This is a genomic window from Neorhizobium alkalisoli (assembly GCF_007829835.1).
Taxonomy (GTDB): Bacteria; Pseudomonadota; Alphaproteobacteria; order Rhizobiales; family Rhizobiaceae; genus Neorhizobium.
Map to the genome: position 1 here is coordinate 1 of NZ_VIWP01000018.1, position 56,624 is coordinate 56,624.

Genomic DNA, 56,624 nt, shown 5'->3' on the forward strand with positions numbered 1-56,624 from the left:
GAAGCGTATCAAGATATCGTTGGGATCGCTCAGCCCGGTCGAGTATCGTCAGAGCCTCGGCCTGAACTTATAAAGCAGTCCAACTTTTTATCCGCCCCCCCCTGTGGCTCGCCCGAAAAGCACACGATGAACGGCCCTACCAGATGCGGATCAAGTGTTTCGAGGGAATTGATGCTGGCTGGATGCCATTCCAAGTGCCTCATGCCGCCCATCCGCTGGGCGATGATGTCATCGATTTTGAAGGCTCGCTCGGAAACGTCCGAGGGTAGTTTGGCCAGCACCGGGAATGCCCAGTGAAGGTGGGGCCAACTGCGAGAGAAACCTTGCAAGCCTGTGGTCTCAACAGGGTCATCGGTCTCGAGCACGACAAAATATATGATTTTCAGGGGATCGCAACGGTACATCTCAGGATTCGAACTGAACTTATGTCGGTAGCCAGCAAATCACCCCGGCTATGCTTTTCGTCGCCGAAATTGGCTGTGGGTGTGTTGGTCCCGGTTTTCAGGAAAAATACCTCGCGTCACCGCTATGTACAACGACGTTGGCAAGACTGAGGATTGTCGACCCTTCCTTATGGCGTCGAGCGCCCACCTCTCGTGTCGATACTCGGAACCACCGACATACCGGATCGCAGACGGCCGACATACTCCTTGCTATCGATGACGATTTTCACGGGGATTCGCTGGACGATTTTCGTGAAGTTGCCCGTGGCGTTGTCGGCGGGCAACAGCGAAAACTCGAGTCCGCTTCCCGGTGAAACGCTATCGACGTGCCCGTCAATGGTCGCATCCGGAAAACTGTCCACCTTGACCGCCACCCGCTGCCCCGGCACGACGTCGGTCAGCTGTGTCTCCTTGAAATTGCCCACGACGTAGACGGCGTTGAGAGGCACGACCGCCATGAGCTGTGTGCCGGCGCTTACGAGTTGCCCCAGACGTATGGTACGCGCGCCGACCGTTCCGTCGATCGCCGATACGATGTTGGTGTAGGACAGGTTGAGCTCGGCTTGATTTACTCCGGCCTTTGCGCGGTCCCTCTGGGCGATGGCCTGGTTGCGTTGGGTGTCAAGGAGGGGAAGCTTGTTTTCCGCTGCCACGACGGCCGCCTTGCTGTTGTCCACCGCCGCCCTGGCCTGATCGCTCACCGACTGTGTTTGCTCGGCTCGCGAGAGCGTCCCGGACCCGCTTGTGTAGAGATACTCGGACCTTTTGGCATCGGATGACGCAAAGGCGAGATTGGCTTCCGAAGAGGCAAGCCCCGCTTTCGCCTGATCGATCAGCGCATTCTGGAGCACGATCTGCGCATCGATGTTTGCGATGGCCGCCTCGGCGGCTGCGAGATCACCGCGAGCCTGCGACAGCGCGGACTGGAAGTCGCGATCGTCGATCCGCGCGACGACCTGCCCGGCCTTCACGTGTTCGTTGTCGGTCACGAGGACCTCGCTGATATATCCGGAGACCTTCGGCGCGACCGACGTGAAGTCTGCCTTGAGATACGCGTCGTCAGTCGTGATAATGAAACGGCCAAGGGTGTAGTACTGGAATCCCTGGTATGTGCCATAGGCTGCGGCAAGGAGGATCGACCCGCCGAGCATGAGGCGTCGCATCAATCCACGAGCACCTGAAGTGGGCTCTACAGGAAGGTTGCCCGTCTCCGATGCCGGAGAGGGCTTCGCTTCCCGATCCGGCTGTGGCAGCCTTATGACGTCGGGCGAAGCTATGACTGAAGACTCTGCCATCGAAATTCTCCTCATCGAAATGACGTTGATCACATTCTGGAGAAGTCGGCGTGGATCGACAGCTATACGTTTGGGTACCGGGGTCTCGGCACTAAACGGAAGCGCCGTGGATGATCAGCCCCGGGAAGCGTCGCTACCGATGGCGTCATGGATCAATTGGAGAAGCAGTGAAGTATCGATCGGCTTGGCTAGGAAGCCTGACGCGCCGTGTTTCAGGGCCATCGCCTGCATTTGATTGTCCGAGTAGGAAGTCATGATCAGGATCGGAGGGCAATCTTCCCGAGACTTCAGCAATCTGAGCATCTCGATGCCCGAAGTCCCCGGCATCCGTACGTCGGCGAGAACGCAGCGGAACGATCGGTAGCGGTCACTGTCCAGGAAGAAGTCCGCTGAGCCGAAAAGTTCGCTCGTGTATCCGGCGGTATCGAGAAAGTCCTTGATCGAATTCCGTAGGTGAACGTCGTCTTCGATGATCGCGATATGTGCGGTTTGCGAGCCAGCCATTTTTGAAACTTGTCACTTTCCGCAACGGGATTTCAGAAAAACGCGTCAAAAATCGGTTCTTGCAACGCGTGACGGCAAATCGGGACGTTTCGATCTGCACGAAAACGCGATGGTTGAGATCTAAAGCTCTCCGGTCGTCGCAATACCACGCATTGCAGGAGCGCCGTTATATATACCTCCGTTTGGTTTTCGGTAGGGATAGCCGCAAGTTTCAGATACCGCTTATCGCTCAGGCCGCAGCATACATCGAATTTCCTCGGATTCCGCCTCCTCGGGGGAATTGGCGGCTCGCCCGCCTGCGCGGAAGACATCCAGGGGAACGTCACACCTTCGCCCTAGTGACTGAAAGCGGCGACGCGACGCGCCGTTACAGTCCTCTGCTATCGTCGCTTTTCTTGGCCTGATCGCGATGCCACTTGATCGCGAAAAACATGCCGACGCCCAGCACGAGAACCTTTAGCGGGAAGAAGACGATCGGAAACCAGTCTACCCAATCGTTTGTCATTGACCAATTCTTTCTGGTTGTATGGACGCAAGGCACATACGACATTTTCGGCTTGCGAGAGACGTGCTTATTGTCGCAGCGATGAGAACACCCGCTCCCGCGAGGTCTTGGAGCAAACTACCAAGAGGGGAAGCACACGTAGAACCGCCGGCGAGCAAGGGTACCCTTTCGTACAACTGTAAACCGCCAGCGATCACCTTCATTTTCGCCCCGCAACAAGGGAAACGACTTCCCCTCACGGAGAATGAGATGATAAAGCTATCGTATTCGGCTGTACTCGCGCTCTCGGCGCTCCTCGCGGTTCCGGCCATGGCCATCGAACCCATTCCGGGTAGCATAACGTACGAGGGGCAGCCTGCCACACGCCTCAAGAAGGCCCCCGTCGGCAGCCAGTTCAATCATGACTTCTATTCTGATGGCACTCGCTATTCCGAAACATACGTCGTGCAGTCTGACCGTTCGCTCAAGCTGGTGGACCGTGTCCGGCAGTCAAGTCACTGAACTAGGTTGTGGGACCCGGCCGTCCAGCCGGATCCACCTAACGGCTATTGCAATTCGCCCCTATTCAAAGCTTCGATATCAACGACAGCGCTTCCTGCCGCGTCGATGCGCGCCCTTCCATTGGTCGGAAGCGTGAAAGTCACCAAGGCCCCACCCCTTCCACGGTTGCTTGCACTGAGCTGACCGCCATGGGCTTCAACGATAGATCGGCAGATGGCAAGACCGATCCCGAGCGCATCGCTTTTGGTCGTGTAGAAAGCTTCGAACACCTTTTCCGGGTCGGTCAGACCGGGGCCGTTGTCACCGACGGAGACTTCCACAACCTCACCGTTCACCTTCCTCGCACGTACCTCGATTGACCGACTGCGTGACCGGGTTCCATCGAAGGCCTCGACACTGTTCTTCAGTAGATTCAGAACCACCTGCTCGATTTGCACGCGGTCTGCCTGAGTGTCGGGCAGGTCACCGTCAAGATCGACGTGGACCTTGATTTTCCCCGCGATCAACTTGTCGGCCAGCGAACTCTTCACGTCCTCGATCACTGCTCTCAGCGAAACCGCCTCGCGCTTATGCTCTGTCTGCGAGAAAATGGTTCGGATACGGCTGACTACTTCTGCCGCCGCCTCCACGTCCCGCACGATCCACTCAGCGGTGCGTGTCGCCCGCTCAAGGTTTGGCGGCGTGGCCCCCAGCCAGTTCTTGAAGGCGGTTACGTTCGAGACGACGCCCTGCAGGGGCTGGTTCAGATCATGTGCGATCGAAATCGAAAGCTCCGATAGGCTCACGGTTCTCGCGGCTTTGGCCAAACGCTCGTCGGCGATCCGGAGGGCTTCCTGCGCTTTCACCTCGTCGTCGATGTCCAAGTTGACGCCGTACCATTGCAGGATTTTGCCACCGTCATCCCGGAAAGGCTCGCTTCTGTCCTCTATCCAGCGATAGACGCCGTCCGCTCTGCGTTGTCTGTAACGCATCGCGTAGGGCTTTCCCTTCCCGCGCGCCTGCGCCCAGCGGTTCTCGACTGTTTCTCTGTCGTCGGGATGGATGAGGTCTTCCACCGCCGGACTGATGTCGAGCCGAGAGCCTTCGCTTTCACGAGAGACGTTCAAGCCGTTGTTGTCGACCAGCCTTTTGTTGACGTAGACAGGCGTTCCGCTGTTGTCGGAAAGGACGATCCCCACGGGCACGGTATCGATCATGTGCTGAAGGTAACGTTCGCTTTCGCGCAAAGCGGCCTGCGCTCTGACCTCGTCCTCGATATCGATCGAAACACCGTACCACCGGATTATGTTGCCAGCTTCGTCCCGAAGCGGCTCGACGCGCGAGTCGAGCCAGCGGAACTGCCCGTCCTTCCTGAGCAATCGCCCTTTCGTATGCAGGGCGGTGCCAGTTTCGAACGCCTTCTTGAACTCCGCGGCAATACGCTCGCTGTCATGCGGGTGTATCAGCTCCGAATAGGTTGGTTGCGGTGCAGACGGATCGCTCGGGTTCTTCCCCGGCTCGATCCCGGTCCATTCGACCATTCGGTCATTGAAGTGGTAGACGAATCCTTCGGTGGACATGAGCCAGATCAACGACGGCACGGTATCCACTATGAGGCGAGTTTCCGTCTCGCTTCTGCGCAATGCGTTCAGAGCCTCGATTTCGTCGTTGATGTCGAGGAAAACGCCGTACCACTGGACGATCGAACCGTCGGTGTCGAGAAGAGGCTGAACGGTGGCATTCGTCCAACGGAAGAAGCCATCTGAACGCCTGTGGCGGTACTTGAGGGAGAATGACCTTCGCGTGGCGAAAAGCCGATTTACAGTCGCCCTCACGTCCTGCCGTTCCTCGGGATGAACCGCATCCATGAGCAGGCTCTCTAGCCCGTCGACATCCCTTTCCCCTGTCGATAGACCAAACCATTCGATCAACTGGTCATTGACGTAGGTCGTCTTTCCGTCCGGACCCGCGCGCCAGATGAGTGCGGGGACAGTGTTGATAAGCTCGCGAAGCTGCTGCTCGCTGGCTTTCAACGCCGCCTCGGCGTTCTTTTGGTCGGTGATGTCGACCGTGGAACCGTACCAGGCGGTGATGTCCCCTTTTTCGTCCCGAGAGGCGATGGCGGAATCCCGGAACCATCTGTAGGTCCCGTCGAAGCGGCGTACGCGTTGCTCGTCGATAAGGGGTTCACCCGTCGTAAGACTGTTGCGCCAGAGCGCCAAGCTTCTTTCCCGGTCATCGGGATGAATGAAGGGTGTCCACCAGGCGGTGTCGGTCCCTTCCATTCTCTCCTTCATTTCCTCCGGGGTGATCCCGACAAACTCCGTGGCGGCCGGATTCACGAACCTCATGCGGCCGTCGGGATAGGCCGACCATCCAAGTCCGGGGATATCCTCCAACGTCGGGCGGACCGCCTTATAGACCTGGTCGTAGAACGATATCGTCCGATAGGAGGTGATGACTGCCCAGATGCCGAATGCGCTTATCGCGTACGCGGACCAGCCCCTGATGCTCAAGCTGGCAAGATCGCCTTCCGCCCAGATAAGCGCGGCGGCTGCTGCGCTCATGACGATGGCCGTAGCGACACCCCACCTGCAGCCGAAGCATATCGTTGCGAAAGCGACGGCAATCAGGAGGCCGACAGGCTCGTTCAAGAGGACGGCAACTCCAGCGCCGATAGCACTCGCCGCGAAAGCAAACAAGCGGCGCTGCTGTGATGTCTGGAAATCCATCACGCCTTCCAAGGATGATGACAGGACGCGCCGGGCTACGGTAGCGGGTCGTTCATGACCGAGTTCAACCTATACCCATGGTTCGGTGGTCGAAACCTATCTCGTAGGACAGGTAAGAGGCACGGTCGACCCGGCTATTCGACGTTCTCTCGTATATGGGAAGGCAGCGCCTGCCAGGCGGTGAAGAGCTGGTTGAATGTCGTCACCTGCATCTTCTTCATCATGTTGCTGCGGTGCAGCTTCACCGTGACCTCCGAAATGCCCAGCTCGAAACCGATCTGCTTGTTCAGGCTCCCTTCGACGACGAAGCGTAACACCTGACGTTCGCGGGCGGTGAGGCCTTGATAGAGCGCGATATGCTTTTGAGAGTTCGTTTGAGCTTCGCGCCGTTCGAGATCGGCGCTGATGGCCCTCGAGACGGCATCCAGAAAAGTTTGATCCCGCACGGGCTTCGTAAGAAAGTCCTTAGCTCCGGCCTTCATGGCCTCGACGCTCATGGCGATGTCGCCGTGGGCCGTGAGAAATATGACCGGGGTGTGGTTGCCTTGTTTCAGGAGATGATCTTGTAGGTCCAGCCCGCTCAATCCCGGCATACGGACGTCCAGCACGAAGCATCCCGGCCGATCCGGCAAGGTGGCCTCGATCACCTCGCGTGCGGACGCAAAGGATACGGTGTCGATGCCGACTGAGCAGAGGAGATTCTCCATCGCCTCCCGCACGCGCGCATCGTCGTCGACCAGCGTCACGATCGGCAGCTCCGACGGCCGCGCTGCAGCCCCCTCCATGGTCATCCCCTCAAAAGCGGCGCGCGCCCACGCGATCCTATCGGATACGGATGTTAACAAGAGAAGCGTCGTTTTGGAACCCTGCCCCACCCGCCCGGATCCGAGGTCCGGATGGACCGACGAGCTCAACACTCGGCTGCCCGCGGAATCGGGCAATGACATCGGCTGCGTGCGACGTGATTTTTGGCGCGATTCGTACAAGCTCCCTTGGTTGTCGGAACTGGTTACGGCGCGATTCCGGATGCTAGGATTTCACTGTGCGGCTAGTCCGCCGGAGTCGGGTAGAGTTAATACCAGGATGCCAACATGTTGCCGGGCGGATTTGCCTTTGCTGTCAGTCGTACGATCGCGTGTGTTTTCGCGGCGGCCCTCATTGTGCAACCCGTGGCCGCGCAGGAGGTCCTCCGGGTTCCGCTTCTAACGGACATCGCCACGTTCGATCCGGACAACGGATTTGAAATCGGTGCCATGAGCGCGATCAACAACGTCTACGAGGGTCTGGTTCAATACGAGCCGGGCACCGTAAAGGTCGTCGGCCGACTGGCACATTCCTGGGAAGTCTCCGACGACGGTCGCGAATATGTTTTCAGGTTGGTTGACGGCGTAAAGTTCCACGACGGCACCGAGATGAGTGCGTCTGACGTCGTTGCTTCCTTCGACCGAAGGAAGGACGGCAAGCTGGCTCTGTCGTACTTCCTCTCCAACGTCGAAAAACTCGAACCAGTGGACAGACTGACCCTCAAGATCGTCCTCAGGCGCGCGCAACCGTCTTTCATCGACAGCCTCGCAAGCCCTTGGGGCCCAAAGGTGATCAGCCCGCGAGCGCTAGCCGAACACGATAAAGGAGACAGAGCCACCGGATGGCTCGGTGAGCACGCCGATGGAACAGGCCCTTATGCATTGGCGGAATTCAGTCGCGGCGACCGCTATGTTCTCAAGAGGAATGACGAGTACTGGGGACAGAAAGCGTTTTTCCCGGAAGTGCAGATTCCGGTCGTCCCGGACATTGGCCAGCAGATTTTGCAGTTGAGAGCTGGAGACATCGACGCCGTGCCGACGGGGTATCCTATCGCGCAGCTCGGCGGCATTCCATCCGATCTCGCGGTCTCGGCGGCCCCGAGCGTAAGCCTCTACACCCTGTTCGCGAAACCCGGCTCGCCCCTCGATGATCCGGAAATCAGGCAGGCGGTGTTGACTGCCATCAATCCGGCTCTTTGGGCGGAAGACGCGTTCGGCCAGTATGCGACGGTGGCCAGGTCGGTCTATCCCCGCGTGGTGCTCGATCCCGGCAGACCGCTCGTCTTCCCTGTCGACATGGAGCGCGCCAAGGCGATAGTCGCACGCCGCGGTCCTGTCAGTCTCGTCATCGGCCAGCACAGCGCCTCACCTGGCTATCAGAAAATCTCGGGCCTCCTGATCGCGCAGCTGGCATCCATCGGCGTCAAGGCGACGTCCTACGCGTTGCCGCCGGGAGCCGCCTTCAACTTGAAGGAGGCGACGTCGCCACCGGACCTACTCCTTACGATTGCAGGCCCGGATGCGGCTCACCCGGAAAACCAGGCAAAGGCGTTTTTCACGAAGGACGCTCCGGTCAACTTCTTCGGACGTTCGATCGGCCAAGCCGACCGCCTCATCGAGGAGGCGGGCAGTCTGGGGAGCGACGCTCGACGGAACGAACTCTACGAACAAGCCGGACAGATGATCTTCGACGCCGGGATCGCCATACCGCTGGTCGAAATGCAGGATGTCGTGGTCCATGCCAACGACATCCGCGATTTCGGCTTGAGACCCGTGTATCCCCCGGGAAACATAGACTACGAGAGCGTCCGCCGATGAGCGTCGGGGTGGGAGAGCTGGTCGAAACCCGTACTCCGCCCTTTGCCACGCTCGAAATCCGTGGCTTGCACGTTTCGATGTTGCGCGGAGGACAGAGGAACGACGTGCTCAAAGGGCTGGAGCTAGAGGTTCGCGCCGGGCAGATAACCGCGCTTGTGGGTCGAAGCGGTTCTGGAAAGTCGACCCTTGCTCACGTCATCCATGGTCTTTTGCCGCGCGACAGCCAGCCTCGGATCAGTGGCTCTATCCGTGTCGTCGGCGAGGAATTGGTCGGTGCGGGCGAGCCCAGGCTTAGAGCTGCCCGGAAGAGCCTGGTGCGGATCATCCCCCAAGACCCCTTCGACGCGCTGAACCCGACAATGAGCGTTCGAGCGCAGATGGCGGAGGTCTGCGGGGAACTCACAGCGATCGAGCGGCTGCGGTGGGCGGGGATCGGTGACACGGAACGCGTCATGGGCAGCCTTCCGCATCGGCTTTCCGGAGGAGAGAGGCAGCGTGTTCTGATCGCTATGGCGACAGCCATACCCGTGCCGCTGATCGTGGCTGACGAACCCACGACAGGTCTCGACCTCGATAACAAACAAAAGGTCACCGCGTTGCTGCGGAATTTGGCAGCACACGGAGCGGCCGTCTTGCTCAGTACGCACGATCTCGCAGTAGCGGAGATAGCGGATCGCACGGCAATCCTCGAGGACGGGCGGATCGTCGAGGTCGGGCCGACCTCGGAGATTTTCGCCCGTCCCCGCCACCCTTACAGTGTTGGGCTCCTCGCGATCCGGTATGATGGAGCCGTCGACAAATCCGCGCAGTTGCCGACCCTCGTCCGAGGCGAACGAGTTATCGAAAACCCGCAATCCGAAAGCATCGTTCAGCAAAGCGTCCCTTGGCCCCCGTTCTCCCCGAATCAAGAGGAAGTCGTGTTGGACATGCGCCGGGTTTCGAAGGCCTTTCGTACGAGAAGCCTCTTTCGGGTTACCTCTCGCGATGTCCTGGCCGAGATCGACCTCACCGTGGAGGCCGGAGAGTGTGTGGCGCTGATAGGCGAGAGCGGTATCGGTAAATCCACCCTCCTCAAGATCGCCGCTGGGCTCCTTGAACACGACCGCGGAACGGTCGGGTCCGACGGCGGCCGCCCTCAACTGGTCTTCCAGGACCCTAAATCTTTCCTGACGCCTTGGGTCCCTATCGGCGAACAGATCGTCGAAGGGTTGCGTTCCGCGAAGGTGGCAAAGGTGCCTCGTGATAAGCGCCTGGCGGAATTGATGGATTTCGTCGATCTCGAGCGCTCGCTTGCCGATGCCTTGCCTTCAGAGCTATCTGTCGGTCAATGCCAGCGAGCCGCGATCGCCAGAGCGATTGCGGTTTCCCCCCGGCTCCTTCTGTGTGACGAACCCATCAGCGCGCTGGACACGTCGCTCGCGGCGTCGATGCTGAACCTACTCGGCCGCATCCGCCGCATCTATGGCACCGCGATAGTTATCGCGACGCACGACCTCCCCGCTGCCAGGATCGCCGCGGACAGGATCTATCGCCTTCACAATGGAAAGCTGCACGAACTCGCAGACATGTCGATCTCCTCGCGGGACGACCGTTGTGATCCATCCGGCAGGGACGCCCGACTATGTTGAGGGCGCTTGGACGAAGACCGGAAGCTTCGAGCAACGGCGGGTCTGTCCGCAGGATAGATGTTCCCGGCATCATCGGCCTTTTCGGCCTTCTGCTGATCACGGCCACAGCAGCGTTCCCGCAGCTCTTCATGCCATACGACCCGCAATTGCGGGTGGGTCCGGCATTGCTCCCTCCGTCGATCATGCACCCCTTCGGTACGGACGAAATCGGACGGGACCTTTTTTCACGGGTCATACTCGGCATAAGGTTCACCTGGCTGCCCGGGATGGCGATCATCGGGGCAAGCTTCCTCGTCGGAACGGCGATCGGGTTGGTATCCGGTTTTGCCGGAGGATGGCTCGACGCGGTTCTCCGGAGGGTAACCGACGTCTTCCTGATGGTGCCGTCGATGCTTTTCGCCATCGCGTTCGCGGCGGTGCTCGGCCCCGGTGTCGAGAATTCAGTGATCGCGATCGCAGTCTGCTGGTGGCCTTGGTACGCCTTGATCGCACGCGATGAAGTCCGACGTATCTTGGCCTCCCCTCATTACCTTGGGGCAAGGGTATCGGGCGCTTCGCGATCGAGGCTGGTTTTCAGGTACGCCCTGCCCGGCGTCGTCCCGGCACTAATCGTGGCAGCCGGCGTGGATGTCTCCAACGTCGTCATGACCTTGTCGTTGATGTCGTTCCTCGGCTTGGGACAGCCTGACCCCGCTCCGGAGCTCGGAGCCTTGGTTTCGCGCTCTCTCGACAGCCTGACGATGTTCTGGTGGCTCCCGATACTCCCGTCAGTGGCGATATTCCTTATCTGTTTCTTGGCGAACCTTTTTGCCGACGGGGTCCGCCATGCACTCAGAGGGCGGTAGAGCATGCGATATCTCGGACGCAAAATCGCGGGCGGCATTCTGACACTGATGGCGATGACGTTCTTTGTCTTCTGCCTTCAGAGCGTCGTGCCAGCCGATCCGGCCCGCCTCATCGCGGGACCGACGGCACCGCCCGCCACGATAGAGGCCTTACGCGCGCAGATGGGCCTGGATGAAGACGTCATCACGCGGTACCGACACTTTGTCACCCGTGTCGCACATGGTGACCTCGGCGTCTCGGTCCGCACAAGGCAGCCAGTGGTCAACGATATTCGGAAGCACCTGCCCGCGTCGATCGAACTTGCGGTTGTCGCTCTGCTGCTCGGCAGTTCGGTGGCCGTCACGGTGGCGGTCATCCAAGCCACCTATCCATCGTTGCGCATGCTGCGTCTTGCACTCGTAGGGCTCGGGTCCTTGCCAGTGTTCCTGACTGGCCTGATGCTGGTCCTGGTCGTCTGGTATAAGCTTGGATGGCTGCCGGGTTCCGGCCGCCTCGGTGTCAGGGGGTTTTCCGGTCCGACAGGCCTCCTTCTTGTGGACACGGCGATCTTCGGCAACCTACGCCTTTTCATCGACGCGGCCGCTCATCTTCTCCTGCCCGCTTCGGTTCTCGCGCTACCCGTCGCGGTCGCGGTCGGGCAGGTCCTGTCAAGCTCGTTGCATGACGTCATGAAGCACGGATACATCCGGACCGCGCGTGGCAAGGGCCTAAGCTTGGTATGGGTCGCCGCACGCCACGGTCTCCGTAATGCAGCAAATGCGGCGCTTACGATGAGCGGCCTCCAGGCTCGCCTGTTGTTCGGTAACATGCTGGTCGTCGAACGCATCTTCGCCTGGCCCGGACTCGGCATGTACATGGTCCAATCGCTGGCCTACTCGGACCTCCCGGCCATCCTTGGCGTCGCTCTGGTTCTCGGAGGGCTCTATGTCCTCGTCGGGATGATTGTCGAGACCACGCAGAGGATCGCCGATCCACGGATATCGATCGAGTGAGGTGCGGCGAGCAAACCTATACGCCGGGATAGGAAGGCGCGACTTTTAGATACGTATCAAGTTCAATCCCGAAGCGGCATTTTCAAGGTCGTGTCGATGACACTCTGACGCGAAGCGAGATTGGAGGCGGGCGTTGACCTTGGAGCACGTTGCGCGTCTCGGCGCGGTAAGCGTTTCGACACCCGATCGCTTGTTTCCGATCAGGAACTCCGCTCGCGGAAGGAGTGGGCTGACCGATTGGCAGTGTCGCCGCGTCCGCACCTTTGTGTCTGAGAATATCGCTGGCTCCATAAAGGTCCGCGATCTTGCGTCTCAAGCCAAAATCAGTGTCGGGCATTTCGGTAGGTGCTTCATGATCGCGTTCGGGGTTTCGCCGTCCAGCTTCGTGATGGGGGAGCGCATGGCAAAGGCAAAGGCCCTCATGGCGAACTCGAACTGCCCGCTATCGTCCGTCGCCGAACAATGTGGACTATCGGACCATGCGCACTTCTGTCGCCTGTTTCGCCGCCTGGAAGGCGTGCCGCCAAGTGAATGGAGACGGCAGGCGGTGGAATTGCGCGCAAGATCCCAATCGACGCTCTAGGAGTTTAAAGCGGTCGATTGACCGCCATGTACCGATAGCCTGTCGAACATCCGCACGACGTCTACGACAGACTTCGCATGCATCTTTTTCATCATGCGTCCACGATGCAGCTTCACCATGATCTCGCTGATGCTCATCTCGAACGCGATCTGCTTGTTCATGAGACCTTGGGAAACGTATTCCCAGACTTCCGTTTCACGCGGGGTCAGTCTGCAAAATCGCTGCATTAATTTGTCCGCCTCCGCTCTCTTGGCTCTTGCCTGCCTGTCGGCCTCCATCGCCCTTGTTATCGCATCGACGACGGCCTGAGAGTTGAACGGCTTCAGCAGGAAGTCGAAAGCGCCAGCCTTCATCGCTGAAACACTCACGGATACGCTGCCGTTTCCGGTGATGAAAATGATCGGCATCGGATTGCCGCGATGCGAGAGCTCTGCCTGAAGTTCGAGCCCTGTCATGCCGGGCATTTGGATGTCGAGAAGGATACACCCGGCGCTCTCCCCGTCAGCCTCGGACAGAAACTCTTCAGCACTACCGAAGCCAACTGCCTCGATCTGTACCGACTCGAAAAAGTTGAGCAGTGATGCGCGAAGATTTGGCTCGTCGTCAATGACGTAAACCCTCTGTCGAATCACGTCTTTCTCCGGTTGAGATGACACGGCTAAACTCCTTTTCATTGATGACGGCGAGGTCCGTCCGTGGCTTTGCCTAACTGTCTTTAAGTGATGACGGTTGAGAGTGGCTATGGCTTCGCTCCAGCCGATCGGAAACGCGCGGCAACCTCATGCGAAACATGACGCCCGACCGACCGCGACGACATTCGAGCGCACCCTGATGGGCTTCGACGATGGATCGGCATATATCGACGTCGGAATCGGCTTTAGTGGTCCGCTTCCGTTGGTCTTCGAGCTTCCCGTTCCCCGATGTCAGGGGTGTTCCTATGTCGAGGACGATCTCGTCTCCGATGTCGGCGATGCACAAATGAACCGCATGCCTTTCCGTTTTCCGTGCGGGTTGTTGCTGTAGGGTGCTCACTAAAAGGGTGACCACGACCTGGAGAAGCTGGAGCTCGTCGCCAAGTACCAACGCGCGACCGGGAGACTGGGCAAGATGCAGGGTCACCGCCCTGGAGAAGCTTTCGCACTGGCTGAACTGGACGGCGCTTTTTGCCAGCGAGTTGATATCCACCAGCGCCAGAGTCGAAATTCGCCTGGCGATCATGCGATCCGCGAAGCCGATTACTTCATCCGCCCAGCGGGCACATTGGACAATGCGCGAAAGCAGGACTTCCATTTGCTCGGTCGTATCGCGTCCCGAAACCAGGAGCCTCTGGGCGGTACCGCAATCCGTCACGATTACCGCCAGAGGTTGCCGGGTGTCGAGAACGAAGGAGCTTGTCATGCGCCCAAGAAGCCTGAGACGCGCGGCCTGCCCGCCGCTCACCTCGAGCTCCTGTAGCCTCTGCTCTTGAGAACCCTTTTCAAACGTCCGTTCGGTGTGCGGGGCAAAGTCCACGGTCGCTACCTATTCCCACGTCGGTTGGTGAAAACCGCGCTCGCGCGCCGCGGTCCTTTCATCGATGCACTGGCTGGCATTGTGGGTGACAGGCTACGTAAAATGTTCCCGCGTCGCTACCGCGCCAGTAGCCGTGGTCGACCTATACGGCGGGATAGGTCAGGTAGCTTTTTCCGCTTCTCGCCAACAGGAGACATTCATTAGCGCCACCGTAACCTTGCCAACTCAAGCGCCTTAGCACCGACAATCACCCATCAAACAAGCCTGGATATGACCCCGCGTAGAGCGGACGTGCTCTAGGAAAAATTCGCTATGAGCCGCTGCTCTACAGGATCAAGACTCAGTGCCCTCACACCGTCTCGGACCTCTGCAACAACGCGCAATACCTCGTTCATCGAAGCGCCCGAAGGCACGAGCGGTATGAGTTTCTCGGCAAAGGGAAATGGTATTCCCCTCTCGTCCAAGGCCTTCACCCAGCTCGGCCGGAAGCAATTCTCGATAGCCGTGGCATAGAAGCTCCAATCGACGGATCGATCTTCCAGAAGGTCGTTCAAAACCGATTGGCACGCCATTACAGCGGTAGGAACTGTAAAATCACAACCGCGAAAAAACTCGAATCCAATTTCCACCACATCCGCTGCCGAATCCGAGGAACGAGACCTTTTTACCAGAAAGGAGAGAAAGCTCCTCAGCGTTTTTGAAACCCTCAGCCTGTCGACGTAAAACGACAATTGCCTTCCACTTCGTGCGCCCACACGCAGCCGATTCGGTTGGATGAGGAACCTGAAAATCAGGTCAAACATGCAATCTCGACGCTCTCTGTCAGGCAATCCGCTCCATAGGAGGAAGCTCGGTCGGGTCGCTAAGATTTGCTGGATTTCGGCACGGAGCTCACTGAGATTCTGGACCCCGAATGACCCGAAGCGCTCAATTGTTGCGCGCGATAGCCCCGTTGTCGCTGTAATTTTGTCACGCCGATCAAGACCTTCTTGCTCAATGTCGCGTTCGTCCACGGCAAAAAGGATGGGTTCCGCAGCGTTGGCGGGATCGGAGGATATTGGGACATCGACCACGGTTGAGACCTCCTCAGGCGGCTCGTGGTACAGGTAGACCTTTCCAACGAAGTGACGCATCATTCGACCGGCCCGGCCACGAATATTTGCGAACGAAAAGAAGTCAAAGTCCTGTGTGTTGATCTTCTTGTCGTACACATAGATGATCGCCGCAGACGTGTTGACGCCTTCAATTAGGGTCGAGGTACATACGAGAATTTTTAAATCTGAAGATTCGAACAGGTCGATAATGCGTTGTGCCACGGCGCGGGGGAGCCGCCCGTGATGAAGGCCAACACCATGTCGAAGAGCTTTGACCAACCCCCATTCTGGGCTATAGTTTTGACCTAGCCAATCGGCCAAGTCTTTGGCTGCGCTCGAACCTTCTACGGGGTCCTCAACGATAATCTCCTCAGCCAACGAACGCGCGCTGCCAGGTGACGCGGTGAAGGCAATCGAGAGATTTGCCTTGTTCTCAAGGTAATCTCCTAGAAATGTCTGAAGTCGGTTGGATGTGGTCGACCGATCTATTATGTCAACCGCGACAGTACGAAAATTCGTCTGTACAAAAGTAAACTTGCCCTGCCACTCTTGCCCAAAACGTATCCCGGAGATGTGCGGCCCTGCCATAAACACCTGCCGCGATATCTTGGCGAGCTTGTAGAGTGCAATATTGAGCATTTGATAACGAGAGTCATCTCGACTGGGGTCGAGCTTGTAGAACTCGTCGACAAACAGAAAATCGACTTTTTTGATGTCTGTACGGTCTAGCACGCGCTCCTGCGTCATAACGTATATCGCATGTTCCCCGATACGGGCGTCATCCTTATGGAAGATGATTTGATGGGTCTCACCCAAGTTGCGGGCGAGTCGCCTCCGGGTTTCATCCATCAGAGCAATGGTTGGCACAATGATAACTGTCGTTTTAGGCTAACGCTCCATGATGAAGTAATCCACAATCGCAGATTTCCCGAAGCTTGTTGGAGCGCTCAATATGACGTTGTCTCCATCAAGGAGAGCGAGGAAAATCGCCATCTGCTCTGAATGGAAGACAAAAGGCCTGATCGGCTGGACTCGATGTGAATCGTGGACGAGCTGCCCAATGGAGTGCATGGGCGACGTATCCGAGATGTAGGGAAACAAGCCGGCCAGTTCGACGGCCTGATATACGACAGCGGCCACGGACTCTGGGACTCGCCCTTCAGACAGCGCTGCCACCATCCTGATCGTCAACTCTTGTGCGATAAAGTCGTTTCTGCCGAATTCTGCTATTCGTGCGCCGATTACGGACACACACTCAAAGATCACCGAGGGGGTGACGTTACTCGCAAGCTCACTCAGCAGTTCGTCAGGGCTTAACAATATGGGCCTCGAGGCGGGTATCAAATTGGTGTAATAATTCTTCCTTGCTCAGCAGAGGAATGAGGATTAATTGCAATTTAAGACCGTATTGCTTTATCAATTCGCCGAATTTTGAGGAAATGTCTTCTGCTTCCTCTTTGAGAGCCTCCTCAAGCTCACTACAGACCGAAATATGCCCGGCAATCGACTCAGATTCGTACGTTACTAAAACGGGAAAGACGGCTTTTGAGAAAAGTTTATCTGCGGACGTTTGATTTAGAAACAGGTGCACCAGCTGATCGTAGTAAGGCGTGTCTTTGGTTATGTGGCCAACAATCATAGCTTTTTCAGCATTTATGAACGCGGGCAGGAAGTGATCCTTAATAGACTTTACCGCTGCGGCTACCGCCGATTTGGCGTCTTTGTAGAACTTTGCTTCGCCAAGCCAAATCTCTATGTCGTCCTGGTTTGCGACGACATAGACGCCGTCATAGCCTTTTACAACATCGTTCGGCGACGTTTTTAAGATCAGTTTACAAACCACTGGTGTTGCGTTGTGGTACTGGACGCACGCTTGATGAAGAAGGAGTTCTCCGACCTCTCCACGTGTCTCGTCCTTTTTGGCGTATATGTGATAGGCCGCCCTCTGAATAAAAGTGCGATAATTGTGCAACCCGAAGGCCAATTGATCTTCTTGACTAAGGGCCGCATAGGGGACCCAACTCATCAAATCTTCAGCCATCTGAGGTGAGCGCCACTTTTTCCCCTCATACCCGGCGCACAAAGTCACATATTCGGGGTTTCCTGCGAGTTTTTGAACACGTACCTGAAGAAATTGCGATGGATAGAGAATGCTCGTCATCTGGACCCAAATCAAAGCAGGATAGGGAGAGAGAGATAACACAACCATGGCGGTTCAGTAAGATTTTGTGGACAACGTTGCGACACAAGCGTGCGCAATACTCGAATAACGGACAGGTCTTTCACTCTACTCTGGTCAGTCACCTTCAGGCAGGATCGCTTGCCGGTGTCCTTGACGATTGAACGGGCTGCGCAGCCCCAATCTCTGTCCTATATCCTCCGTTGAAAAAGCTCACGATCGGGTAAGCTTCCTCATCTACGGGGTGGCGGATCATCTGTATCGGTCACATGGTGCAGACCGCGATCGACTACTATGCATAGCAATTCCGGGTGACCGCTCAGGGCCGACAGCCGAGATAATCCGTGAGAGCTGTGTGGACGCCTCGAGTGTGCAGAATCAATCTTTGACAACGGGGCAGGCTTCGCAGCCTGCCCCGCTTGGATCAGCCGGCGGCTTGGACGAACGCCAGGAGGTCCGGGTTGATGACGTCGGCGTGGGTCGTGCACATGCCGTGCGGGTAGCCGTCGTAGATTTTCAGGGTTCCGTTTTTCAGCAGCTTGATGGCGAGCTTGGCGGAGTCATCGATCGGCACGATCTGGTCGTCCGAACCATGCAGGATGAGCGTGGGGACCGTGATCGACTTGAGGTCTTCCGTGAAATCCGTCTCGGAGAACGCCTTGATGCTGTCGTAGTGCGCCTTCGCGCCTCCGACCATGGCCTGTCGCCACCAATTCTGGATGACGCCCTGGGAAACCTTGGCGTCCGGCCGATTGAAGCCGTAGAAAGGGCCAGAAGGGATATCGAGGAAGAACTGGGCGCGGTTGGCGACGAGGTTCTTGCGGAAATCGTCGAACACCTCGATCGGCAGACCTCCGGGGTTCGCGGCGGTCTTGACCATGATCGGCGGAACCGCGCCGACGAGAACGAGCTTGGCGACACGGCCCTTGCCGTGCTTGGCGACGTACCTCGCGGCTTCACCACCCCCCGTCGAGTGGCCGATGTGGACCGCGTTGCGGAGATCGAGATGTTCGGCGACGACTGCGGCGTCCGACGCGTAGTGGTCCATGTCGTGACCCTCGGCGACCTGGCTCGAGCGGCCGTGGCCACGCCTGTCATGGGCGACGACGCGAAAGCCCTTTTCCAGAAAGAACATCAACTGGGCATCCCAGTCGTCGCTGCTCAGCGGCCATCCGTGATGGAACACGATCGGCTGACCGTGACCCCAGTCCTTGTAGAAGATTTCCGCGCCGTCTTTCGTCTTAACAAAGCCCATGTCTTGTTTCCTTTCGGTGGTTTTCTGCGTGGCGGCGGCCATCGCGATGTTGGGGATTATAGTTGCGACGCTCGCTCCAAGGCCAAGCGCCAACACCTCGCGTCTCAAGGGGCCCGTGCCCCGTGAGGTTTCTTTCTCCGTCATTTGTCTCTCCATGATCCGGTATTGACGAGCCTTGGTCCGCTCGCCTCAAAGGCAGAGCCAAACTCAGCGCGTCGAAGGTGACGCAGTATCGGGAGCCACGGGAGTTATACATCCGTATGCCGTGTGGCCCGTGGCGGGAAACGGAAGCGATTGGGCGTCAGGCTACAAGCGACGCGTCGCATTCCCCCATTGAAAGTCGCCCCCTTTGTGGGCTTCGTCCGTTCATGACGGATACTCCCGTATATCTTCCTCGCTGCCAGCTCCCGCCTTAGCGTCCTTTCGTCGACGAATTCCCGATCGACGAAAACCCAAAGCTGGGAGTGATAAGATGCAACCCCGTTTCGATATCAACGCTGTCGAGCCCGACAGCTTCAAGGCGATCATGGGACTGGAGATGTACGTCCAGAAGTCCGGCATCGACAAACGCTACATCGATCTCGTGAAGATCCGTACGTCACAGATCAATGGCTGCGCCTACTGCGTGGACATGCATACCAAGGAAGCGAGGAAAGCCGGGTTCTCGGACCAATGGATTGCCCTGATCGCGGTCTGGAAGGAATCCGCTCTCTATGACGAGAAGGAACGCGCGGTGCTGAACTGGGCGGAAAGCTTGACGAATGTCTCAGTTACGGGCGTTCCCGACGCCGACTACGAGCAGTTGAGGAAGCATTTCGGCGAAGCCGAGATTGCCAGGCTGACAACCGCCATCAGCACGATCAACGTCTGGAACCGCATGGCGCTCGCCTTGCGTCTGCAGCACCCGATCGACCATCGGACGGTCCCGGCGGCGGCTTGACGTCGATCCACTGTTCAAGGGCATGGTGGCGTGGCGAAGCCGATTTCGGAGCGAGCAGCCACCATGCCGGACTGTGCTACAGACCGAACAGGCTGCGTATCTTCCCCGACAGGGTGATCGAGGTGCTGTTTTCCATTCCCGGCTGGTCGAGGAGATGCTTTTCCTTCTCGAGCCGATGCGCGAGAACGAACCCGAGCTCCTCGGCGATTTCCGGGCGTTGCCCGAGAAACGGAGCGAGGGCATCCTTCTTGATTTCGTATGCGGTGACCGGGGTCAACGAACGGATTTCACCAGCCTCTAGCGACCCCATCAAGACACCCCGTTCTCCGAAAAAATCTCCGGGGGAAAGTCTCGTGAGTTCCGTGTGGCGGCCGTTTTCCTCTCTCTCGACGATAACGACACCCTTCTGGATGAGCAGGAGCGAGGTCAAGGAGGTTCCCTGCCGTGCGATCACGGCCCCCTTCGGGAACGCGACCTGCTTCATCGCAGCGCCCAAGGACGCTCGCTCGTCTTCTCTGAGCGAATGAAACAGGGGAATGGACGAAAGACAGTCGATCGCGCCATGGCCACGCGAAGCCTGTTCCCAGTAAGGGAGCGGCCCCGTCCATTGTGTTGACGAGCTCAGCACCAGGTTTGCGGAGCGCGCGTGACGATAGACCAGATCGTATATCTCGTTGCGAGCGTCGGAGACCTTGCCAACGTCCCTCACCCGACTGACAAGATCTATCGTGACGCCGTCGCCTTCCAGGGCGGTGATCGCGACGCTCGGAGACGGCGAGCGGACAATATTCGTGCACCCGAGTAGCGCCGTCTTCATGGTCTCACCGATCACCTCGGGCCTTTCCGTCGGATGAAAGCGCACGGTCACCACAATGCCGTGGCTCTCGTCCGGGCTGCTGTAGTTCGTGAGTCTCGCTTTCGCCAGAATGCTGTTCGGCAGGATCACGATGTCGTTCGTGCCGTTGAGGAGATGTGTCGAACGCCAGTTCGTTTCGATCACCCTTCCTTGGAGATTGTCGTCCAGAACGATCCAATCACCGACCGCGTATGGGCGGTTGAGGTTCAGGGCGATGCCGCTGAACACGTCGTTGAGGGTACTCTGCAGCGCGAGGCCGAGTACGATCGCGAAGACGCCGGACGTGGCGATCAACGTTCCCACCGGAACGTTGAAGACATATGCGACTATGGATAAGGCGGTGCCGATGTAGATGACGCCGGAGAGTAGGTCCCTGACCAGTCTGCCTTCGCGAGGCCGTCGATTGAAGACGAGGAATTTCCGGACTACCGTCACCAGGAGAAGCGAGATGCTTATCCACCATGCCGCCTTGGCGATCGCCACGCTGACCGCGTCTATGCCTCCGACGGCTCCGGGCCTATAGGGCTCGATACCTCTCGAAAAGAACAGGCCTGATAGGGCGACGAAGACGACGGCATCGAGGATCAGCTTTGCCCTGGTCTGGTGGCGCAGCAGCACTCTAAGCGGGACCGAGACCGCCAGAAGCAGACCGACCTGGATTACGAACTCCGACAACATCGGCATGATGGTTGTTCCCGCAGATGTCGTCGGGGATAGAGCCGCGACCCATGGTGGATTTGCGCAGTCCGACCGCGTCACCCGGCGTAGGTGTCACGGTCGGGTAGGCAACGAGATCTAGGCGGCCGTGGCTGAATTCGCCCATTGCTCGATACCAGTGGAGCCGAGGCGCGTCTGGCCAACGGGGACGAGCGAGTTCTCCTCCAAGGCGCAGCCGAAATAGCCTGCGCTGGAATCCGGTGTGACCTTGCGGGAATCGCCGACGGACCGGAGGTATCGACCGATGATGTCGCACATCCGGCCTTTTTCCGGTCCGGCGACATCGACAATACCGTTGGCGGGCGCTTTGCCGACGGTGTCGACGAGGAAGCCTGCCAGGTCATCCGCGGCGATCGGCTGGAAGTTCGCTGTCGAAAGGCGCGCCTCGCCGTCTGTCGTTCCTGCATCCGCGATCGTTGCCATGAATTCCATGAACTGGGTCGCGCGGACGATGGTGTAGGGAACGCCAGAACCTTCGATCAAAGCCTCCTGTGCTGCCTTGGCGAGGAAGTAACCGTTCCCCGGAAGACCATCGGTGCCGACGATAGAGAGTAGCACGTGGTGCTGCACTCCGGCCTTCTTCTCGGCGGCGAGCAGGTTTCTGGTCGACGTCTTGAAGAAATCCAGGACTTCGCCCGGATCGAAAGAAGGCGCGTTCGTGACGTCCACGACGACATTGGCCCCCTGCAGCGCGGCGTCCAGTCCCTCGCCTGTACGGCTGTTTACGCCGGTGCTTGGCGATGCGACCACGACTTCGAGAAACCGCGCCGACAGTAAGCTAGCGAGCTTGCTGCCGATAAGGCCCGTGCCGCCTACAACTACGATTTTCATCTTCATTCTCCTTGAATTTGTTGGCCAGTAGAGGGGCGGCTCCAGCTACGGCCTGCCCGCGGTTTGCCTTCAGAAAATCACGCCGCACGCTAACTCCGGCAAGATATACATCGGGATGCCGCGCAGCCGCTTCCTGGGTACGCGCTTCCCGCCTGAGCCGTTACGGATGGGAGTGCTGGCTGGCGGGGACGTCGTCGGGCCCGCCGGGGCCGTGCGGATGTTCCACGCTGTAGCTATGTGTCGTCCTCGGGATATCGGTGGCGGGCAGCTGTCCATCCATGCCGTAGAAAGCGACGTGTAATCCCCAGTAGGCCGTGCAGAAAACGACGAGAGCGGTCGAGAGTCCGATGGGAATGTTCACCAGACGCCGCTTGAGCGCCGTCATGAGATCGACACCCGTACGGTGATCAGCCGCAACCGCGATGAGGATCGCCATGATCAGGCCGTGCCCGATGAGGTCGACCCGGCCGAAAGGCCATACGGCGGCCGTGAAGATGACGAGGAGGGCGATAGCCGACAGCCTGCGAATCAGGGGCGTCCACAGAAGGCCGAACCCGAGAGTGAACTCGGTGACGCCTGCCATCGGTATGAACACGTCCCTGTGCATTCCGAAAGTGAGAAACGGCTTCTCGACGACGAGCGGGTAAAACCAGCTCGGGAACGCGAACTTCTCGAGGCTCGACCACATAAGGGCGATCGCCAGTCCCCACCGGAGCGCCTCGAAACGGCGTCCCCTCAGTTCCTCGTTCTTGAGCGGCTCGAGGAGCAGGTATCCCGCCACGCCGAGGCCGAGCGCGAGGTAGTCGAAAAGATGGAATAGCTCGTAGTCTCTCAGTGCGAATATCCAAAGGGCTATGATACCAAGCCCGGCGATCGGCATTGTCCGACGCGAAAATATGCAGCAGGCAATCACGAGCTGAAGCCAGGAAACCCATTCGGCGGGTGTCTTGAGGTCAGGCGTCAGATACACGCCGCCGACGGCAAAGATCGCGACGAAAAACGCGGCGATAATCGAACGGATGTAGTCGTCCTGGCGCGCCCAGAGCGGGTCGGTCGCCCAATTGAGCGCTCCGATGGCTTTCGCGCCGAACGAGCTAACCTCCACCAGACGTGTCAGGACGAAGAACACTAGGACAAGACATATGCCGACCCAGAACCAGGTGTCCTGTAGGGTGTTCTCGATCGGCGCTGGAGGCGCGCCCACGATATACGGGGCGAACCACTTGACGTGGGCTTGGGCCGACAGGGGGTGGAACACGATGGCGGCCGCTGCGGGCCACGCCCACAGCATCGGCTGAATACGGCTTTGCATGGAAGTCGCCTTCTCGGAATGGCGGTTTGATGGATCGATCAGGCGGCGAGGAGCTCGTCCGCCGGGCCGAAGAATTCGTAGTGAACACGCTCTCCCGGCACACCTGCTCTCGCCAAAGCGGGAACCAGCGCCCGAAGGAACGGCTTGGGTCCGCAAAGGTAGAACTCGGAGGTTTCGAAGGGTGTCGCGGAGCGCAGCCAGTCGACGGTGATGAACCCGTCATAGTCATGGGAGAGCCCGACTGCGTCTTGGCTGGACGGCTCGCTGTAGAAGGTTTTCACGTTCACGCGGGAGCGGGCGGCGGCGAGGGTCCTGACATGTTTGTCCATCGCATGGGTAGCGCTGTTCAACGCGCCATGGATGAAGTGTGCTTCCAGGTCCGGATAGTCGCGAGCGATCGCCTCGAGCATGCTGACCATGGGTGTCAGCCCTACCCCGCCGGACAACAATACGACCGGAGCCTTTGGTTCTTCCGGGAGAAAGAAGTCCCCCGCCGGAGGCGTGGCGTCGATCACCGAACCAATATCCGTGCGGTCGTGCAGGTAGATCGAGCCGCCCTGTCCGGAGGTCTCGCGCTTCACCGAGATGCGATAGAATTCGTCGTTCGGACCGCATGAGATGGAGTAGTTCCGCTTGGCGACCGTTCCGTTCTCCAGAGGCAATCGGAAGGTCAGGTATTGGCCAGGCCTGTGCCGGATGACCCGACCGCCGTCGGAAGGCTTCAGCACGAAGGACGTGACGACGTCGCTTTCCTTTGTCTTCGAGACGACCGTGAAGTTCCGCCACCCGTTCCAGCCGCCGTTCCGGTTCTCGATATCGGACCGCAAATCGCTCTCGCGGCCCTTGAGGATATCGGCAAGAAACCAGTAAGCCTCGCCCCAGGCGGTCAGAACGGCAGGGGTTGCCGCATCTCCGAGAATGTCCTTGATCGCCGCCAGCAGGGCTTCGGCGACGTAGGGATAGTGCTCCGGCAGGATGTGGTAGCCGATATGCTTGTGTGCGATACGCTCGACGACCGGACCCAGCGCGCTGAGGTTCTCGATGTTACGGGCGTAGCCGAGGATCGCTGCGGCCAGCGCGTGAACCTGTGAACCACCCTCGCCCTGGTTGGCGTGGTTGAACAGGTTCCGGATGTGCTCGTCCTTGAAAAGCCGCGCGTACATGGCCTTTGTGATGTTGCTACCATGGGCCTCAAGGGCCGGAACACTCGCCTTCAGGAGTTCTATGATTTCTGCGGACAGCTGACGTGGCATGATCTCAATTCCTTCTTGGGTCAGTTTTGATAGGTGCCGAGCGGGTAGCGGTCGTAAAACTCGACGCGCAGCTTCACCGCTCCCACGAGCTCCAGGCTGTGGCTTGTTTCGGGAGGGATGACACCCGGCATGCCGGGTTGGAGTATCCGGGGCTCGGAAACACCGGGCTCGAGGTAATGGACCGCGCCCTCTTCGACGCGGACCACGCCCCATGTCCCGGATTTGAGAGCGTGATCGGCGAGAAGCGCGCGCGGCAAGCTTTGCTCGTCGAAAAGAGCCGAGATTTTGTAGGGCGTGGGCGCGAGCGGCCTCGGCTCGTCTGTCACCGATGCGGGAAGCTCCTCGCCGCAGATCATGATCGAAAAACGAGAAGCGATCCTTTTCGCTCTCGCCTGCATCTCGAACGCTATCTCCGGCGCAGCGAGCTCCTCGGTCGTCTCACGCCAGAGCTCCAGCCACTTGATGAACATCGACGGCCGGAACTTTTCGGCATGGGCAAGATGCATCGACAACGGATTGCCCTTGTAGCGCCCGGTGGCGAGCATTAGCGACGACCAGAACTCCGAGAGCCTCGTCAGATGTTCGTCCCAGTCCTCGACCACCGCGAAAACCGGGCCGAGGTCCTCGTCTGCCCTCACGCGGTCGTAGAATCTCGCCAGTATCCGCGAAATGTCCGTTTCAGTAAGCTCTACCGACATTGCCGACTCCTAAATAGGTATTTGAGATACACCTATTACGTTCCGCAAAAAGGTGCTATTAAAATGCACCTTTTTGGCATGGGCGTTTTGACGCAGGTTTTCATGAGACTGACCAAATACACGGACTACGGCATCCGGGTCTTGATACACCTTGGTACATCGGACGGAGAGCTCGGCTCGATCCCCGAGATCGCCCGCACCTTCGACATCTCCCAGGACCACCTCAAGAAGGTCGTCCAGGACCTGTCGGCCGCAGGTTTCATTGAATCCGTGAGGGGTCGAAACGGGGGAATCAGGTTGGCCCGTCAACCGGACGAGATCAATCTCGGTTCTGTACTACGCCACACCGAGAGGCTGGATGAACTCGTGGAATGCGCCGCATGTCCCGTCGCCCCCGCCTGCGGCCTGCCCCCTATCCTTGCGGAGGCGTCGGCAGCATTCGCCGCCGTGTTCGACAAGTACACGGTTGGCGACCTTGTCAGGCGGAGACCTGAACTCCGGCTTCTTCTGGGGTCAGCGTAGAAAACGCTTCTGAGGTGGACCGGATCGTAAAGCTTATACGAGCGCCTCCGTCCGTGTTTTCAGCCCAGATCCTTCCACCGTGCGAAGTCACGATGGACTCGCAAATCGAGAGCCCCATGCCCATCCCGCTCTCTTTCGTCGTGAAGAACGGCATGAAAATTCGGTCGATATCCTCGATTCCGCTTCCGGTGTCCGAGATCTCGACGACTGCCCCGAGGTCGGACGCGAGCGTCTTCACCGTTATCATGCGCTCGCGGCCCGTCGCCACCGCCATGGCCTCGCTGGCGTTATGCAGGAGGTTCACGAGTACCTGCTGTATTTGAATGACATCGATGGAAATCGGATCGAGTGATCTTTCGAGCTTTAATTCCAGGCGAACGCCATTCGATGCCAATTCCTCCGACATCATATCCTTCACGCCTTGAATGAGCAGGTTGATATCGACTCTCTCCCGTCCTTCCGACTTGTGCTGGAACAGTGCCCGGATACGCTTCACGACTTCGGTGGCGATGTTGGCGTCCCTGACGACACAGTCGGCGCTCTGCTTCGCGCGCTCGATGTTTGGCGACGCCATCTCGAGCCAACGCCTGCACGCGTCGGCGCTCATGATCACTGCCGCTAGAGGTTGGCTGAGTTCATGCGCGATCGAGGCGGAAAGCTCTGCCATTCCCGCATACCTGGACGCCTTGGCCAGTTTGTCCTGAGAGACCCTCAACGATTCCTGAGCGAGAAATTCGTTTTCGATATCCACCTGCAGACCGTACCATTGAATGACCTTCCCGCTGTCGTCCCGGAGCGGCTCCATTCGCGCTTCGAGCCAACGCCAATTGCCATCGAAACGCCGTTGGCGGAACCGCCTGAACCATGGCTCGCCGGACCGGAAGCTTTCGCGGATCGTCGTCTCCACATCCTCCTTGTGATCCGGATGGATGGTCGCTTCGATTATCGCCGATAGAGCATCGGCTTCGCGCCCGCCCCCGGCGAGTTGATCGACGGTGATACCGGACCACTCCTCGAGCTGCCGACTGAAATAGGTAGGCTGGCCATCCGGAGACGATACCCAGAGCAATCCCGGCATTGTCTCGACTATCAGCGCGAGCCTTGCTTCACGTTCAGCGATCGCGACCTGCGCCGATACCTCGTCATCGATGTCCTGCGCGACACCGAGCCAACGCTTAACGGTGCCATCGTCATCGCGCAGCGCGTTCGCTTCGCCTTTCGTCCATCGGTATCGACCGTCGGCTCGGACCTGTCTGTACTTCTGTTTGAAATGGGCCTCGCCAGCGAACGCGGCCTTGAGGTTGCTTGCAACGCTCGCCAGATCGTCGGGGTGGATCACCCGCGACAGAACCCCGTCGAGCGAGAATTGCTCGATTGCATTTGCATCGGATATCCCGACCTGGGATTTAAGGGCCTCGTTGAAATACGTGGGCTTTCCGAGACTATCCGCCGACCAGATCGGCACCGGGACGGCGTCGATAAATTTCTGGAGGGCCCGCTCGCGCTCGCGGGACGCTTCGACTTCCAATATGGTGTCATGGATATCCAGACACGTTCCAAGCCAGAATACGATCTCGCCCGCCGCATCGATCTGCGGTCGCGCAGTCGTCCGAAGCCATCGAAAGATGCCCGCCGCCGTGCGAACCCGATGTGCGACATCGAAAGTTCCTCGGCTAGCGACAGCACCCAACCAAGCTGCTTCGAGGCGACCATAGTCATCGCTATGAAGCAACGCACTCCAAGCGAACTCGCCGCTCTGGACGTCGCGCGTTACGAACTTGGAACTTGGAAACCCGGTGTAGGCCTCCATCGATACGCTCTGGCAAATGAAATCCCCGTTGGGCCACGCCGCCCAGCCCAGCCCGGGAATCGTATCCACCAACGCTCTGATCTCTTCGATCGAGATCTTCGACGAAATCACCCCAAATCCCTCCGCCGTCCTGACGAAGGAACACAGGAGGACACCGCACTTACCATGTCAAGACTGCCGGATAGCCGAGTTCACCGCCCGCGGATAGCGATGGCATCGATCTCGATTTCGTAGCCGTGATGCAGATCGGTGACCGGGACGACGGTCCGGGCGGGGCGGGCATTCCCGAATACCTCGGCGAAAATCGTATTGAAGTTCCCCCAGTTTTCGACGCCGACCACATAGGCTGTGACGCGGAGGATACGGTCGGGCCCGCTGCCTGCCGAATCGACGACAGCTAGGACATTGGCGAGCGCCTGCCGCACCTGGGTTTCGAAAGGCTCGTCCGCCGTATGTGTTCCGTCAGGCTTGACACCCAGTTGCCCGGACACGAACACCATGTCATTCCAAGCTGTCGCCTGTGAATAGTGCCCAGCGGGTTTCGGCGCGCTATCTGTCGAGATCGCTTCGATCCGCTCCATCACGTGGCGTCCTTCTTCGAGCAGTCTTGTAGCTTCATGCCGGGAGCGGCTTGTTAATCCGAATGCGATTGCCTGTCGTGAACGAGATGATCCCATCCTGCTCGAGAGCTCGCAGGACCGCGCCCGCCTCATCCTGAGAGAAATTCAAGGCCGCGAGCGGTCCGAAGATATCTACGAGATTGATCGTCATCTCCGGTTTCGATTTCAACGATCGGAGCCTTTCGATCAGGGCGGTTTCGGTCATGGCAAAACGGGTCATCGCAACGTTCTACCGGAGTTTGCCATCCGGCGATGCAGAATTCTCGTATACTCTAGTATGCGCCTGCAGCGGGTTCCCGGTTGTTCTCATGGATGGATGGCCGTCGATGGCGGCACTGCCGACAGCCTTGATGGTCAATTTGAATGGAGAGCTTCGCCGATCGGAAGGGAAAAGCTGAGACGTGCTCCCTCACCTGTGTTTTCCGCCCAAAGCTTTCCGCCATGAGAGCTTACTATCGACTGGCAGATAGCAAGTCCCATCCCCATGCCGTTGTCCTTCGTGGAGAAGAACGGTGTGAAAATCCTTTCCAGGTCCTCGATGCCGCCACCGCTGTCCGTAACCTTCACAACGATGTCCTGCCGGACCACCGCAGCTCGCACGGCGACGCTCCGGGATGGGCCACCATGCTGCGCGACCGCTTCCGCGGCGTTCCGGACCAGGTTGACGAGAACCTGCTGGATTTGCACGCTATCGATCCTGACCGATGGCATCGCGCCGTCGAGATCGAGGTTCAGACGGATGCCGGAGGCTGTCATCTCCTCGCCGATAAGGTCCTGCACCCTTAGGATCAGATCGTTGATATCGACTATCTCCCGGGATTCGGACTTGTGCTGGAACAGCGCCCTGATACGTCTTACGACCTCAGAAGCGATGTTCGCGTCCCTGACGACGTTTTCGGAGCTGAGTATTGCCCGTTCGATGTTCGGCGGGCTCATCTCGAGCCACCGTCGGCAGGCATCCGAGCCTACGACGACGGCGGCGAGAGGCTGGCTGACTTCGTGCGCGATGGAAGCCGAAAGTTCGGCCATGCCCGCGTACTGCGCCGCACGCGTGAGCCTTTCCTGCGCGATCCGGAGCGATTCCTGGCTTCTCACCTCGTTGTCTACGTCTAGTTCGAGACCGTACCACTCGATGATCGCACCGTCCTCGTCCCTAAGCGGCTCCATCCGAGCCTCTACCCATCGCCAGGCCCCATCGGCATGACGCTGCCGAAACCGATGGTGCCACGGCTCCCCGGTCCTGTAACTGCGTCGCATGGTTGCCTCCACGTCGGCACGATCTTCTTCGTGGACAGTTAGTTCAACCGCCGAACTGAGCAGGTCTTGCCCCGCCCGCACAAGATCGCCGATATCGATCCCAGCCCATTCTTGCAGTCGCTTGCTGAAATAGGTCGGCATACCCTCGGCGCTGGAAGCCCAAACGAGCCCCGGCATCGTATTCACGATAAGTGCGAGACGCGCTTCGCGCTCAGCCAGAACGAGCTGCGTGGCGACTTCCTCGTCGATGTCGTGGCACACGCCGAACCATCTTGTGATCTCTCCCTCATCGTCGCGCAAAGGCTGGGCTTCGCCACTGATCCAACCGTACCGTCCATCGGCTCGCCTCTGACGATATTTCAGCTTGAAGCCATCGCCGGACGAAAACGACCTCATCAACGCATCCTGAACCATCGCGCGATCATCGGGATGGATGGCTTGGAATATCGCTTCCGCGAGGACTGTCCTGTCGCCACGGTCCAGATCCCTGATCGAAATTCCGGTCTGGTCGGCCAGAGCGCGATTGATGGCGGTGGGCTCTCCTTTTGCATCCGTGGACCAGATAGGGGCCGGAACGGTATCGATGAGTGCGCGCATTCCCTTCTCGCGCTCGAACGATGCTTCCATCGCCATTACCGCGTCGTGGATGTCGATCGACGTTCCGAGCCAGAACAAGACGTTGCCGGAATCGTCCAGCTGCGCCTTGGCCGTCGACCTTAGCCAACGGAATTCGCCATTGGCCGTTTTTACCCGGTGCGAGACATCGTACGTGCGCTGGCTCCGAACGGCTTCCATCCAGCTCTGCGACAGGCGCTCGTAATCCTCCGGGTGCAGCGTGTCTTTCCAGGCGAAGTCACCGTTCGGCTGCCTGGATGCAAGCTCCGAGGTCGACACGCCGACATGCTCCTCCATTGTCCTACTATGACAGACGAACTCTCCATCGGGCCAGGCCGCCCACCCGAGGCCAGGCATCGAATTCACCAGTTTGGAGATCTCCTCCACAGACACCCTGGATTTGGTCGTTTCCTCTGCCAACTTTCCCTCCGTCCGATCGTCGCCTACCCAAGGAAGGTCAAGGACAGCGTGTCAAGGTCAACCTCCGTACACCTTCGTTGCACGGAGCAGAGCCCGTTATTGTGTTGGCGAAAACCTTATCGCGGCGCTCGGGCTTTGAAAATGCAGCTTGGAAGGCAGGTGGAATGGACGATACATTGCTGCGTCACCCTCGCGGCGTTGCCTCGCAGCGAATTTCTTTCCACCAGGGAGCTTGCGGAGCTCTACGGCCTGCCGAAAGAATATTTGTCCAAGGCGATGCAGGCCCTATCGCGGGCGCGTTTGCTGGATAAGGCGATGGGGCCGACCGGCGGCTATCGGCTGGCAAGACCTGATTCCGATATCAATGTCCTGGACATCGTGGAGGCAATCGAAGGACGCGCGCCGCTGTTCACGGGGACCGGTCTCGGGCGTCGGTCAAATGAGCGGTCTGACGAAGGTCCCGATTGCCCGCTCAACCAAGTGATGATGCGCGCTGACGAAGCTTGGCGGAAGGTGATGCGTGAAGTCACCATCAAGGATTTGAGACTTTCAGCCGAGAACAAAGGCCAGGGCAGCTGAGCTGAACGCAGCGGCCCGTCATCGTGTATCAGAAGGCATCGAATTATCGATGTCGTGCAAGCCACGGCGGCAACCGTCGCTTGCCTTCAACGGCGACCGTAAAGCCTGTGCCCTGCACTCTGCGCTACCCGGTCGCGAATGCGGGTCTCAAGCGGACCATCCTGGAGGGCGTATCCGCAGATCGCCCTCCTAGATTCCAGTAGATTTCGAGGGACCCCGACTTATGCAGTCTGCTCAGACGCCATTGGCGATCCACTCGCTAAGGGTCGTGTGGCCGAGACGGGCTTTGCCTTCGGGGACGAGAGTATTGGTTTCGAGACGCGAGCCGAAATAAATTGCATCCGCGTCCGCTACGACCTTTCTGGTATCGCCTTTCGCCTTGAGATAGCGAGCGACGACATCGCTCATCGGCTCGCGTTCCGGTCCAGCGATCTGGATCACCCCGTTGGCGGCGTCGCCCGTCAGCACGTCGACGATAGCGTCCACGAGATCGGATGCCGCGATGACCTGGACGTTCCCGGTCGAAATATGGCTCTCGCCGTCTTTGCCGCCTTGATCGGCAATGGTGCCCAGGTACTCCATGAACTGCGTGGCACGGATGATTGTAAACGGCACCCCGGACCCCTCGACGAGATTCTCCTGCACTGCCTTGCCCTTGAGGTAGGCGTTGTCGGGAAGCTTCTCCATCCCAACGATCGAGAGCACCACGTGATGGCGCACATGGGCTTCTTTTTCGGCCGCGAGCTGGTTGGAAGTGGACTTGTGGAAGAAGTCCAGAACGCCCTGCGGATCGAACGTTGGCGAGTTGGTTACGTCAAGCACGGCATGCGCTCCTGCCATCGCTTCGTCCAGACCTTCCCCGGTGACGGTGTTGATGCCGTTGCTCGGCGCGGCCGCTACCACCTCATGCCCGGCGGCTACGAGCTTCGCGACGACCCTCGAGCCGATGAACCCTGTTCCGCCTACTATGACAAATTTCATTGAAATGCTCCTTCACTGTGTTCGTAACCGCTATGGGCGGACGACTACTTTCCCAAAACGAGACTTATTGCTCGACGAACGGCGATGTAGATTTTCGCCCGTCCCACGGCTTGCACCAAGATATACACCTGTATGCAAAGGGATCGGGCGAAGGAGCGAGCGGCACTTCATCGCGAAGAGCCGATTTCCCAAACTTCTGCAGTAGATTATAGGGAAAACCTATTATATCGCTTGAGCTATGATCGCGGCGTACATCTCCGGGTCGACGTTGCTGCCGGAGACGACGATCGCCAAAGGCCCTTCGGAGACCGGAGCGAGGCCGTTCAGAGCCGCGGCAAGTGCCACCGCACCGCCCGGCTCCACGACGAGCTTCAACTTCTCAAACGCGAATCTCATCGCTTCCTTGACTTGGGCGTCGCTGACGACGAGGCCGCCGGACAGCAGATGTCTGTTGACCGGGAAGGTGATCTCCCCCGGCATCGGGGCGAGAAGCGCATCGCATATCGACTGGAATCCGGTTTTCACCGACTCGCGCTTTCCCGTGACGAGCGAACGCGCCGTGTCGTCAAAGCCTTCCGGTTCGACCGAGTAGATCGATACTCCGCTGTCCAGGTCCTTGACCGCCGTCGCAACGCCGGAAACCAGGCCTCCACCGCCGCAGCACACCAGTACGCTCTCGATGTCCAAGCCGATTTCGCGTGACTGCTGCATGATCTCGAGGCCGACGGTACCCTGCCCCGCCATGATGAACGGATCGTCGAAGGACGGAACCAGGACGGCACCGCGGTTCCTGGCAATCGCCGTCGCGATCTCCTCGCGGGACTCGGACTGACGATCGTAGCTCACGATTTCGGCACCGAGTGCCCTGGTGTTCGCCAGCTTCACCGCGGGCGCGTCGGAGGGCATCACTATGGTCGCCCTCATTTTCAGCATCCGGGCGGCGGCGGCGACGCCCTGGGCGTGATTGCCCGACGACCACGCAACGACGCCAGCACCACGTCGCGTCTCCTCGATCCTGGAAAGCCGATTGTAGGCTCCGCGGAACTTGAACGACCCTGTGTGCTGCGCGCCTTCGAACTTCACCAGCACTCGCCGTTTGACGGCAGCGTTCAGAGGCATGAACTCCAGAAGCGGCGTCCGTACGGCAACGCCTCGGATTGTTTCGGCGGCATCTGCGATATCAGCCGCGGTGATAATCTGTGACATCACGAGCCCTCGAATTGTCCTCGGCCGGGGCTCGGTGCCCCGGCCCGCTCTCATGCAGGCGGCTTACTTTTTGTCGGGAATCGTCAACTCGGTCTCTTTCGTGTCGACGACGAAGACGGCCAGAAGCTTGGCAGGTTTTGTCTCGCTTCCGTTGGCGCTGACACCGTGATGGTCGCCGGGATTTTCGACGAAGTTCTCTCCGGCCTTGAAGATTTTCTCCGGGCCGTCACCGACCTTGCTCTTGATCTCACCTTCCAGAACCGTCGCGTAGATGAAGGAGCTCTTGGCGTGCGTGTGTGCGGGCGAATAGCCGCCGGGGCCGTATTCGACCAGAACCCCGCGCATGCTCTTGCCGGGGACATTCGGAAGTTCGTGGTTGAAGACCAGCGTTATCTTCGCGTTCTTCGACCCGTCTGCCGCGCTGGCGGGATAGATGGTCGCCAACGCGAAAAGTGCTGTCAGGACTGCTTTCTTGAACATGGATGTCTCCTTGGGCTTCTGAACCGCATGTTGCGGGACGTCCAATGAGACTAAGGGGCCATCCCTCCGCGTTGGAGATATACAAACGTTTGCGTGGGCGGCGGCGGCCGTCTTCCAAGGGCTCCGGCAAGCCCAGTGACACGGGCAAAGGGTTACGCGCGGTCACCTTCGGGAAACAACATGACGCGAGGCGGAAGCGCTCTTGTTGTCTTCGCCATCCTCGTGGAAGCAAACCAACGTATACGCTAACCGTCTCGAGGACTTGTGGCAGTTTCGTATCGATCGAGCACTTCAGCGCTCAAACGCGATTGTGAAATCCAGGAGCATCCCGATGACATACTCCGAAAGACTCCCTGGCACCCCGGCAGTGCCGGATACACGGAACCGCCCGCTTCTGTGGGCAGCCACCCCCGTGATCTACACGCTTGTCTATCCCGGCTTCGTCGACGTCTTCCACTACGCCGTCGGCGAGGCGGGAAATCGGGTATCTCTCGGCGGCGGCATCGTCGCGGCGATCATGCTTGGCCTCATGCTCTCGGTTCCCCTGATCGGGTTTGTCTTTGCCCTCCGTGGTCTTGGCGTCCCGGCCTCTCCGGCTTTCGAAACCCGCGCACGGCGCATTGCCTACGCCGTAGTGGCAGCGCCCACCATGTACTGCATGGTCGGCGTCCTCCAGATTCTGGTCTCAAGTCCCGTACCCGATCAGGTGACCTGGGTTGTGGTATGGTGTCTTGGCATCCTCTGGCTCGCGGCCGTCCCCCGGGATGGAGGTGCCGCCATAAAGGCCCCGGCCCGCCCGATCCCATGGCTCCGCGTGGCGCACGGCGTCTCCGCGATCGTGGTTCTGTCATACATCGCTTTCCACCTTGGGAACCATCTGTTCGCGCTCGTCGGCCCGGACGCCCATGCGGCGGTGATGGAAGTCGGCCGGAAGGTCTACAGATCGCCGATCGGAGAGCCGATCCTTGTCGCCGCGATGCTCTTCCAGACGGTTTCGGGTTCCGTTCTGGCGTGGCGGTGGAGTTCCCACAAGCTCGATTTCTACAAGACGTTCCAGGTCGCGTCCGGCGTCTTCCTGGTCATATACATACTGGGCCACATGAACGCGGTGTTTGTCCTCGCGCGAGCCTACTTCGGCATTCCGACGGGATGGGATTTCGCGACCGGCTCTCCGAACGGCCTCATCCACGACTGGTGGAGTGCGCGCCTTATTCCCCACTATGCTCTCGCGGTGTTTCTCGTCATCGGACATCTGTTCTCCGGCCTGAGGGTGGTCATGCTCGCCCACGGAACGGAGACACGAATGGCAAACCGAATATGGTGGGTTGGCGCGTCGGGCGGCGGGCTTCTGTCGGTGGTCATCATGCTGGCCATGTGCGGCTTCCGTATCTGAACGGCAGGCCGCGATATGTCCGCGCCGTCTCGAGAATTCAACGTATCGCGCGGAGGTACGCGAGAAAGGCACGCATCCCGGCCCCGATGTGGCGGTGGCGCGGATAGTAAAGACATAGCCCCGGATAGGTCGGGGTCCAGTCAGCGAGCACCTGGCGGAGCGAGCCGTCCCGCAGGCCTTCGCTGGCCATCCACCTCGTGACATAGGCCAAGCCATATCCTTCACGCGCCGCCGCAAGGAGAAGCCGCGAATGATCGACGACGAGATTGCCGGAGGTCTCGACGGCGAGTGTCTCGCCCCGTCTCTGGAATTCCCATCGATAGATAGAACCGCCCGACATACGCAGTTGGACACACTTGTGAAGCGCGACATCGGAGGGCTGCACTAGCTCGGGCGCATTGTCGAGATAGCCGGGAGACGCAACCACGATGTGCTGCTGATCCGGGCCGATCGGGATCGCGACCATTTCGTCGGGCACAAGCTCGGCGAGCCTGATACCGCAGTCGAATCCGCCTTCGGCGATATCGACCAATCTTGTATCGGACACGATCTCGAACCGCATGGCTGGCTGGGTCGCCATGAACTTCGTCAGGAGCGGTATGAGCACCTGCTCGGCCGCGTTTGCATCGGAATTGATCCGCAGAAGCCCGGCGGGCGCGGCATTCATGTCTTCGATTTCTTCGACCGCCAGCCCGATCTCGCTGATCGCAGGCACAAGTCTCGAGGCGAACCTGCGACCGGAGTCAGTCAAGGACACATTGCGGGTGGATCGGTGGAAAAGCTTCACCTTGAGACGCTTCTCGAGACCTGCCACCGAGTGGCTCAGTGCGGAAGCGCTCTGATCAAGCGTGCGGGCGGCGGCCCTGAATCCACCGTGCTCGGCGACAGCCAGAAAAGCCGCCAGTTCGCCAGGCGGAAGCGAACTGACTGTACGGAATATCTCATCAATACGTACATCTCTAGCCATCTAGTTCACGAATGCCACAGGTGTATCTCTACGACAAGAGATCAATTCAAAGGAGAATGACTATGAGCGCAGACATCCCGTTCGGGTTCGCTTCGACCGCAAGCGAAGTGCTGGAGGGTGTAGACCTTTCCGGAAAGAACATCATCGTCACCGGAGGTGCGGGCGGCATCGGTCTCGAGACCACCAGGGCCCTTGCGGCCGCCGGCGCTTCCGTGACGATCGCCGCCCGTCGTCCGGACGATGCCCGCGCCGTTGCCGACAGGATCGCGTCGGAGATCACAAAGGGGAGCGTGAGCGTTCGTCAGCTCGATGTCGCGGACTTGTCGTCCGTGCGCGCCTTCGTAGACGGTTGGGATAACAAGCTCGACGTCCTGGTCAACAACGCTGGCGTTATGGCCATCCCCGAACTGCAGCGCACGCCCGAAGGGCGCGAGATGCAGTTCGCGACCAACTACCTTGGCCACTTCGCTCTCGCCCTCGGCCTGCGACCTTATCTGGCGAAAGCGAACGGAGCGCGCGTGATCTCGGTCGCATCGGTTGGCAGCCTGTTCGCGCCCGTTTTCTGGGACGATCCGGATTTCCGCTTCATTCCGTACGATCCCCTGCTCGGCTATGGCCAGTCGAAGACAGCCTGCATCCTGATGTCCGTGGGGATCACACGGAAATGGGCAAGCGATGGCATTACGTCGAACGCCCTAAATCCGGGAGCGATCGCGACCAATCTGCAAAAACATACGGGTGGTCTCCGCACTCCGGAACACCTGCGCAAGACTACCGAACAGGGTGCGTCCACCACGGTGCTGCTGGCCGCCTCGCCTCTCGTCGAAGGCCGATCCGGCGAATACTATGACGACTGCCAGAAAGCTCCGGTCGTCGGAGAGCGCGGCAACGGTCCGTTCAAGGGGGTCGCGCGCTACGCGATCGACGAAGGCAACGCCGAACGTCTGTGGGGCATGGCAGAAACCATGCTGGGCGTGAAGGGATGAGCGGCCCCGTGAACGTCGGCTTCATCGGCATCGGCGACCAGGGCGCGCCGATGGCGGTCGCCATCTCCGAAAAATTCAACCTGCACGTCTGGGCTAGGCGAGATTCCTCCTACGAGAGTCTGGAGGGCAGTTCCTTCACGCGGCATGAATCGGCGGTCGAACTGGCGACGGCGGTGGACGTGCTCTGCGTCTGCCTACGCTCCGACCACGACCTGCTTCAATTGTTGCTAGGCGGAGTGCTTGACGCCCTGCCCTCCGGCGCGATCCTTATAAACCATGCCACCGGGGACCCAGGTGAAGCGAGGGCCTTCGAGGAAGCCTGCAAAGCAAAGGACATCCGCTTCGTTGATGCCCCGGTCAGCGGAGGACGGCCCGGAGCGGTCGCAAGGACGCTCACCTGCTTCGTGGGGACGGATGCCGCCACTCTGGAAAAGTGCGGCGCAATCCTTTCCACCCATAGCACGCACGTCGTTCACATGGGTGGAGCGGGAACCGGGCAAGCCAGCAAGCTCTGCAACAACGCTCTCACCGTCTCGAACCTGCGGAACGTCGTCGAGGTTTTCTCGATCGCCGACGCGTTCGGCGTGTCCCCGGCAAGCTTGCAGACGGCCTTTTCCCACAGCAGCGGCGGAAGCTTCATCCTCGACGCCCTCGGCACAAAGGTGACGCCGCAAATCGCGGCCCATATCGCGAAGCTCAACCGCACCGACGTCGAGGAGTTTGCAGCGGCGGCAAAAAAGCTAGGTCTGGATGTCTCCGCCATCGAGGCTTGGGCTCTCGGAGGTGCTGCTGGCCTGGAACGTGTGGTCGCTAGACTGTCCGCACGAAGCTGAAGACCGATTACACCGATCTAAAGCAAAACACCCCGACGGCGAACGCTGCCAGCGGGGTGTCTTTTCTATCCGGATGCGTACTTCCGCCGACGCGCCGGCGCGGTCACGCCGCCTCGTCCACCGGGTTTCCCTGGTCGATGATCTGCTCGGGTCCGCCTGTCTCGACCGCCTCCGGCTTGATCCGGAACCAGGTGACATACAGCGCAGGTAGGAAAATCAGCGTCAGGACCGTGCCGACGACAATGCCGCCCATCATCGCGTAGGCCATGGGTCCCCAGAAGACTTCACGCGAGATCGGTATGAGCGCCAGCGTCGCGGCCGCGGCCGTCAACATGATCGGCCGCATGCGATGTTCGGTCGCCTCGATCACTGCTTGCCAGGCTGGCGTGCCTTCGGCTTTCAGCTCTTCGATCTGAACGACCAGGATCACCGAATTTCGGATTAGGATTCCTGCCAGGGCGAGGATTCCGAGGATGGCCACGAACCCCAACGGGGCATGGCTGAGGACTAGCGCCGCCACAACGCCAATGAGGGCGAGTGGCGCGACGGCAAAGACCAGAAAGAGCCGATTGAAGCTTTGAAGCTGGATCATGAGAACCGTCGCCATGATGAAGAGCATCAGCGGAACGACCGCCGCGATCGGCCCCTGCGACTTCGCGCTTTCTTCGACCGTCCCGCCGACCGCGAGGGAATACCCGGGTGGGAGGCTCTCCGAAAACTTCTGGATCTCGGGTCCAAGCTGTTTGACGATGGTGTCCGGCTGGGTCGGCCCGGAAACCGCGGCCTTGACCGTGATGGTCGGAGTACGGTCCCGCCGCCATATTTTCGGCGGCTCGAGTTCATACCGCAGCGTGGCAACTGCCGAAAGGGGAACCGCTTTGCCGTTGGACGCGGGAACGAGCACGTTGCTTAGCGTTTCGAGCGAACCCCGTTCCGCGGCGTTTGCCCGGCCGACAACGTTGATCAGGTAGATGTCGTCCCTGATCTGCGTGACCGGCGCGCCTTCGACAACCGTATCGAGGGTGGTCGCGATTTCCTGGGACGTGACGCCGAGCTGGCGGGCCTTGTCCTGGAGAACGTCGATCTTGACGACGCGCTCGGGCTCGTTCCAGTCGAGAATCGTGTTGTGGAGCAGCGGATGCCTGCTGACCAGGCCGAGCAACTCCTGACCAAGTGATCTCAACTCGTCGATATCGGGCCCGCTGACCCGGTAGTGGATCGGTTTTCCGATTGGCGGCCCGATATCGAGGAGTTTTACGTAGGCATCGGTGCCGGGAAACATGTCCTTGAGATACTGCTGCAACTTGGGGCGCAACCTGTCGCGCGCCTCGAGGGACTTGGAGACGATTACCGTCTGTCCGAACGAGGTGTCCGGCGTCTGGACGTCGAACGCCAGGATGAAGCGGGGAGCTCCCGTGCCGACGTAGGTCGACCAGTGAGCGACGTCTTCGTTGCCCGAGAGGGTGTCCTTCTCGAACTTCTGCATCTGACGATTGATCTCCGCGAACGAGGTGTTGTGAGGCAGATTCCAGTCCACGATCAGTTCATGGCGATCGGAGTTCGGAAAGAACTGCTGCTGGACGAGGCTCATCCCGGCGATGGACAGTCCGAAAGCACCGACGGTAAGGGCGATCGTCACGCATCTCCACCGGACGGCTGCGGAAAGTACCCGCGAGAAAACTCGTGCGGCTATTCCCTTTCGCGCCTTGTGGCTTGCCATCGTCTTGGGAAGCAGGGTCACCCCGAGAAGTGGAGTGAAAAGGACAGCGACGATCCACGACACGACGAGCGATACCGCGATAACGACGAACAGCGTGAACGTGAACTCCCCGGCGGCGCTGCTGTTGAGGCCGATAGGGATGAAGCCCGCCACCGTCACCAGCGTCCCGGTCAGCATCGGGAACGCCGTTGTCGTGTACACGTGGGTCGCCGCCTTCCTGATGTTGTCGCCCGCCTCCAGCCTGGCGACCATCATTTCGACGGCGATCATGGCATCGTCAACAAGAAGTCCGAGGGCGATGATGAGCGCGCCGAGTGAAATACGCTGCATCGAGATGCCCGTGTATTCCATGAAAACGAAAGTTATCGCCAACACGAGCGGGATAGACACGGCCACCACGAGGCCCGCGCGCACGCCGAGGCTTATGAAGCTGATAAAAAGAACGATCACCACCGCCTCGAACAGGGCCCTGGTGAAACCGGACACGGCTTCTTCGACGACGGCAGGCTGGTCGGAAACCAGATGGACGTCCGCGCCCACGGGCATGTTCGCCTCTATCTGCGAAACCTTGTGCTTGAGCGCCTCGCCAAACTCCAGCAGGTTGGCTCCCGTACGCATGCCGATTGCCAATCCGAGAGCGGGCTCGCCGTTGTAACGGAACAGTGTGGCGGGAGGGTCGGCATAGGCTCGTCGGATCGTGGCGATCTCGCTCAACGGAAAAAAGCGGTCCCCGATCCGAAGGTTGATTGCACCGAGGCTCTTCTCGGATTCAAACGATCCGCTGACCCTGAGGGCAATCCTTTCGGCCCCGGACTCGATGACGCCCGAGTGCGTCAGCGCGTTCTGCGCCTGAAGCGTCTCGATCACGGTCTGACGATCCACGCCTAGCGCCGACAGCTTACGGGTGGAGAACTCGAGGTACACCACTTCGTCCTGAGCCCCGAGTATCTCCACCTTGCCGACGTTCGGCACCGTGAGAACCTGGGCTCGGGCGTTCTCGACGAGGTCACGCATCTCGCGCTGGGTCACGCCATCTGACGTGAAAGCGTAGATGTTGCCGAAAACATCGCCGAACCTGTCGTTGAAGAACGGACCCCGCACTCCGGCGGGAAGGGTCGCCTGGATGTCGCTGATCATATTCCTGACGAGGATCCAGTTCTTCTCGACCTCGCTCGCTTTTGTCGACGGGAGGATGTCCAGGAAAATGGTCGTCCTGCCGGATACCGTCATGCTGCGCGTGAAGTCGAGTGCCGGGAGTTCCTCTAGCTTCTTCTCGATTCTGTCGGTGACTTGCCTGGCCATTTCGTCGGCGGATGCGCCCGGCCATTCCGCTTGTATGATCATGGTCTTGATCGTGAAGGAGGGATCCTCCTCTCTCCCGAGCTTGATGTAGGAGAACGCGCCCGCGATCACGAATACGATCATGAAATACCAGACGAGCGATCTGTGCTCCAACGCCCAGTCGGATAGGTTGAACGACTTCATAGCTCGCTCCTCTTGGAAAGTCGGATGGCCTGGCCTTCCGCCAGTCTGTTTACTCCGGCCAAGACGACCCGCTCTCCGTCGTCGAGACCCTTCAGTACTGTCACCTCGTCTGTGGAAAGACTGGCCTCGTCTACCTCGATCACTCGTTTCGTGACGGTTCTCCTGTCCTTGTCCACGATCCACACGAAGACGCCGTCCCCCGTTACGACGGCCCGTCGAGGCACCGTAAACGGGGTACTGTCCGATGGTGCTAGATAGGCCGTCGCGACCGCACCGATGCGGAAACCGTTGCCCGGCGACAAAAGGGTGATGCGCACGCGGCGGGTTCTGGTGAGCGGGTCGGCCGACGGCGCGAGTTCCCGGACTACACCGCGCACCGCCATCTGATCGTCAAGCTGCAGCCTCAGGACAAAAGGGGTCCCGATCCTCAGCCCGCCGTACACCTCGTCGGGAACGTCGATCACGACCTCGCGCTCGTCCGGTTGGGCGACCGTGACGACGGGCGCTCCGGCGTCGGCGGTCTGCCCTACCTCGGCGGACGTCCTCGTGACGATACCGTCGAATTGCGCCCGTAACGTCGTGTAGTCGAGTTGTTCCCGCGCTTTTGCAAGGATGGCTTCCGCTTTGCCGACATTGGCTTGCGCAGACTTCAACGCCTGCTCGGCCTGTTCGAATATGGCGGTGATCCCGAGCCCGGCGTCCGCAAGTGTCCGCTGCCTGTTCCTCGTAACCTGAGCGTTGGCCATTCTGGCCTCCGCGTTTCGAAGATCGGCCTCTGCGGCGCTCACCTCGAGCGATTGCGAGGAAGATTCAAGGGTGGCCAGGACCTGACCGCGGGTCACGAAATCACCGACTTCGACCGGCCGGGAGTTGACGTTGCCGAGTATCCTGAACCCTAGATCGGAGGAGACGCGGGCCTCTACCACTCCCGGATATCCCCCGGCGCTTCGGCCGATACCGACGACTGCCGAAATGATGGGTCTGGGACCGCTTGTCTTCTTTTCCTGCCCTTGGTCCGAACACCCGGCAAGGGTGAGGACCGCCAGCAGGGTGACGGTTTTCTTGATTCTCATCTCTCTTACTCGGGTTTGACCAGGACCGCCCGGCCAGGGGAAAGAAACTTCCCGCCTTCGACGATCACAGCGTCGCCGACGGATATGCCGTCGGCGACTTCGACAGAGGACGTCCTGTGTTTGCCGATCGTGATCTTCCGGAGTGAAACGGTTTGCGTGCCCGGGTCCACGGTCCAGACCGCCGGAGCGTCGCCGACAACCGTGAGGGCCGACCACGGGACCTCGATCGTCGACCGTTGTGGAGATTCGAACGCACCGACGATCGGCGCGCCGAGCGGCCAGTTCTGCTCCTCGCCCATGTTGACCTTGACCTTGATCGTTCCGGTCAAGCCGTCGATGGTCGGCGAAATCTCGCGGACCGTTCCTGTGATCTCGCGTGTCGGGTCGGATATCAGACTGAGGGCGAGCCGATCTGCCGGGGGATAGCGGAGGTACAAAGCCTCCTGGACATCGAAGACGCCGTCACGCTGGCCGTTCCGCGCCAGCGTGAAAATGGGTTGGGCCGCTTTCGCGATTTGTCCGACCTCGGCGTTCCTGGCCGTGATGATGCCATCGGCATCGGCTGTCAGCTCAGTGTATCCGAATAGCTGACGGGCGTTATCCAGTTGCGCCGTGGCGGCGGCGACATTCTCCCTGGATGTCGCGAGGTCCTCTTGCGCCTGATCGATCGCCGCCTGGGTCGTTACGCTCGTCTTGCTGAGGTTACGCTGCCTTTCGAAAGCGAGGTCGGCCAATTTCAGTTGCGCCTCTGCCGACTCGAGATTGGCACGCGCGACGTTGATGTCCGCTTTCTGCTCTTCGGCATCCAACCTAGCGAGGAGGTCGCCCGCCCTCACCCGGTCTCCGACGTCAACGTGTCGTTCGACAATCCTCCCGTTCACGCGAAATGAAAGATCGCTCTGAACGCGGGCACGAACCTCCCCTGTCAGGTAGGTGGCCTCGACCGTCGAAGCCGGGCGGACCGTAACCGCCCGCACCACGATCGGAGGCGGCTCGGGCTCCGCTTTGCCTCCGACCACAGAGAGCGCCGTGAAGCTGGCTGCGATCAGGATGAACCCGATATTTTTGGACATAGTCGAACCTCGCGCGAAGTGACTTCGAACGTCGTTTGAGTGGCCGCTGTATCGCGGTGGTGATTTGGGACGTTCTGGGTCGGCCGCTGCGCGGCGTGTACCCCACTGTTCGCCCGATAGAGGCTGAGTTCGCAACGTAGCTGGTTTGGCCGTCACCCGTCGTCGTATTGCGGTCAAGGCTCGCTGCTGTCTCTACTGTGAATGGATTTTAGCGTCCCCTGCCCCAACGTGAAGATATACATCGGTTGGGGTTGTTTCGGCTATTCCGGAGCGTGGCACGGATATCCGCGAAAGGCTTAGGTGCGGCGCAGTCGTGTGACGATATCCCTTGCGATCGCTTCAAAAATCGCCTCTTCTTTGTCGAACGTCCTGCGAGGCCAGCAAGGCATGACGAGAGAAACACCCGAGGGAAGTGCCGCCGGAGAGGCTGCGACCCAGGGAAAATCCCTGGGCTCCGCGCTCGATGAAGTCGGCTGGACGCCCGTTGGGAAGCGAATCAAGGTGAAAACGGGCAAAGATCAGCCGCCTCTATCGAAACGCGATGGCGGTGCGGTTTGAACGCCTGATCTGGCGACTGGACGGGTAGCTCAGCGAGCTGGAACAGTGGTTGCTATTGCCGTGGACTTGGGCGGGGCAATCGACGCTCCAACGCCACGTCGCTGGCGCGGATGGCCCAGCCATCTCCCTTGAACGAGGCCGGAAAGACGTTGACGGAACGATGGAGATACCTCGACCTGTGACACGGAGGAAAGCGCTGCGCCTACATCCGGGACCTTTTCGCACGTAGGTTTCTCCGCTCTCCACTCGAAGAGCTGCGTGCCCTTGTTCTGGCCGTTTACGAACAAGTCGTCGTCGATCCCGACCGTGAAATCCGCATGGATCGGATCGGAAAAGCCGATGAAAAGCATCCTCTGGTGCCAGGTCGTCAGAGATGTTTGGTATTGGACTTCGACAAGAGCCACGGTGCCATCCCAATGCGCCCTTGCCAGAGGCGACCGGTCGGCACTCAGCGCCGCGTCCGAATAGGCGTAGATTTCCGGTAACGCGAAAAAAGCTTCGATTTCACGGGTGGTCTCACCCCCGAGATCCGGCTCGAGTTCGGTCTTCGAGCTGAGCGGACCGTACGAGAACTGGCGGCTGCATGAAGCTCCGATCGTTTCGGCGCTCTTGTAACAGAACGAGTTACGGCAGACCGCGATCTCGATCGAGGCTACTGTATCTGTCGAGCGACGCAGCTGCTGGATTCTGCCGTAAAGGTCGAACGCGTAGTCCCGATAGGATATCGCCGTCATGGAGCTGCCTCGTCGCTTTTCATTGGAGGGCGGAACGGCGGTCGCGACGCCATCGTCCCGGGTCCGCCGTTATGTGATGTCCAGATGATAAGGCTACTTGGCGGCCAGTCGATATATACGAGCGTTTAGGTTCGCCCCTGGCGAAAGGCTATCGGGCGATGCTCATTCCGCCGTCGACATGGAGATCGACGCCGTTCGCAAACTCGCTTCCGGGAAGACCAGGAAGATTGCCACATTGGCGATTTCCATCGGCTGGCCGAGCCGTCCGACAGGGATCGTGTTGGCCATTGCCTCCAGGAAAGCGGGCCGTTTCCGTTCACTTACTCCCAGCTTTGCCAGAATTTCGGTATCGACAGGCCCCGGGTTCAAAATGATCATTGTTCCGCGTTCAGACTGCGGATTAGTTTTTCTGGATGCCGATGAGGTGAAGCCGCGAAAAGCGCCGCCGCGGTTAGGCGACGGCGCGCGCGTGCCTCTTCAGGGCTGCGCCTTTACCGGCAGCCGGAATGGAGCGCCGAGCCGGTTGAAAGCGTTCATAGCTGCGATCGCGATCGTGAGATCGACCAGATCTTTGGGTTCGAATACCGCTGAGACGGCGGCGTAGGCTTCATCGGAAGCATGCGTCTCGCTGACAAGTGTGACCTCTTCGGCCCAGGCCAGCGCCGCGCGGTAGTTGTCGGGAAAAAGGTGCGGCACCTCCTCCCACACCGGGACCAGAGCGACCTTGTCAGCGGCCATAGTCTTGAGAAGGTCGCGGGTGTGCAGGTCGATGCAATGCGCGCAGCCGTTTATCTGGGAGACACGCAGGAACACCAGGTGGATAAGTTCCTCGGGAAGATTCGTGTTGTGTGAAACGTAATGATGGACCCCGAAAAGCGCTTTGGCTCCAGCGGGAGCTATTTCGTGCCAGTTGAGGCGTGTGGTCTGGTTCATGATGATCTCCTTGTACTGCGCCGATAGTCGGCACTGGTCCACTGACGAGACGACGATTGAAGGTGTGACATGTCGACGTTATTTATTTTCTGAACTTGATGTCGCTCGCGCAGAATGGTCGCTTCAGCATCAGGGAAGTTGAGTCCAAGGAACGCGATATGTGGCACTACGGCGATAGCGAGACGAACCAGGTTCAAAACAGTCGTGTGCTGACGACATCGCTTGAAGAAAGCTCCTCGGTGCCGCTTGAGGATTGGAAACTGAATGAATTTACGCTGCAGCGAAAACGCTTGCTGCGCCTCGGGTACCGTATGCTGGGATCGGTCACCGAGGCGGAAGATGTCCTGCAGGACGCATGGCTCCGTTGGGCACGCGCCGACGACGACATTCGCACCCCGACTGCCTACCTCACCCGTATTGTCACGCGGTTATGCCTCGATCGAATGAGGTCAGCGCGAGTGCGTCGCGAGGTCTATGTCGGTCCATGGTTGCCAGAGCCGCTGATTGAAACCGCCGACACGTACGAGGTCGTTCCCGACGATGTCACTGTTACGCTGATGCTGGCGTTGGAGCGACTTTCACCGCTCGAGAGGGCTGCTTTCCTGCTTCATGACGTATTCGACGTGGCGCTGACAGAGGTGGCGGTTGTGCTCGAGCGTGATCCGACCGCTGTTCGACAACTTGCTTCCCGGGCGCGTAAGAATGTTCAAAACGCACGTCCACGATACAATATCGGGGCAGCTGAGGCAGATGAAATCGCACGCGCCTTCTTTGCTGCGTCGCGCGACGGTGACGTCGCGGCGCTTTCGGAATTGCTGACGCGCGACGTTGAGATACACACCGACGGCGGCGGAAAGGTTCGCGCGTTCCGGGGCGTTATCTACGGCTTGGAGCGCGCACTGCGCCTCTTTGTTTCCGCTCGGAAAAAGGCCGTGCTTTCACCGACTTTCCTCCGAACCGTCACCATCGATGGCCTGACGGGATATGTGAGCCTCGACACGAATGGCGTATTGCAAACTACGGCTTTGGATATTCGCGATGGCAGGATTTTCGCGATCTATATCGTCAAAAATCCCGACAAGCTGACGCGTGTCAACATTTAGGGTCCGGCCAGGCTTTTCGCCCAAGGCTTCGCGTTTTCCTGTTTTCGATGGGAGCAGCTGGGCGCGACCGGTCTCCTGGCGGCATATCGCGATGAGTAATATACAATATTTGAGGTCAATCTCATGAGTAAACTCACGAAGGCGCTGAGCGAAGGAAAGCTCTATGTCTGCCTCAAATTAGAAGCCACCGAGTTCAAGCCCGTCTACAGGACCACTGAACTCCTCCCTGACTTCGATTTCATTCCGTACGACGGTGGAAGCGATAAGGACTACCCAGTCTGGCACGAATTTGATCTCTCGAACGAAGCGATTTTCATCCACAAGCTGATCCTAGACGACTACGGATTCTTTGTCGAAGATGACCCACATGATGATCCCGAATATGAGCTGCCCAAGGCAACGTCTGAAAGCACAGGGAGGCTTGCCTTGGAACTTCAAATGGCAGACCGTTTTGGGTGCCGAGCATTGGTGAGAGGAAGCCTGTCCGGAACTTCCATGGAAATGAATATGGAGGTGCGCTTCAATTTCACCATGTGCTCCTACTCGGGAGACAGCCGGCTTATCGGATATGCGGCCGAAGCGATCGCCGAAGGTTTTGCGTTCGAGGAGGAGGGAAAACTCAAGCAAGCGTTTTTCTCATACTTTTCGGCAATCGACAGCTTCATTGAGGCGGAGCGGGAGAAGCTCAACTCGGGGCTGCCAGAGAACAAGCGCACTAAGCCTGATATAAGACTGATAGAAAAACTGCAGGCGGTAGTTAAGGGTAACATGCCGCCGCCTATTGGCGGCCTCGACAAAGTGAAGATGTGGGGAGACGTTAAAAACGGCTTCGACAAATGTGAGAAGCTCCGAAATGCTATCGCACACAACACGAAAACGCACCCGATTACCCAGACCGACGTGGATCTGTGCTTTGCCGTATTTGCCATCATTGTGGCAATGGTGAAGGATAATCTCTACGACGAAAAACAGATCATTATGCATTACGGTGTCGGCGACGACTGATGCGATGCAGCGAGATTTACGCAGAATTTAATCTGTCGAACTGCGTTGGCCACGCGCTGCCCGCCTTCGATCGGTGGGTCCGGCACGCGGTCGGTATGCCGACCCGTGAGGATATCGACCGTAAGCGGCTGCCCGTCTTTGAGCGAGTTCGATTCTGTAAAGCGCCATAGAAGCATACAGCGACTTTCCGCGAAGCCACGGCCTACGACAACCCAGCATTGGCCGAGACGCATCGTGCGCTTGAGCCGGGTTCGGGCCATCTTCATGCCCGTCGATCACCAGCACAGCGCAGCGTATCGCATACGAGCGTATAATTACGCGCGAAACGCGTTTCTTTCATATCTGGAGCATTGACCAACGATCACGACGCCAAGCCGCTGATCGGGCCTTGACCGGAGATTGCAGGATGCGGCCACGTTTTGACATCGGTGACTGCCGAGACAGCCTTCTCACTTTGCGCCTGGTAGACGGATTCGTGATCGAATCCGGCGTGGATGAACGACTCATCGCGCTGATCGGCATTCGAGTTGCGCACATTGACGGTTGTGAAAGCTCCATCGATTTCCACGTCCAGAAGGCCCGAATGCTCGGCAAAGCCGAACCTTGGCTTTCAATGACTTCGCAGTGGCGAAGGGCGTCGATCTACAATCCTGTAGAGCGGGCCGTACTGGAGTTCACGGAGCTTCTGATGCAGACCGCCAACGGCATTCCGGATCAGGCTTATGACGCGATCCGGGATTTCTTCACGCCCAAGGATATCGCGCGCCTGATGGTCGCGGTGAGTGCAGCACGCATGTGGGATCAACTGGCACTGCTTGCGCGAAGCGATCCTCGATCCCGCAATACTGACATGGCAGCGGCGCGGCCTCAGTACTGAGCCGCGAACGGCTCCGGGGCGACTTGCCTCCGAGCCCGCGCACCTCACTCGAAATCTGTTCTCCGTTAGCAACACCCACGTCTTCGGGAGTGTAAAGACATGCGCTCGAACTATCCGGAGCAGAGACCTTCTGCCCCACTCATTCCGGCTTCCGTCTACTTCACCGTTATCTTGACGATGGCGGGGCTCGCTTCGGCGACGGTTTACATCGGCGCTACGGATAAGCCGCAACAGACGCGGGTATATCTGGCGGAGGACTTCACAAGCCTCCAGCCAAAGATATCCGGTCGCAAGGTTGCATCCGGTTCGCTGTCGGTGTCACCAGCAGCTACCCGAAAAATTGAAAAAGCCGCCTCGGGCGGTGGGGCCCAAGGCGTGATCGTGGTGGACCGTTCGTCCGCCGTGACCCTATCCGATATCGCCTCCCGTTAGTTCCACACTCACCCGCCATAGCCGCTCGGCAGCTTCGGGGTCGATGGCATACGGACGCACGCCTCTGCGCTCGGTCGCTTCGATCGCCGCGATGTCGCTGTTCTCACAATAGACGCCTCCCAGGCCATCGAGTAGCGGCGAGGTCGCACACCAGACGGTTGTCGCAGCGCCCTGGGCGAAATTCTTCATATCCGCCCCAGGGTCGATGATGGGCTGCCCATTCTGGTCAAGCGCGCCGAACCCGTCGATCTCTTGAGGCGACAGATGGCGGGCCAGCGGCCCGACGATCGAGCCGGGATGCACTGAAAACGCCCTGATGCCGTGAGTTCTCCCTCGAGCGTCGGCGGCGACGGCGAAAAGCGCGTTTGCGGTTTTCGACTGTCCGTAAGCTTGCCACTTGTCGTATGGCCGCTTTTCGAACCGCAAGTCGTCGAAATGAACACCGTCGATCAGGTGTCCTCGGGACGACAGGACAACGATCCGCGCACCCCTCGCGGCCTTGAGCGCTGGCCATAAGAGCGTCGCGAGCCTGAAATGGCCGAGATGGTTGGTGGCGAACTGGCCTTCGTTGCCGTCCTCGTCGCGAAAGAGCGGCGTCGCCATCACGCCCGCGCTCAGTATCAGGCGATGGATGGGGCGGCCCGTTTCCAGAAATCGCGTCACGAAGCGCTCCACGGACATGCTGTCCGTGAGTTCCATCTCATGGACTTCTGTCCTGGGGATGCCCTTGAGCGCGCTTTCGGCTTCCGCCACGCGCCTCGCGGGGACAACCACTTCGGCCCCTTTGGACACGAGAACCCGCGTCGTTTCGAGACCGAGCCCTGACGCGCCGCCCGTGACGAGGACGACCTTGCCTTGCAAGTCGATCCCATCGGCCACCAACTGAGCGGTAGCAGCCGGACCCCATTCGGTTCCGAGTGGTGTTTGAGCGTTGTTTTCCATGATTGCCTCGCTTTCGTCTGCCATCTGATATGGCAAATCGAGACAAGACAAACTATATTCAATACTCCTGTAATCTGTAGCGAACGTCCGGAATGTCGTCCGATCCCTTTTCAGACATCTTGCGGCTGACCCGCGCGCGTGGAGTTTTGTCGACAGGTCTCCGCGCGAAAGGACGCTTTGCTGTCCGCGTCGAAATGCACGACGGCATGAAATTCAACGCGGTCACGGAAGGCGCATGCTTCCTCGATGTGGATGGGCATGAAAGCTACAATCTTCAAAGCGGGGACTGCTTCCTGCTGACAAGGGCCACGCCCTTCACCGTTGGCAACGACCGTTCGAGTAGGGTGCTATCCGCGGAACGGGTATTTGCCGACGCCACCGCCGGCTTCGCGCAACTCGACAATGGCGTCGGGCCATCGGTGACATTCGTCGGCGGCAGGATGACATCGGACAGGAACATGGAGTTCCTCACCACGTCCCTTCCAGCGGTTCTCCTGTTGAGGGCCAGAACTGCGACCGCCGTATGGATAAGGGGGCTGCTGCTGCGGCTGGAAGCCGAATTGACCGAGGCACGCCCCGGGGCCGAGATCATATGTGAAGAGATCATGCATATGATCTTCGTGGAGATGATCCGGAGCCACGCCAATGACGGCCAGGCTGTCGGTTGGATTGCCGCCCTTTCCGATCCTCAAATCGTCAAAGCGCTCTCGGCCATGCATGCCGCACCCGGAAGACATTGGCGTGTCGGCGACTTGGCCTCGACAAGCGGTCTCTCGAGATCGCAGTTCGCCGTACGCTTCGCGCGGGTCGTCGGAGAACCTCCGCTGGAGTACCTTACGCGGTGGCGCATGACGCTGGCCCGCGAAGCGCTCAGAGATCGGATCGCAACGATCGCGCAGGTCGCCAACGACGTGGGCTACGGCTCGGAGGCGGCTTTCGGAGCCGCCTTCAAGCGCGTGTACGGAACCTCGCCGAGACGGTCCGTCGACGGCGATCGTGTGGTTGAGCGGCAACACGATGCCGCTCGGCTCGATAGCGGCCGGACCGCCGGGCGGATTTGATTGGGACCCGAGTGTGATGCGCGGTGGCGTCAGACTTTGATCTGCCGCTCCAACTCCGCCGAGGCGGTGGCATAGCGATTGCCACTAAGCGCCAGGCGAGCCGACTGGCTCGTGCACCACGGGTCGAAAAACATTGTCCCCATGCGATCCGGATGGGCCGGAACCAGGGATTCCTGTTCCAAGGGTGCCCCGAACCAGGTCGCCGTCTTGTCGGCGGCGACTACCCTCGTGTCGTTCGTGACGGAAAACGCCCTGCGCAGCCAGTGCGCGATGGCGTCGCGCTCGGGGCCCGCGATCTGAACCACCGCATTTCTCGGCTTTTCCAATGCGATCTCGGCCAGAATACTTCCCACATCGTCGGCGGCGATAGGCTGCAGAAGCGCGTCGGGGGGATTTACCGAGTTCTGCTTTGCGAACCCCCCGGAAATGGTGGGCAGGAACTCGAAAAACTGGGTGGACCTGACGATCGTGAAAGGGGTCCCGGAAGATTGGGCCACCTGCTCCTGGCGCGCCTTGGCGGCGTAGTATGGGTTGCCGGGCAGATGATCTACTCCCACGATCGACAACGTCACATGGTGCTTGACGCCCGCCTCCATCTCCGCCTTCGCGACGTTCCTTCCCGAAACGACGAAAAAGTCCCGAAGCGTCTCCTCGTCGAACGAGTGGACATCCGACGCATCGACGACGACGTCCGCCCCGGAGATGGCCTGCAGGAGCCCCTCCCCGGTGGTCGTGTTGACTCCGGTTCGGCGGGAAGCCGCGACGACCTCGACGTCGAGACCCTTCAGACTTTCGACAACCCTCGCTCCGATCATGCCGCTTCCGCCGAGCACGACCACTTTCGAGAATTCGGACATTTTAAATACTCCTGTGACTGATGATTGTGTCTTGGTGGGCATCTCGCAAAATGCCGTAGGTCCGGCGGATCACACGCCGCTCCTCAGGATAATGAGTTGATCGATGAGGTTGTCGCTGAGCACGAAGTAAAAGAGCATGATCAGCGGTTCGGGCAGGCCGGGGGCATTGAAATCGCCCGTGATTTTCGCCGAAACGATCGCACCGGAGGGCCGGAGTCGGGTATCCAGGATCGCCGCACGAACATGAAAGCCGATGATGTCCTGTTCGGCCCAGCCGATGATCTCTTCGATCCCGGACAGTTCCTGCATCTGGTCGTTGATGACCGCATCACTGGCGAAGCCCCTGACAACTCCGGCGAGATCTTCGTCGTTCAGGGCGGTAAAGAAATCGTCGATCGTCTCCGGCAGTACCTGCACCGGGCGGATGACCTGTAAGTTTTGTGGTTGTCGGTAGGCCATCGATCTGTCTCCGGGCTTCTATGCCCTGAGGAATACTCCAGCTCCGTCGATCCAACGCAGTTAATGCTCGTTAAGTTTCGTTATATGACTGATTTACCTCGGCTATATCGAAAGATCAGGGATAAGGCGCGTTTTGCGGTTTCAGTTTGTTTCCGCACTCCAACAAAACTTCAGGCCTCCAACATACCTTTTCGCATTCCAACGTCTCTAAACTCGCCGACACGAACTCTCTCGCCGAAAGTGATGTGGTCAACAGCGAGGAGATTCAGACATGCAACTCAGCACCGACATCCATATGGCCAGCCAGTCGCCCGCACCGCAGCAGACTGTCCATCTGGTCGAAAGCGACCTCGCAAGCCGCGCCGCAGTGGCCCGCTTGCTTCGTGACAACGGCTACGACGTGGCTGAATATGACGATAGCGAAGAATTCGCTTCCGTTTCAGATGGGCCCCGCGCCGGGTGCGTCGTGATCAGCGCGGATCAGGGCAGCATGGATTGCGGTATGATCCGGGACCAGCCCGGCGCTCCCCTCCCCGTCATCTATGTCAGTCAGGTGGACGATGTTCGCGCCAGCGTCGAAGCGATGAAATCCGGTGCGGTGGACTTCCTGCTCAAGCCGATTGACAAGCACGCCTTGCTTCGGGCCGTCGCAGCGGCGTTCGAGCTGGACCATCGGGAACGGAGCGCCTTCATCGCCCGCCAGTCGATCAGGTCCTGCGCAGTCAGCCTCACCCCCCGGGAACGCCAGGTTTTCGAAGCCGTCACGAGCGGCCTGATGAACAAGATTATCGCTTATGACCTCGGTATCAGCGAGATCATGGTCAAGGTTCATCGCGGGAGGGTAATGCGGAAAATGAACTCGCGCGCATTGCCGGACCTTGTCAGGAAGTACGACATCCTTCAGCAGACATTCGCTGAATCGACAGAGCGGCGAAAGATTACGGCCCTCAACTAGACGCGTATTGCTATGCATACTTTGGTTTGCATCGCGCAACGTCGCGCGGGGGCGTATCTTGGCAAAGCGCCCTCGGGAATCCAGAGGCCGCAGTGTTCAACAGCGGCCGCGTCCAACCTGTAAGAATCGGTCGCCTCCGCCGGGAAACCCGGCTGCTGCGGGAGATCGCGAATGTCCTACAGGTTCGGGTCGTTCAGGCTTCTGCCGATAGAACGACGACTGGAACGCGACGGCGTTCCAGTGTCGATCGGAAGCCGTGCGTTCGACCTTCTGTCGGTTCTCGTGGAAAACGGCGGTACTGTTGTCTCCAAGCGCGATCTGACCGCCAGAGCCTGGCCGGATACCGTCGTCGACGAGGTGAGCCTGCGGGTGCATATCTCGGCACTGCGGAAATCGCTCGGGACGAATGATAGCGGCGCGGCGTTTATCAGCAACGTGTCCGGTCGCGGCTACATGCTTTCGGCGGAAATCGAGAGCGACATCGCACGAAGTGACACAGTTGCGGCACCGATAGCGAAAAACGAAAATCACCTTCCCCCGCCGCTCTTCAGAATGATCGGGCGGGAGGCGGCATTGGAAGAAACTTGCGAGCGTCTCGTATCCCATCGGTTCGTCACCGTTCTCGGCGCGGGTGGAATGGGCAAGACCACGCTCGCGATCGCCGCGGCTCACAAGATGTCGGATGGTTTCCGGGACGGTGTTCTTTTTGTCGATCTCGCTCCGGTGACGGATGGAGCCTTGGTCGCGACAACCGTCGCCTCCCATCTCGGCGTCGCAGCTCCCGCGCAGGCGGCCGTTGCCGTGGTCTGCAATTTCCTCAAGGAGAAAAGAATCCTCCTTCTCCTCGACAACTGCGAGCATGTCATCGAAGCCGCGGCCGCGTTGGCGGAACGGGCGCACCGTTACTGCCCGGAGCTTTGCATCCTCGCGACCAGTCGCGAAGCGCTGCGGGTCGAAGGCGAGCAAGTCTACAAGATCGCTCCTTTGAGGACGCCAGCCCCTGACGTGGTCGGCGATGACAGCCGCCGTTTTCCGGCGGTACAGTTGTTTCTCGACCGGATGGCGGCGGCAGGTGGCGCGACCGAGCTCGGGCGAGGTGAAATCGATCTTGCAGCGGAGATATGCCGCAGGCTCGACGGGATGGCTCTCGCCCTTGAGCTGACGGCGGCGCGCGCCGCGTCTCACGGCCTTTCCCGGACACTCGAGTTGCTCCAGCAGAGGTTTGGAATCCATTGGGGCGGCCGTCGGACCGCGCTTCCACGTCACCAGACCGTGCTGGCCCTGCATGATTGGAGCTATAACCTCCTGTCACCGGACGAAAAGCTGGTCCTGCGGAGAGCCGGATGGCTGAGCGGGCCGTTCACCGCCGAGGCGGCGTCGAAAATATCTCGGATCGAGACCGACGACGTGCTCGACTCGCTGGCGGACAAATCGCTGATCTCCCGTGTCCTGAGCGCAAACGGCGCGCTGAGATACAGGCTGGCGGAAACGACGAAAGCATACGCGCTCGACAAGCTACACTGCGACGCGCCGGAGGTAGAGCGCGTGGCGCGCGCCCATGCGGAGTATTTCCTCGATCTACTCAGGGCCCATGCCCGAAAGGCGGACCCGTTTCATCTGAGCGGTCTATCGAAAACCTTTCCCGAGGCGTTGGCGAACGTCAGAAGCGCGATCGATTGGTGTTACAGCGAGTCTGGTGACCCGGAGCTCGGAGCCCAACTCGTCGCCTATTCGTCCCCGCTGTTCCTGGAGCTATCCCTTCTCGAGGAATGTTTCAGGTGGAGCGATCGGGCGCTCTCGTCGCTTCCTTCGGTGATAATCGACGAGGTCGCGGAGGCTCTGCTGCATCAGGCGCGTGCGGTTTCGGGAATCATCGTCAGAGAGGCGCGGGATATCGTCACGGCTTCGTTCGAACGCGCCCTGGACATCGCAGACAACCTCGGCAATCTGAGGCTCAGGCTCGAAATCATCGCGGGCTTCAACATTTTCCTCATGCGGGCGGGAAACTGCTACGCCGGCGCGCGCATAGTCGATGCCGCCGAGACAGCATGCATGGGATCGTCCGACGTCGTCGCCAGGCGGCTTGTGCTCTGGATGAAGGGCATCTGCCATGCCTACAACGGTGACTTCATCGCTGCCCGCGGGGTCCTCGAAGAATCATGTCCGGTCGGCGGCTCAGTCGATCTCGATCTGACACTCGTGGTGTTCACCCAATTCATTCGGGCAAAGGTCCAGCTCGCGCGCGTACAGCTCTTCCAGGGCGACGGCAGGCGGTCGGAAATCACCGCTCGCGACGCGATCGACAGCGCCGCCGCTTACAGCCATCCCATTCCGCTTTGCATCGCTCTCGCATACGCCGCTTCAAATGCCATCTGGAAAGGCGATCTGGCGGTCGCCAACGGCATGATCGAAAGGTTGGCCGAAGTTTCTGAACGACATTCCCTTGCCGCGTTCCATGCGGTCAGCAAAGGGCTTCGCGGGGAAATCCGCGTGCACCAGGGCTCTGCGGCGGAAGGCGTGACGATGCTGGTAAGCGCGATCGACGTCATGACATCCCGAAACCACGATCATATGCTGGTGAGCTTTTATGCTGCCTTAGCAGAAGCATATGCCGCCCTCGGGGAAGTATCGCACGCAACGCGGCACATCGAGACCGCGATCAGCACCGCGCGGACTGGCGGAGAGATATTCCAGATGTCCGATCTCCTGCGAATAAGGGGCACGTTACTGATTTCAGGCCCCCTCGAAGGGCACATCGCCGAGGGCAACGCGGACCTCAGAAAGGCTTACGAGACGGCCCGCGACAGCGGAAATTCGCTTCACGAGTTACGAGCCGCCACAACGCTCAGACGGATGCTGAACCCAGCGGAAGCCGAAGAGATGTTCGACGAGACGCTGGCAAAGCTTCCTCATGAGGAACGGGTTTTCTACATGGACCTCGTCCAATGCCCACCTTATGGCGGCGGTCAGAGCTTCGACGGCCAGGTGCCGCGCTCGAGCGAGATCAGCGCCGTTTCGACAGACCTGTCTGAAAGTGCATGAGGGACCTCGACCTACAGTCGCTCCGGTGCGTTATCGCGCTGAGTGCGAGCCGTAATTTTCGCGTCGCGGCTGCCCAGCTCGACATCTCCCGATCGGCGCTCAGTCGCGCCGTGGCCAGGCTCGAGGCTGATCTCGGGGTGCGTCTGTTCAGGCGGACTACGCGAAGCGTGTTCCTCACGGATGAGGGCGAGGCCTTTCTGTCGGAGATACATGGTGCCGTTGGCACGATCGACGGAGCGATCGACCGATTGAACCGCTTCCGCTCGACGCCGAGGGGAACGCTCCGCATCAGTACGAGTGAAGGGATGGCTCTTCAGTTGATGCGGCCGATGTTCCTGGCGTTCCTGGCCGCCCACCCCGAAATGTCCCT

General features: G+C 59.5%; 54 protein-coding genes (1 of these 54 running past the window's edge). 21 read left to right on the forward strand and 33 right to left on the reverse strand.

What is annotated here, in order from left to right; all coding sequences use genetic code 11:
* Positions 1–571: 571 nt before the first annotated feature.
* The 3 genes from FHW37_RS31610 to FHW37_RS33845 all read right to left on the reverse strand — a co-directional run bounded on the left by FHW37_RS31610 (position 572) and on the right by FHW37_RS33845 (position 2,747).
* Positions 572–1,738: an HlyD family secretion protein gene (locus FHW37_RS31610; protein WP_246691034.1), complete on the reverse strand. Its 1,167-nt coding sequence runs from the start codon at positions 1,736–1,738 to the stop codon at positions 572–574.
* A gap of 114 nt (positions 1,739–1,852) precedes the next feature.
* The gene (locus tag FHW37_RS31615; RefSeq protein ID WP_145643540.1) at positions 1,853–2,242 is read right to left on the reverse strand and encodes a response regulator transcription factor; all 390 of its coding nucleotides are present in this window, start codon (positions 2,240–2,242) and stop codon (positions 1,853–1,855) included.
* A 367-nt stretch (positions 2,243–2,609) separates the two neighbouring features.
* Entirely contained in the window at positions 2,610–2,747 is a 138-nt protein-coding gene (locus tag FHW37_RS33845) for a hypothetical protein (RefSeq protein ID WP_186458499.1), read from the reverse strand.
* Positions 2,748–2,996: 249 nt separating this feature from the next.
* Here FHW37_RS33845 and FHW37_RS31620 point away from each other — a divergent pair, with 249 nt between their 5' ends.
* Positions 2,997–3,248, forward strand: coding sequence for a hypothetical protein (locus FHW37_RS31620; RefSeq protein ID WP_145643541.1), 252 nt, complete (start codon positions 2,997–2,999; stop codon positions 3,246–3,248).
* Between the two features lie 44 nt (positions 3,249–3,292).
* Here the strand turns inward: FHW37_RS31620 and FHW37_RS31625 are convergent, their stop codons facing one another.
* Positions 3,293–5,959, reverse strand: coding sequence for a PAS domain-containing sensor histidine kinase (locus FHW37_RS31625; protein ID WP_145643542.1), 2,667 nt, complete (start codon positions 5,957–5,959; stop codon positions 3,293–3,295).
* 134 nt (positions 5,960–6,093) lie between these two features.
* A complete protein-coding gene (locus FHW37_RS31630) occupies positions 6,094–6,744 on the reverse strand; it encodes a response regulator transcription factor (protein ID WP_145643543.1) in 651 nt (216 codons plus the stop codon).
* A 306-nt stretch (positions 6,745–7,050) separates the two neighbouring features.
* Between FHW37_RS31630 and FHW37_RS31635 the strand changes: the two genes are divergently transcribed.
* The 5 genes from FHW37_RS31635 (at position 7,051) to FHW37_RS34745 (ending at position 12,629) form a co-directional block, all read left to right on the forward strand.
* Positions 7,051–8,580, forward strand: a complete 1,530-nt coding sequence (locus FHW37_RS31635; protein ID WP_145643544.1) for an ABC transporter substrate-binding protein — start codon at positions 7,051–7,053, stop codon at positions 8,578–8,580.
* Positions 8,577–10,208, forward strand: coding sequence for an ABC transporter ATP-binding protein (locus FHW37_RS31640; RefSeq protein WP_145643545.1), 1,632 nt, complete (start codon positions 8,577–8,579; stop codon positions 10,206–10,208). Before FHW37_RS31635 ends, FHW37_RS31640 begins: the two co-directional genes overlap by 4 nt.
* Positions 10,202–11,053 (forward strand): ABC transporter permease, encoded by an 852-nt coding sequence (locus tag FHW37_RS31645; protein ID WP_145643546.1) that lies wholly within the window; start codon positions 10,202–10,204, stop codon positions 11,051–11,053. Before FHW37_RS31640 ends, FHW37_RS31645 begins: the two co-directional genes overlap by 7 nt.
* A 3-nt stretch (positions 11,054–11,056) precedes the next feature.
* The gene (locus tag FHW37_RS31650; protein ID WP_145643547.1) at positions 11,057–12,046 is read left to right on the forward strand and encodes an ABC transporter permease; all 990 of its coding nucleotides are present in this window, start codon (positions 11,057–11,059) and stop codon (positions 12,044–12,046) included.
* Between the two features lie 265 nt (positions 12,047–12,311).
* Positions 12,312–12,629 carry a helix-turn-helix transcriptional regulator gene (locus FHW37_RS34745; protein WP_432442917.1) on the forward strand — a complete coding sequence of 106 codons (318 nt, stop codon included), beginning with the start codon at positions 12,312–12,314 and terminating at the stop codon, positions 12,627–12,629.
* Here the strand turns inward: FHW37_RS34745 and FHW37_RS31660 are convergent.
* The 6 genes from FHW37_RS31660 to FHW37_RS31685 all read right to left on the reverse strand — a co-directional run bounded on the left by FHW37_RS31660 (position 12,626) and on the right by FHW37_RS31685 (position 18,669).
* On the reverse strand, positions 12,626–13,285 hold the full coding sequence (locus tag FHW37_RS31660; RefSeq protein WP_246691035.1) for a response regulator transcription factor: 660 nt from the start codon (positions 13,283–13,285) through the stop codon (positions 12,626–12,628). The two genes, FHW37_RS34745 and FHW37_RS31660, sit on opposite strands and share 4 nt — an antisense overlap.
* A 49-nt stretch (positions 13,286–13,334) precedes the next feature.
* A complete protein-coding gene (locus FHW37_RS31665; RefSeq protein WP_145643550.1) occupies positions 13,335–14,141 on the reverse strand; it encodes a HAMP domain-containing histidine kinase in 807 nt (268 codons plus the stop codon).
* Positions 14,142–14,437: 296 nt separating this feature from the next.
* The gene (locus FHW37_RS31670) at positions 14,438–15,982 is read right to left on the reverse strand and encodes a helicase-related protein (protein WP_186458500.1); all 1,545 of its coding nucleotides are present in this window, start codon (positions 15,980–15,982) and stop codon (positions 14,438–14,440) included.
* Positions 15,983–16,123: 141 nt separating this feature from the next.
* Positions 16,124–16,555 carry a hypothetical protein gene (locus tag FHW37_RS31675; RefSeq protein WP_145643552.1) on the reverse strand — a complete coding sequence of 144 codons (432 nt, stop codon included), beginning with the start codon at positions 16,553–16,555 and terminating at the stop codon, positions 16,124–16,126.
* Positions 16,542–17,396, reverse strand: coding sequence for a HamA C-terminal domain-containing protein (locus FHW37_RS31680; protein WP_186458501.1), 855 nt, complete (start codon positions 17,394–17,396; stop codon positions 16,542–16,544). Before FHW37_RS31680 ends, FHW37_RS31675 begins: the two co-directional genes overlap by 14 nt.
* Positions 17,397–17,838: 442 nt before the next feature.
* Entirely contained in the window at positions 17,839–18,669 is an 831-nt protein-coding gene (locus tag FHW37_RS31685) for an alpha/beta fold hydrolase (protein ID WP_246691042.1), read from the reverse strand.
* Between the two features lie 472 nt (positions 18,670–19,141).
* Here FHW37_RS31685 and FHW37_RS31690 point away from each other — a divergent pair, with 472 nt between their 5' ends.
* A complete protein-coding gene (locus tag FHW37_RS31690) occupies positions 19,142–19,609 on the forward strand; it encodes a carboxymuconolactone decarboxylase family protein (protein ID WP_145643555.1) in 468 nt (155 codons plus the stop codon).
* Between the two features lie 76 nt (positions 19,610–19,685).
* Here FHW37_RS31690 and FHW37_RS31695 read toward each other — a convergent pair whose 3' ends face one another.
* From FHW37_RS31695 to FHW37_RS31715, 5 genes are all read right to left on the reverse strand, one after another.
* Entirely contained in the window at positions 19,686–21,083 is a 1,398-nt protein-coding gene (locus FHW37_RS31695; protein WP_246691036.1) for a cyclic nucleotide-binding domain-containing protein, read from the reverse strand.
* 177 nt (positions 21,084–21,260) lie between these two features.
* On the reverse strand, positions 21,261–22,013 hold the full coding sequence (locus FHW37_RS31700; RefSeq protein WP_145643557.1) for an SDR family oxidoreductase: 753 nt from the start codon (positions 22,011–22,013) through the stop codon (positions 21,261–21,263).
* A gap of 160 nt (positions 22,014–22,173) precedes the next feature.
* On the reverse strand, positions 22,174–23,325 hold the full coding sequence (locus tag FHW37_RS31705) for a hypothetical protein (RefSeq protein ID WP_246691037.1): 1,152 nt from the start codon (positions 23,323–23,325) through the stop codon (positions 22,174–22,176).
* Between the two features lie 38 nt (positions 23,326–23,363).
* Positions 23,364–24,578 (reverse strand): NO-inducible flavohemoprotein, encoded by a 1,215-nt coding sequence (gene hmpA, locus FHW37_RS31710; protein WP_145643558.1) that lies wholly within the window; start codon positions 24,576–24,578, stop codon positions 23,364–23,366.
* A gap of 20 nt (positions 24,579–24,598) precedes the next feature.
* On the reverse strand, positions 24,599–25,276 hold the full coding sequence (locus FHW37_RS31715) for a DUF1971 domain-containing protein (RefSeq protein ID WP_145643559.1): 678 nt from the start codon (positions 25,274–25,276) through the stop codon (positions 24,599–24,601).
* Positions 25,277–25,378: 102 nt separating this feature from the next.
* On the opposite strand from FHW37_RS31715, the gene FHW37_RS31720 reads away from it, so the two are divergent.
* On the forward strand, positions 25,379–25,798 hold the full coding sequence (locus FHW37_RS31720; RefSeq protein WP_145643560.1) for an RrF2 family transcriptional regulator: 420 nt from the start codon (positions 25,379–25,381) through the stop codon (positions 25,796–25,798).
* On the opposite strand, the gene FHW37_RS31725 is transcribed toward FHW37_RS31720, so the two are convergent.
* The 4 genes from FHW37_RS31725 to FHW37_RS31740 all read right to left on the reverse strand — a co-directional run bounded on the left by FHW37_RS31725 (position 25,755) and on the right by FHW37_RS31740 (position 30,520).
* A complete protein-coding gene (locus tag FHW37_RS31725) occupies positions 25,755–27,719 on the reverse strand; it encodes a PAS domain-containing protein (protein ID WP_145643561.1) in 1,965 nt (654 codons plus the stop codon). The genes FHW37_RS31720 and FHW37_RS31725 overlap by 44 nt on opposite strands.
* A gap of 80 nt (positions 27,720–27,799) precedes the next feature.
* On the reverse strand, positions 27,800–28,189 hold the full coding sequence (locus tag FHW37_RS31730; RefSeq protein WP_145643562.1) for a RidA family protein: 390 nt from the start codon (positions 28,187–28,189) through the stop codon (positions 27,800–27,802).
* Between the two features lie 34 nt (positions 28,190–28,223).
* A complete protein-coding gene (locus FHW37_RS31735; RefSeq protein ID WP_145643563.1) occupies positions 28,224–28,448 on the reverse strand; it encodes a hypothetical protein in 225 nt (74 codons plus the stop codon).
* Positions 28,449–28,582: 134 nt separating this feature from the next.
* The gene (locus FHW37_RS31740) at positions 28,583–30,520 is read right to left on the reverse strand and encodes a PAS domain-containing protein (protein WP_145643564.1); all 1,938 of its coding nucleotides are present in this window, start codon (positions 30,518–30,520) and stop codon (positions 28,583–28,585) included.
* Positions 30,521–30,661: 141 nt separating this feature from the next.
* Between FHW37_RS31740 and FHW37_RS31745 the strand changes: the two genes are divergently transcribed.
* On the forward strand, positions 30,662–31,099 hold the full coding sequence (locus tag FHW37_RS31745) for an RrF2 family transcriptional regulator (protein WP_145643593.1): 438 nt from the start codon (positions 30,662–30,664) through the stop codon (positions 31,097–31,099).
* A gap of 234 nt (positions 31,100–31,333) precedes the next feature.
* Here FHW37_RS31745 and FHW37_RS31750 read toward each other — a convergent pair whose 3' ends face one another.
* From FHW37_RS31750 to FHW37_RS31760, 3 genes are all read right to left on the reverse strand, one after another.
* Entirely contained in the window at positions 31,334–32,080 is a 747-nt protein-coding gene (locus FHW37_RS31750; protein WP_145643565.1) for an SDR family oxidoreductase, read from the reverse strand.
* A gap of 222 nt (positions 32,081–32,302) precedes the next feature.
* Positions 32,303–33,286 carry a threonine ammonia-lyase gene (locus FHW37_RS31755; RefSeq protein ID WP_145643566.1) on the reverse strand — a complete coding sequence of 328 codons (984 nt, stop codon included), beginning with the start codon at positions 33,284–33,286 and terminating at the stop codon, positions 32,303–32,305.
* Positions 33,287–33,349: 63 nt separating this feature from the next.
* The gene (locus tag FHW37_RS31760; protein WP_145643567.1) at positions 33,350–33,766 is read right to left on the reverse strand and encodes a cupin domain-containing protein; all 417 of its coding nucleotides are present in this window, start codon (positions 33,764–33,766) and stop codon (positions 33,350–33,352) included.
* Positions 33,767–34,097: 331 nt separating this feature from the next.
* On the opposite strand from FHW37_RS31760, the gene FHW37_RS31765 reads away from it, so the two are divergent.
* Positions 34,098–35,159 (forward strand): hypothetical protein, encoded by a 1,062-nt coding sequence (locus tag FHW37_RS31765; protein WP_210249357.1) that lies wholly within the window; start codon positions 34,098–34,100, stop codon positions 35,157–35,159.
* A gap of 37 nt (positions 35,160–35,196) precedes the next feature.
* On the opposite strand, the gene FHW37_RS31770 is transcribed toward FHW37_RS31765, so the two are convergent.
* Complete coding sequence (locus FHW37_RS31770) at positions 35,197–36,126, reverse strand: LysR family transcriptional regulator (RefSeq protein ID WP_145643568.1); 930 nt, start codon at positions 36,124–36,126, stop codon at positions 35,197–35,199.
* Between the two features lie 62 nt (positions 36,127–36,188).
* Here FHW37_RS31770 and FHW37_RS31775 point away from each other — a divergent pair, with 62 nt between their 5' ends.
* Both FHW37_RS31775 and FHW37_RS31780 read left to right on the forward strand, forming a co-directional pair.
* Positions 36,189–37,112, forward strand: a complete 924-nt coding sequence (locus FHW37_RS31775; protein ID WP_145643569.1) for an SDR family NAD(P)-dependent oxidoreductase — start codon at positions 36,189–36,191, stop codon at positions 37,110–37,112.
* Between the two features lie 8 nt (positions 37,113–37,120).
* Positions 37,121–37,945, forward strand: coding sequence for an NAD(P)-dependent oxidoreductase (locus FHW37_RS31780; RefSeq protein ID WP_186458502.1), 825 nt, complete (start codon positions 37,121–37,123; stop codon positions 37,943–37,945).
* A 103-nt stretch (positions 37,946–38,048) separates the two neighbouring features.
* Here FHW37_RS31780 and FHW37_RS31785 read toward each other — a convergent pair whose 3' ends face one another.
* From FHW37_RS31785 to FHW37_RS31795, 3 genes are read right to left on the reverse strand one after another with little or no spacing between them, the layout of a single operon-like run.
* Positions 38,049–41,150 (reverse strand): efflux RND transporter permease subunit, encoded by a 3,102-nt coding sequence (locus FHW37_RS31785; RefSeq protein ID WP_145643571.1) that lies wholly within the window; start codon positions 41,148–41,150, stop codon positions 38,049–38,051.
* Positions 41,147–42,223, reverse strand: coding sequence for an efflux RND transporter periplasmic adaptor subunit (locus FHW37_RS31790; protein WP_145643572.1), 1,077 nt, complete (start codon positions 42,221–42,223; stop codon positions 41,147–41,149). The genes FHW37_RS31785 and FHW37_RS31790 overlap by 4 nt, the downstream gene beginning before the upstream one ends.
* Before the next feature lie 5 nt (positions 42,224–42,228).
* A complete protein-coding gene (locus tag FHW37_RS31795; RefSeq protein ID WP_432442918.1) occupies positions 42,229–43,284 on the reverse strand; it encodes an efflux RND transporter periplasmic adaptor subunit in 1,056 nt (351 codons plus the stop codon).
* Positions 43,285–43,611: 327 nt separating this feature from the next.
* On the opposite strand from FHW37_RS31795, the gene FHW37_RS31800 reads away from it, so the two are divergent.
* On the forward strand, positions 43,612–43,854 hold the full coding sequence (locus tag FHW37_RS31800; protein ID WP_145643574.1) for a hypothetical protein: 243 nt from the start codon (positions 43,612–43,614) through the stop codon (positions 43,852–43,854).
* Between the two features lie 29 nt (positions 43,855–43,883).
* On the opposite strand, the gene FHW37_RS31805 is transcribed toward FHW37_RS31800, so the two are convergent.
* The 3 genes from FHW37_RS31805 to FHW37_RS31815 form a co-directional block, all read right to left on the reverse strand.
* Positions 43,884–44,588 (reverse strand): hypothetical protein, encoded by a 705-nt coding sequence (locus FHW37_RS31805; RefSeq protein WP_145643575.1) that lies wholly within the window; start codon positions 44,586–44,588, stop codon positions 43,884–43,886.
* Positions 44,589–44,750: 162 nt separating this feature from the next.
* A complete protein-coding gene (locus FHW37_RS31810; protein ID WP_246691038.1) occupies positions 44,751–44,966 on the reverse strand; it encodes an SDR family oxidoreductase in 216 nt (71 codons plus the stop codon).
* A gap of 99 nt (positions 44,967–45,065) precedes the next feature.
* Positions 45,066–45,521, reverse strand: a complete 456-nt coding sequence (locus FHW37_RS31815) for a carboxymuconolactone decarboxylase family protein (protein ID WP_145643576.1) — start codon at positions 45,519–45,521, stop codon at positions 45,066–45,068.
* A gap of 98 nt (positions 45,522–45,619) precedes the next feature.
* Here FHW37_RS31815 and FHW37_RS31820 point away from each other — a divergent pair, with 98 nt between their 5' ends.
* The 4 genes from FHW37_RS31820 to FHW37_RS31835 all read left to right on the forward strand — a co-directional run bounded on the left by FHW37_RS31820 (position 45,620) and on the right by FHW37_RS31835 (position 48,938).
* Positions 45,620–46,624, forward strand: a complete 1,005-nt coding sequence (locus FHW37_RS31820; RefSeq protein ID WP_246691039.1) for a sigma-70 family RNA polymerase sigma factor — start codon at positions 45,620–45,622, stop codon at positions 46,622–46,624.
* Between the two features lie 123 nt (positions 46,625–46,747).
* The gene (locus FHW37_RS31825; RefSeq protein ID WP_145643577.1) at positions 46,748–47,629 is read left to right on the forward strand and encodes a hypothetical protein; all 882 of its coding nucleotides are present in this window, start codon (positions 46,748–46,750) and stop codon (positions 47,627–47,629) included.
* A 406-nt stretch (positions 47,630–48,035) separates the two neighbouring features.
* Positions 48,036–48,506 (forward strand): carboxymuconolactone decarboxylase family protein, encoded by a 471-nt coding sequence (locus FHW37_RS31830; RefSeq protein ID WP_145643578.1) that lies wholly within the window; start codon positions 48,036–48,038, stop codon positions 48,504–48,506.
* 99 nt (positions 48,507–48,605) lie between these two features.
* On the forward strand, positions 48,606–48,938 hold the full coding sequence (locus FHW37_RS31835; RefSeq protein ID WP_145643579.1) for a hypothetical protein: 333 nt from the start codon (positions 48,606–48,608) through the stop codon (positions 48,936–48,938).
* On the opposite strand, the gene FHW37_RS31840 is transcribed toward FHW37_RS31835, so the two are convergent.
* A complete protein-coding gene (locus tag FHW37_RS31840; protein ID WP_145643580.1) occupies positions 48,915–49,880 on the reverse strand; it encodes an SDR family NAD(P)-dependent oxidoreductase in 966 nt (321 codons plus the stop codon). The genes FHW37_RS31835 and FHW37_RS31840 overlap by 24 nt on opposite strands.
* Positions 49,881–49,972: 92 nt before the next feature.
* Between FHW37_RS31840 and FHW37_RS31845 the strand changes: the two genes are divergently transcribed.
* Positions 49,973–50,941: an AraC family transcriptional regulator gene (locus FHW37_RS31845; RefSeq protein WP_145643581.1), complete on the forward strand. Its 969-nt coding sequence runs from the start codon at positions 49,973–49,975 to the stop codon at positions 50,939–50,941.
* A gap of 29 nt (positions 50,942–50,970) precedes the next feature.
* On the opposite strand, the gene FHW37_RS31850 is transcribed toward FHW37_RS31845, so the two are convergent.
* On the reverse strand, positions 50,971–51,798 hold the full coding sequence (locus FHW37_RS31850; RefSeq protein WP_186458503.1) for an SDR family oxidoreductase: 828 nt from the start codon (positions 51,796–51,798) through the stop codon (positions 50,971–50,973).
* 69 nt (positions 51,799–51,867) lie between these two features.
* Positions 51,868–52,257: a nuclear transport factor 2 family protein gene (locus FHW37_RS31855; protein ID WP_145643583.1), complete on the reverse strand. Its 390-nt coding sequence runs from the start codon at positions 52,255–52,257 to the stop codon at positions 51,868–51,870.
* Positions 52,258–52,528: 271 nt separating this feature from the next.
* Here FHW37_RS31855 and FHW37_RS31860 point away from each other — a divergent pair, with 271 nt between their 5' ends.
* The 3 genes from FHW37_RS31860 to FHW37_RS31870 form a co-directional block, all read left to right on the forward strand.
* Positions 52,529–53,212: a response regulator transcription factor gene (locus FHW37_RS31860; RefSeq protein ID WP_145643584.1), complete on the forward strand. Its 684-nt coding sequence runs from the start codon at positions 52,529–52,531 to the stop codon at positions 53,210–53,212.
* A gap of 171 nt (positions 53,213–53,383) precedes the next feature.
* A complete protein-coding gene (locus FHW37_RS31865; protein ID WP_145643585.1) occupies positions 53,384–56,254 on the forward strand; it encodes an ATP-binding protein in 2,871 nt (956 codons plus the stop codon).
* Positions 56,251–56,624: the beginning of a LysR family transcriptional regulator gene (locus FHW37_RS31870; RefSeq protein WP_145643586.1), read on the forward strand. 535 nt of this gene lie beyond the right edge of the window; the window shows 374 of its 909 coding nt (coding positions 1–374); the start codon lies at positions 56,251–56,253; its stop codon lies beyond the right edge, outside the window. The genes FHW37_RS31865 and FHW37_RS31870 overlap by 4 nt, the downstream gene beginning before the upstream one ends.

Bases quoted from the DNA above. Each gene is read 5' to 3' on its own strand.
- FHW37_RS31680 (WP_186458501.1), bottom strand. From the start codon at position 17,396: ATGACGAGCATTCTCTATCCATCGCAATTTCTTCAGGTACGTGTTCAA.
- FHW37_RS31750 (WP_145643565.1), bottom strand. From the start codon at position 32,080: ATGAAATTTGTCATAGTAGGCGGAACAGGGTTCATCGGCTCGAGGGTC.
- FHW37_RS31685 (WP_246691042.1), bottom strand. From the start codon at position 18,669: ATGGGCTTTGTTAAGACGAAAGACGGCGCGGAAATCTTCTACAAGGAC.
- FHW37_RS31630 (WP_145643543.1), bottom strand. From the start codon at position 6,744: ATGGAGGGGGCTGCAGCGCGGCCGTCGGAGCTGCCGATCGTGACGCTG.
- FHW37_RS31815 (WP_145643576.1), bottom strand. From the start codon at position 45,521: ATGAACCAGACCACACGCCTCAACTGGCACGAAATAGCTCCCGCTGGA.
- FHW37_RS31855 (WP_145643583.1), bottom strand. From the start codon at position 52,257: ATGGCCTACCGACAACCACAAAACTTACAGGTCATCCGCCCGGTGCAG.
- FHW37_RS33845 (WP_186458499.1), bottom strand. From the start codon at position 2,747: ATGACAAACGATTGGGTAGACTGGTTTCCGATCGTCTTCTTCCCGCTA.
- FHW37_RS31625 (WP_145643542.1), bottom strand. From the start codon at position 5,959: ATGGATTTCCAGACATCACAGCAGCGCCGCTTGTTTGCTTTCGCGGCG.
- FHW37_RS31850 (WP_186458503.1), bottom strand. From the start codon at position 51,798: ATGTCCGAATTCTCGAAAGTGGTCGTGCTCGGCGGAAGCGGCATGATC.
- hmpA (WP_145643558.1), bottom strand. From the start codon at position 24,578: ATGCCACGTCAGCTGTCCGCAGAAATCATAGAACTCCTGAAGGCGAGT.
- FHW37_RS31835 (WP_145643579.1), top strand. From the start codon at position 48,606: ATGCGCTCGAACTATCCGGAGCAGAGACCTTCTGCCCCACTCATTCCG.
- FHW37_RS31820 (WP_246691039.1), top strand. From the start codon at position 45,620: ATGTCGCTCGCGCAGAATGGTCGCTTCAGCATCAGGGAAGTTGAGTCC.
- FHW37_RS31640 (WP_145643545.1), top strand. From the start codon at position 8,577: ATGAGCGTCGGGGTGGGAGAGCTGGTCGAAACCCGTACTCCGCCCTTT.
- FHW37_RS31865 (WP_145643585.1), top strand. From the start codon at position 53,384: ATGTCCTACAGGTTCGGGTCGTTCAGGCTTCTGCCGATAGAACGACGA.
- FHW37_RS31610 (WP_246691034.1), bottom strand. From the start codon at position 1,738: ATGGCAGAGTCTTCAGTCATAGCTTCGCCCGACGTCATAAGGCTGCCA.
- FHW37_RS31650 (WP_145643547.1), top strand. From the start codon at position 11,057: ATGCGATATCTCGGACGCAAAATCGCGGGCGGCATTCTGACACTGATG.
- FHW37_RS31770 (WP_145643568.1), bottom strand. From the start codon at position 36,126: ATGGCTAGAGATGTACGTATTGATGAGATATTCCGTACAGTCAGTTCG.
- FHW37_RS31765 (WP_210249357.1), top strand. From the start codon at position 34,098: ATGACATACTCCGAAAGACTCCCTGGCACCCCGGCAGTGCCGGATACA.
- FHW37_RS31810 (WP_246691038.1), bottom strand. From the start codon at position 44,966: ATGATCATTTTGAACCCGGGGCCTGTCGATACCGAAATTCTGGCAAAG.
- FHW37_RS31755 (WP_145643566.1), bottom strand. From the start codon at position 33,286: ATGTCACAGATTATCACCGCGGCTGATATCGCAGATGCCGCCGAAACA.
- FHW37_RS31775 (WP_145643569.1), top strand. From the start codon at position 36,189: ATGAGCGCAGACATCCCGTTCGGGTTCGCTTCGACCGCAAGCGAAGTG.
- FHW37_RS31845 (WP_145643581.1), top strand. From the start codon at position 49,973: ATGTCGTCCGATCCCTTTTCAGACATCTTGCGGCTGACCCGCGCGCGT.
- FHW37_RS31700 (WP_145643557.1), bottom strand. From the start codon at position 22,013: ATGAAAATCGTAGTTGTAGGCGGCACGGGCCTTATCGGCAGCAAGCTC.
- FHW37_RS31645 (WP_145643546.1), top strand. From the start codon at position 10,202: ATGTTGAGGGCGCTTGGACGAAGACCGGAAGCTTCGAGCAACGGCGGG.
- FHW37_RS31670 (WP_186458500.1), bottom strand. From the start codon at position 15,982: ATGACGCAGGAGCGCGTGCTAGACCGTACAGACATCAAAAAAGTCGAT.
- FHW37_RS31615 (WP_145643540.1), bottom strand. From the start codon at position 2,242: ATGGCTGGCTCGCAAACCGCACATATCGCGATCATCGAAGACGACGTT.
- FHW37_RS31840 (WP_145643580.1), bottom strand. From the start codon at position 49,880: ATGGAAAACAACGCTCAAACACCACTCGGAACCGAATGGGGTCCGGCT.
- FHW37_RS31705 (WP_246691037.1), bottom strand. From the start codon at position 23,325: ATGCAAAGCCGTATTCAGCCGATGCTGTGGGCGTGGCCCGCAGCGGCC.
- FHW37_RS31690 (WP_145643555.1), top strand. From the start codon at position 19,142: ATGCAACCCCGTTTCGATATCAACGCTGTCGAGCCCGACAGCTTCAAG.
- FHW37_RS31790 (WP_145643572.1), bottom strand. From the start codon at position 42,223: ATGAGAATCAAGAAAACCGTCACCCTGCTGGCGGTCCTCACCCTTGCC.
- FHW37_RS31825 (WP_145643577.1), top strand. From the start codon at position 46,748: ATGAGTAAACTCACGAAGGCGCTGAGCGAAGGAAAGCTCTATGTCTGC.
- FHW37_RS31720 (WP_145643560.1), top strand. From the start codon at position 25,379: ATGAGACTGACCAAATACACGGACTACGGCATCCGGGTCTTGATACAC.
- FHW37_RS31745 (WP_145643593.1), top strand. From the start codon at position 30,662: ATGCAGCTTGGAAGGCAGGTGGAATGGACGATACATTGCTGCGTCACC.
- FHW37_RS31620 (WP_145643541.1), top strand. From the start codon at position 2,997: ATGATAAAGCTATCGTATTCGGCTGTACTCGCGCTCTCGGCGCTCCTC.
- FHW37_RS31785 (WP_145643571.1), bottom strand. From the start codon at position 41,150: ATGAAGTCGTTCAACCTATCCGACTGGGCGTTGGAGCACAGATCGCTC.
- FHW37_RS31730 (WP_145643562.1), bottom strand. From the start codon at position 28,189: ATGGAGCGGATCGAAGCGATCTCGACAGATAGCGCGCCGAAACCCGCT.
- FHW37_RS31860 (WP_145643584.1), top strand. From the start codon at position 52,529: ATGCAACTCAGCACCGACATCCATATGGCCAGCCAGTCGCCCGCACCG.
- FHW37_RS31635 (WP_145643544.1), top strand. From the start codon at position 7,051: ATGTTGCCGGGCGGATTTGCCTTTGCTGTCAGTCGTACGATCGCGTGT.
- FHW37_RS31760 (WP_145643567.1), bottom strand. From the start codon at position 33,766: ATGTTCAAGAAAGCAGTCCTGACAGCACTTTTCGCGTTGGCGACCATC.
- FHW37_RS31715 (WP_145643559.1), bottom strand. From the start codon at position 25,276: ATGTCGGTAGAGCTTACTGAAACGGACATTTCGCGGATACTGGCGAGA.
- FHW37_RS31805 (WP_145643575.1), bottom strand. From the start codon at position 44,588: ATGACGGCGATATCCTATCGGGACTACGCGTTCGACCTTTACGGCAGA.
- FHW37_RS31735 (WP_145643563.1), bottom strand. From the start codon at position 28,448: ATGACCCGTTTTGCCATGACCGAAACCGCCCTGATCGAAAGGCTCCGA.
- FHW37_RS31830 (WP_145643578.1), top strand. From the start codon at position 48,036: ATGCGGCCACGTTTTGACATCGGTGACTGCCGAGACAGCCTTCTCACT.